Raw genomic sequence first — 57,671 nt, 5'->3', positions numbered from 1 at the left:
CTTGATGTGGTCAATCTGGCTGATGGCTTCAATTAACCACTGCAATTCTTGATCTTTGGCCATTAATGGATCGCCACCCGATAAAATTACTTCATCCAGCTCTGGGTGCGAGGCAATATAATCAAGGCTAGTTTGCCATGCGTTCTTGCTGCCTTTGTTGTCTTGATAAGGAAAGTGGCGGCGGAAACAGTAGCGACAGTTTATCGCGCATCCTCCTTTTACGATCATCAAGACACGGCTTTTGTATTTATGCAGCAAGCCAGGGATCTCATTACTTTGCTCATCTAAAGGATCGGCTGAATAGTCATCATGGATTTCGAACTCTTCATGTAATGGCAGAACTTGGCGTAGTAATGGATCGTATGGGTTGCCTTTTTCCATTCTATCGACAAAACTTTGTGGGACGCGTTGAGCAAAAAGTTGACGCGCTTTCATTCCTTTAAGCCATGGCGTTGGATCAATATTGAGTTGATTGAGTAATTCTAATGGATCCGAAATCGCGCCACTTAATTCAGATAACCACTGATTTTGGCTATTTGAATCGGTTTTTACCGGTATTTGTGTGAAAGAAGGCGAGGATTTTGGGTGGTTTTGCTCAACAGTCTCGACTTTTCGGGTTATGATATGCGGCATTGAAATTAACTCAAAATTTGTAAGAGGACATCATGGCTACAGTTAGCACTAATGAATTCAAAGGTGGTTTAAAGTTCATGTTTGATAATGAGCCTTGCTCGATCATCGACAATGAATACGTTAAGCCAGGTAAAGGCCAAGCGTTTAACCGTGTGAAGTTGCGTAAACTTTTGTCCGGTAAAACGTTAGAAAAAACATTCAAATCAGGCGAAAGCTTTGAACAAGCTGACGTTGTTGATATTGAGCTTGGCTACTTGTACAACGATGGTGAATTCTACCATTTCATGAACAATGAAACCTTTGAGCAACTTGCCGCTGACACGAAAGCCGTGGGCGATATGGCTAAATGGTTAGTTGAAAATGACGTGTGTACGCTAACGTTATGGAATAATACTCCGATCACAGTCACTCCACCAAATTTTGTTGAGCTTGCGGTAACAGAAACCGATCCTGGCCTAAAAGGTGATACTCAAGGTACTGGCGGTAAACCAGCCACTTTGAGCACTGGCGCTGTCGTTCGTGTTCCATTATTCATCACCATTGGTGAAGTGGTTAAAGTGGATACGCGTACTGGCGAATATGTTGGTCGTGTTAAGTAATTTTCTTTGTCATTGAAGATTAAGTAATACCGATACTAAAAAGCGAGTCACTTAATTTAAGTGGCTCGCTTTTTTATTACGGAAAGAATATTTTCGAAGGGCTTTGTTCGAGAAATTTATTTCATCACCCGAAGCAAAGCGCCTGTAAACCTAAGATCTTTTTCGTTATAGCAAGAAAATGAACACAACTGCTAACACACTGACTAATGCGGCAAATGCATAACAAGTAATCTTGCCGATTAAACCTGTGTGAAATTTAAGATCATGCATGCCATGGTGAACACGGTGCATAGCATGCCACATTGGTAGCGCAATAGAGGCGATTAAAAATAATGCCCCGATAAAGCTGCTAGCAAAAGCATGTGCTCTTAAGAAATTAAAAGTGCTCATATCGAACACGCCTAATGGCATTAAGATGCCAAGTACTAAAATAGTAACAGGTGTGATCATGGCGAACCACGTGCCACCTGCACCAAATAAAGACCACCAAATTGGTTCATCTGAACGTCTTGGGTTTGGATTAATCATGTTTATCTCCTACACCAAAGCCAATACAATTAATGAGATCACAACAACAGCGGCCCATTGTGTGGCAATAATTACTGTTGAAGCTAATAGCTTGCCTTTTACTCGAATTGGCATGACTTGCGGCATCATGCTAAAGAAAGTAGCCGCATGAAATAAGCTACCCGCTAGGGCCACGATATTGATCGCGATCACCAATGGGTTTTGCATAAAGTGCTGCCATTGCATCCAAGCTTGTGGTCCTTTGACTAAGCTGGCTAATCCACAAAGCATGAACAATGTGAATAAAATGAGTGGCAATACCGTTGCTTCACGCACCATATAAAAGCGATAGAACGGATGTTTGCTCCACCAAGTACGCTCCATAGTGCGAACATAAGGCTTACGTTTACTCATCCTAGAACTCCTCAGACTTAAACATAGAGATAATGAAATCCATTGAAGATTCCACTTTGCCTTGGTTTACCGCTCCGGCTGGATCAACATGTTTAGGACATACTTTCGAGCAATAACCAACAAAGGTACAACCCCAAGCGCCATTATCGCTGTTGATTAGCTTCATACGCTCAGCTTTACCGTTATCACGGCTATCAAGGTTGTAGCGATGAGCTAGCGTCAGTGCTGCAGGGCCGATAAATTCAGGGTTTAAGCCAAATTGAGGGCACGCAGCGTAACAAAGACCACAGTTGATACAGTTGGCAAATTGCTTATATTTTTCCATCTGCGCTGGGGTTTGTTTATTCACACCGTCTTCTGGTGTGCGGTCATTGCCAATAATATAAGGCTTGATCGCTTCTAAACGCTCGATAAAAGAACTCATGTCCACGATAAGATCTTTTTCGATTGGGAAGTTAGCTAAAGGCTCAATGGTGACACCGGTTGGGTATTCTCGCATGAAACTCTTACAGGCGAGTTTTGGCACTTTATCGACCATCACGCCGCAAGAGCCACAAATCGCCATACGGCAAGACCAGCGATATGAAAGGCTTTTATCAAGATGATCTTTAATATAACCAATCGCATCTAAGATCGATGTCGTGTCATCGCAGGGTACGTCAAAGGTTTGTAAATAAGGGGCGCTGTCCATTTCTGGGTTGTAGCGCATCATGTGTACTTTTTGATTTCGAGTTTCTTTTGGTAAATGGATAGCAGTAGCAGACATTATTTGGTCTCCTTCGCATCAGCCGCTTCTTTGGCTGCCGCTTCTTCAGCCGCCGCGCCATATAGGCGAGCTTTAGGCTGAGACTTAGTGATTTTTACTGGGCTGTAATCGATCACTGGCGCGGCATCTTCTTGGTAGAACGACAGGGTGTGCTTTAAGAAATTTTCATCGTCGCGAGTAGTACAACCTTCATCTAAACGTTGGTGTGCTCCGCGAGATTCGGTACGACGAATTGCCGATTGGGCCATCGCTTCGGCGACATCTAAGCCATAACCAATTTCAATTGCATAAAGCAGATCGGTGTTAAATACCTGACCTTTATTTTGAATGCTGATTTTTTTGTAGCGCGCTTTCAGTTCAGTCAGCTTATCAATAGTGGCTTGCATCAAGTCTTCTTGACGGTAAATACCACAACCGGATTCCATCGAATGACCCATTTCGGTGCGAATATCTGACCAGCTTTCATCGCCTTCTTGGTTGAGAAGAGTTTGAATGCGATCTTCGGTCGCTTGAATTTGAGCGTTGATGCTAGCGTCGTTCCAGCCTTTGAATTCTTTTGCTCGTTGCGCGGCATGTTCACCAGCAACACGACCAAAGACCACAAATTCAGCCAATGAATTTGAACCTAAACGGTTCGCGCCATGTAAGCCAACTGATGCACATTCACCAACAGCAAATAGACCTTTAATGCGAGTTTCACACTGGCCGTTGGTTTCAATTCCGCCCATGGTGTAGTGCACGGTTGGGCGAATGGGAATTGGCTCTTTAGCTGGATCAACGTTGACGTAAGCTTTAGCTAGTTCGCAGATAAATGGCAGACGCTCATTTAGGTATTCCTCTCCTAAATGACGTAAATCAAGCATGACCACATCACCAAGCGGGTGTTTGATGGTGTTGCCTTTTTGCTGTTCGTGCCAGAACGCTTGAGACACTTTGTCACGCGGGCCAAGTTCCATATATTTGTTTTTCGGCTCGCCAACCGGGGTTTCAGGGCCCATGCCGTAATCTTGCAAGTAACGGTAGCCATTTTTATTAACGATGATGCCGCCTTCACCACGACAGCCTTCGGTCATTAAAATGCCCGTGCCAGGTAAACCCGTTGGATGATATTGCACAAATTCCATGTCACGTAGCGGTACGCCGTGACGGTACGCCATTGCCATACCATCGCCAGTCACAATGCCGCCATTGGTGTTGGTGTGATAAACACGACCCGCGCCGCCAGTGGCCAGTACGACTGATTTTGCTTTGATCGCAACTAGCTCGCCTTCAGACATGTGGATCGCAACAATGCCTTGGGCTTCTTTTGTTGTTTCGTTATGAGCAATACCTTCGCCATCAACGGTTTCTTCATTAACGAGCAGATCGACCACGAAGTATTCATCGAAACGTTTGATGTTTGGGTATTTGATTGAGGTTTGGAAAAGAGTGTGCAGCATATGGAAGCCGGTTTTATCGGCGGCAAACCAAGTGCGTTCGATTTTCATGCCACCAAAACGGCGCACGTTCACATCACCATTTTCTTTACGACTCCAAGGGCAACCCCATTGCTCCATTTGGATCATTTCGCGAGTAGAATTCGCAACGAAATATTCAACAACATCCTGTTCACATAGCCAATCACCACCACCAACAGTATCGTTGAAATGGTTGTCTAAGCTGTCTTCTTCCTTGATAACTGCTGCTGAACCGCCTTCGGCAGCAACCGTGTGTGAACGCATCGGATACACTTTTGAAATCAGTGCTACTTCAAGTTCAGGGTTTGCTTCTGCTGCCGCAATTGCAGTACGTAAGCCAGCGCCGCCAGCTCCGATTACTGCGATATCTGTGGTTATGACTTTCACAGTTATCCTCCAGTGTGTGAGGGCTCATGTAGATACCGTTTTAGTTTATTTGAGGGTCTTCATGAGCACGATTGGAAAAATAGTTTTTTTTGACAGGGGCAAGTGTATGCAACTCTTTGGCGAAATAAATTGATCTGACTGGGTATATAGGTGTGATAATACTCCTAAATGGGTACCTTAAAGTCAAAGCTGTTATTGGTGTCTGATTTTCAATAAAAATTATGATGAAAGAGAGCGCTGTTGATGGCGCGATTTGATTTAACTGAGGGGTAAATTGAGTAGCATAGGCGGTTCTGCTTTCTTTGTATTGTTGGGCGATTTATTATTCGTACTTACTTTATTTTATGAGATCGTATGATGCAGCAGTGGCAACCTTCCGCTTCAATTCCCCAGCTTCAACAGCGAGCAAAGCTGATCCAACAAATCCGTGCATTTTTTGCAAATAGAAATGTGCTTGAAGTCGATACGCCTGCAATGAGTCATGCGACGGTGACCGATGTTCATCTGCATACCTTTAAAACCGAATTCATCGGCCCGGATTTCGCGCATGGCCAACCTGTCTTCTTGATGACCAGCCCTGAATTTCATATGAAGCGCTTATTGGCGGCCGGCAGCGGCTGTATTTATCAAATCAATAAAGCCTTTCGTAATGAAGAAAATGGCCGTTATCACAACCCAGAATTTACGATGTTGGAATGGTATCGAGTCGGTTTTGATCACCATGATCTAATGGCTGAAATGGATGCGTTATTACAATTGGTTTTATCGTGCCAATCATGCGAAAAAATGACCTATCAGCAAGCATTCTTGCAAGTATTACAAGTGTGTCCACTAGAAGGGAGCATGCAGCAGTTGAAGCAAGCGGCAGCGACTTTAGGTCTATCGGATATTGCTGAGCCTGAACAAGATCGAGATACGTTACTCCAATTGTTATTTAGCATTGGTATTGAGCCACACATAGGGAAAATCGTGCCAGTCATGGTTTATGATTTTCCAGCATCACAAGCAGCGCTAGCCAAAATCAATCAAGATGATAAACGTGTTGCAGATCGATTTGAGGTGTATTTTAAAGGCATGGAACTGGCGAATGGTTTCCATGAGTTAGATGATGCCAAAGAGCAGCTTTCTCGCTTTGAGCAAGACAATCAGCAACGATTGGCAATGGGATTAAAACCACAACCGATAGATCATCATTTAATTGCCGCATTAGACGCAGGTTTACCCCAATGCGCAGGAGTCGCATTGGGTATTGATCGCTTGATTATGCTGGCGATCGGTTGTGATCATATCGATCAAGTCACTGCATTTCCGTTTCCTAGAGCGTGATCGGGTGTACTGGCAAGCTTACAAGTATAAGATTAAAAATAATGAGAAATGGACAGATAACGCGTGCGGATATGCTCGATTAATAACCTAACATTGTTAGGAAGTTGTCGAGTGAAAGGATACACCGCATACACTCCCAGTTTTTTCCCAACCTGTTCAGGGAAAATATCGATTAATTCCCCATTACGTAGATCGTGGTAGACAAGGCAGCGAGGTAAATAAGCCACACCATGCCCAGCTAATACGGCTTTGCGGAGTGCGGTTGCATTATCGGTAGAAAAAGATCCGGTCACCTTAATTAAATAATTACCTTTATTTCCCTTAAATTCCCAGTCGCAAGCGCCCGTTGTTTGGTAGGCGTATTGCAAGCAATTGTGTGTGGTTAAATCGCTTGGTTGAAGTGGTTTTCCGTTGCGAGCGACATAAGTGGGAGAAGCGCACACGACCCATTGAGAATCTAAAATATGACGGGCGATTAAACTGGAGTCGTCTAAGTAGCCAGTACGAATAGCTAAGCCATAACCGCCTTCAATTAAATCAACAAATCGATTATCGAGAGACATATCGACCGTTAATCCTGGGTGTAAATTACAAAATTCTGCCACGGCATCCGCTAAGATGAGATCGCCAGAGATGGTTGGCACTGACATTTTTATATGACCACTGATATTTTCGCCCAACCCCGCTACGGCATCGATCGCTTCTTGAGTGGCGAGCTTCACATTTATCGCACTTGCCAGTAGAGCTTTACCTGCTTCGGTTAGCGTCAATTTACGCGTTGTTCGATATAATAGCTGTACTCCTAACTCCTTTTCTAATCTTGTTATTCTTTTACTAACTACTGAATTTGTAAGGTTATTTTTATCTACGACCTTAGTGAAGCTCCCCAGCTCGACGACCTGAGCGAATAAAATTAAATCATCAGCTCTCATTAATTAAACCTATTTTGGAAAGAATGAAATTCATTATTTCCCTAAATGCATAAAATAAAAAGCCCTATATTCACTCCGAGTTAACAACTTGTTCATAAATTATAAAAATAACGTGAAACGAAGTTCATTACTTAATTCGCACCTTACACAGGCGAATTAAGGCATCAATTAAGATTAAGAGCTTAACGACAAGGAAGCAGCCTATGAATGATTCATTATTAGCCATCATCGCATTTTCTCCCATAGTGGTAGCTGCGGTTCTTTTGGTTGGTCTTAATTGGCCAGCGAAAAAAGCCATGCCAGTTGCATTTGGATTAACCGTTTTGATTGCGTTAACTTTTTGGGATATGTCAGCCAATAGAGTGATTGCCTCGATATTGCAAGGGTTAGGGGTCACGGTAACTGTGTTGTGGATTGTGTTTGGAGCGATCCTTTTACTCAATACCTTAAAATACACAGGAGCCATCACGACCATTCGGAATGGTTTTATCGATATTTCACCCGATCGCCGAGTTCAAGCCATTATCATTGCTTGGTGTTTTGGTTCGTTTATCGAGGGCGCTTCTGGATTTGGTACGCCTGCAGCGATTGTGGCTCCACTGCTTGTCGCGATTGGTTTTCCTGCGCTGGCGGCGGTGTTAATGGGCATGATGATCCAATCAACACCGGTTTCTTTTGGCGCGGTTGGCACGCCTATTTTAATCGGTGTAAGTAAGGGGTTAGATACCCATAATATTACCGAAACTTTAGTGTCTCATGGCTCTAATTGGGAGGCATACCTACAACAAATTACCTCGACCGTTGCATTGACTCATGCGGTTGTGGGGACATTGATTCCTGTGCTTATGGCAATGATGCTGACTCGTTTTTTTGGTCAGAAACGCAGTTGGACTGCCGGATTGGATATTCTGCCATTTGCTTTGTTTTCAGGCATTGCCTTCACGGTGCCTTATGCGATAACCGGGGTGTTTCTTGGTCCTGAATTTCCATCGCTAGTGGGCGGGCTATTTGGATTGGCCATTGTAGTTACCGCAGCAAAGTTCAATTTCCTTGTACCTAAAACCACTTGGGATTTTCCTCAAGAGAAAGATTGGCCCGCCCAATGGTTAGGTTCATTAAAAATGAATCTTGATGAGATTAAAACTAAACCGATGGGCTTGGTGTTAGCGTGGTTACCTTATTTATTGTTAGCCATCATTTTAGTATTAAGCCGTGTGAATAAAGACTTTTTGGGCTGGTTGCTAAGCATCAATGTGTCCTTCAATAATATTTTAGGTGAAGCCGGAGTGAGTACCTCTATTGCACCTCTTTATTTACCTGGTGGGATCCTGGTTTTTGTTGCTTTACTCGCGGTATTACTGCAGTCACGTAGTTTGGTTCCGATGGGAAAAGCATTGGGCGAATCTACCAAGACGTTGATTGGCGCTGGATTTGTACTGGTTTTTACCATTCCAATGGTGCGCATATTTATTAACTCTGGTGTGAATTACTCGGATTTAGCCAGTATGCCAGTTATGACTGCAAACTTTGCCTCGAATGCGGTTGGCGAGGCTTTCCCTGCTTTAAGTGCCACCGTTGGTGCGCTGGGAGCTTTTATCGCTGGATCGAATACGATTTCTAATATGATGTTTAGTCAATTTCAATTTGAAGCTGCACAGACGTTGGGAATATCCAGTGTTGTTGTTATTGCCTTACAAGCAGTCGGCGCAGCAGCAGGTAACATGATTGCTATTCATAATGTTGTGGCTGCTTCGGCAACGGTAGGTCTACTTGGACGAGAAGGCATCATTTTACGCAAGACCATTATACCGACATTTTATTATTTGGTGGTGACTGGTGTGATCGGAATGGTATTGATTTACGGAGTCCACATGACCGATGTTTTGATGGTATCCCCATAATATCGATTTATAAATTAAAAGATTAAATGAGTAATCGCTGGCTATGGAATGTGAATAGCCAGCTCTTTATCGGAGAAGCCCATGCGTATTTATCCTGCAAAACCGAAAAAGGTGTATTTCTACGCCACTTGTCTTGTGGATGTCTTTGATCCAGAGGCAGGTCTTGATGCCATGACGTTATTAGAACAGCAAGGGATCGATGTCGTTTTTATTGAAAAGCAAACATGCTGCGGTCAGCCTGCTTACACTTCCGGTTATGATGATGAAGCGAAACAAATCGCGCTAAGCCAAATCGCACTGTTTCCTAAACCTTACCCGGTGATTGTATTATCCGGCTCTTGTGGTGGGATGATGCATCATCATTATCGTCGTTTATTTAAAGAAGATAGCCACCAAGAAAAGGTGGGTGAATTTTGTGATCGCGTATTTGAGCTAACGGAATTTTTAATTAAAGTGTGCAGAATTCGCTTGGAAGATCAAGGCGATCCTATGGCGGTAGTGATGCATACTTCATGTGCCGCTCGTCGTGAAATGAATGTACATGTTACTGCCACACAGCTTATCGAACAGTTAGATAATGTGGATCTACGAATGCAAGATTATGAAAGTGAATGTTGCGGTTTCGGTGGCACATTCTCTGTTCGTCATCCGGATATTTCGGCCGCCATGGTAGAAGATAAAACTCACCATATCCTTGAAACCAAAGCAGAAACACTGGTGAGCGCCGATTGGGGGTGTCTACTGAATATTAACGGCGCTCTTGAATATCAAGGGAAGGCGATGCGTGGACGACATTTAGCGAGCTTTTTATTAGAGCGTACGCAAAGGAGCCCATCATGAGCCAGTCACCGGAGCACTTTCATGAGCAAGCAAAGGTAGCGCTTGCCGATCCGCAATTACGTGCCAATTTTAGAGGTGCGATGGATTACCTACAGGATAAGCGTAAAAGCGTTTTTCCTAATGCCACAGAAGAAGCGGACATTCGAGATTTAGCGGAATCTATTCGTCAGCGAAGTTTACGAAAACTCCCGGAATTACTTGAGCAACTTGAAGCTAACTGTATTGATAATGGTATCCAAGTTCATTGGGCGTTAAATGCAGAAGAAGCCAATCAGATTATTGCCAAGATTGCGGAACGTCATCAAGCCAAGATGATCATCAAAGGTAAATCGATGGTCAGTGAAGAAGTAGAACTTAATCATGAGATGGCGAAGCTGGGCATAGAGTGCCTTGAAAGTGATATGGGTGAATACATTGTTCAGCTTGATGGCGATAAACCATCGCACATTATCATGCCGGCTATTCATAAAAACAAACAAGAGGTCAGTGATACTTTTGAAAAGAATCTTGACGATTTCACGCCGACAGTCGATGTTGATGAATTGATCCAAACTGGTCGAACACGTTTACGCCAAAAATTTCATGATGCCGATATTGGTTTGTCTGGTGTGAACTTTGCGGTCGCCCAAACGGGCACATTATGCTTAGTTGAAAATGAAGGCAATGGCCGCATGTCGACGACCATTCCGAATGTTCATATTGCGATCACGGGGATTGAAAAAGTCGTCGAAAACCTGGCGGATGTACCGCCACTGTTTAGTGCTTTAACTCGTTCTGCCACCGGACAGGCGATCACCACTTACTTTAATATGATCACATCACCGAGAAAGCCAGGTGAAAAAGATGGGCCGAAAGAAGTACATTTAGTGCTGCTTGATAACGGTAGAAGCCAAGCCTATCAAGATGAAGAGATGCGTAAAACCTTACAGTGTATTCGCTGCGGTGCCTGCATGAATCATTGCCCTGTGTACACCAAAATTGGCGGTCATGCTTATGGCACGGTTTATCCGGGGCCAATAGGAAAGATCATCTCACCGCATCTTTTAGGCTTAGATAAAACGAAAGATTTAGTGACGGCGTCAAGTTTATGTGGGGCGTGTGGTGAGGTGTGTCCGGTTCGGATCCCCATACCTGAAATGTTGCAGCGTTTACGACGTGAAGCAAAAAATGATCCCAAGCCAAATACGGTACCAATTCAAGGGCAAAAATCAGCCGCGAGTCGTAGTGAACATATTGCGATGCAAGGATTTGCTTATGCGGCTTCTCACCCCAGTCTCTATCATTTTGGAACCGGAATGGCGACAAAATTGCGCTCATTCATGCCTAGCAAAATAGGGCCTTGGACTCAATGTCGAACTGCGCCTAAATTGGCTAAGCGATCACTGCACCACATCATGGCTCAACGTCATAAACTTAGCGGGGAAAAATAATGACGACTTCTCGTAACCAGATTTTAGAGCGTTTAAAAATGGCAAAGGTCAGCTCACAGGCGCAGAAGGATATAGCGTTTCACCCTTGGGGAAGTGATGGTAAAAAAACAAATGAACAGAAAATGACTCGATTTTGCCAGGCTTTGAGCGCAAGTCATGCTGAGATTAAATCCATCCATAGTGAGCAGCTAAGCCAAACATTAAATCAGTTGAGCGGTGAGAAGGGATGGAAAAAGGCTGTCATTGGTACGCAAGGAAAATGGCACCATGTTTTTCAACAAAGCCTTACCGGAATTGATGTGAAAGAATTTAGTCAGGAGATAGAAGGTTGGAAAACTGAACTATTTACTAATATTGATGTAGGTATTACGCATGTTCTAGCGGGGATTGCCGATACTGGAACGTTGGTATTATGGCCTACACCACAAGAACCAAGAACTTTATCTCTAGTGCCACCTTGTCATGTTGCGGTTATTCATGCTTCGACCTTACATCATCATTTTTTGGAAGTTATGGCGGTGCAGAATTGGGCGGATAACATGCCAACCAATGCGTTGTTGATTTCAGGGCCCTCTAAAACGGCGGATATTCAACAAACGTTGGCTTATGGGGCTCATGGGCCCAGTGAACTGATCGTCGTGATTTTAGAGGATCAATAAGCCGCTTCTTAGCTGACTAAAATACTGGTTCCAACGACCGCCAGCACCGCCCCCATCCACGCAAAAGGAGAGGGGCGTTGTTTGGTGTAGATCCAAAGCAACGGTAAAATCATAATCGGGGTGGTGGAGGATAATAGCGCCACCATGCCAACATTACCTTTCTGTAGCGCGTATAAAATTAATGTCATGCCGAACACCATTGCTAGCAGACCATTAATGGCGGTGATGCCTAAAATTTTCCAGTTAATATGTTGCAACGGTTTGGCAATGTTTGCGCCGGTTGCTCTTAATGTCAGATGAGCAGCAAAAGCGGTGATCATTCGAATCGCAGAAGCGGCCACTGGATCGGCGGCGGTTTCCATGACGGGCTTGGCGATGATTCCTCCCATTGCTTGGCAAAACGCAGCTAATAAACCTAATCCTATCGCGATATGAATTTTGCCTCGAACGGCTTCCCAAATATGTTGATTGGCTTGCTTACGGCCAAAGAAAATAGCAATGACGACACCAGAAAAAACCATGGTGGCTCCGAATAGCTCTTTTCCACTTAAGGTTTCATGAAATAACCAATACCCCAAAATCGTTGAAAATACCGCATGACAAGAAAATAATAATCCTGCTTGCCGAGGTCCCATGCGATTCATGCAGGCAAAAAGAGCGGTATCACCAATAAATATTCCAACAAAACCAGACAGCGCCATCGGCAATATGTGACTTGATTCTATGCTTGCCCAGCCACCAATAAACCATGCCAAGCTAGTCAGCATGACGGCAGTGCAACCCATGCGCCAACGGCTATAAGCAAATGAACCTAAATGGCGCGCAGGCGTCACCGATATTAAGCTAGAAATCGCCCATAAAGCGGCAGCAGTGAGGGCTAACCATTCGTAGGTCATAATACGTTTTCTTCCTTGAAAGCCATGTTTTGTTATTACGAGATGGCGCTTTTAATTAAGGTCGGTTATTGCCACAAAAATGAGCTAGGTTGGGGATAAAGTGCAATCGCATTGGCGGGACAATCACAAAACACACCATCCACACCAATATCAGACAACCACTGCCAATCCTCAGGCTGATTGACCGTATAGACAAATACCGATAAGCCGAGCTCTTTGGCATGTTGGACATAATCTTCATCGATAATATCAAGATCTAAATTAATGCTAATGGCGCCTAACTGGGCCGCAAATGCTGCTTTATCAATGCCCTTAGATGCGGTAAGCGCACCGAGAATCCACTGCGGTTGTTCATCTTTTATCTGTTTTAACCAATCATGATTAAAAGAAGAAATGACTAATTGTCCAAGTCGGAAATGACATTGTGTAAGGGCAAAATCAAGATGATGATAAAGTAGGTCGAAATGTTGTATGCCTTTCACTTCAATATTTAACGCACATTTTCCATCAATGAGTTGTAATACTTCAATTAATGTCGGAATGCTTTCTGTTTTGGCGATTTTTACTTTCTTGAGTTTCTCACTACTCAACCAATGCAATTTTCCAATATGGTCGGTGGTGCGATTTAGCCATTTATCGTGAATAACCCAAAATTGGCCATCATGCTCATGCACATCGATCTCAATGGCTTGGCAGCCAATATCTAAAGCCGCTTGAATGGCAGATAAGGTATTCTCAGGATGTGTTGAACGAGCGCCTCGATGAGCAATAATGAGCATAAGTAGAGTGCCATGATTTTTAAATTAAGAGCTTACATCATAAGTAGATAGCAACGTTTAGAAAAGTATTAAAATCAAAATTCTTGAAATCAAAAAAAAGGTGATGGCCTAGTGGCGATCACCTTTATCTGGTTTATCTGAAGGGCTTATTCGGCATCAGTCGTTTTTGCAGTTTCGTTTGTGTCTGCGTTTTCTACCGTTTCAGTATTTACTGATACTTTGGTATGGGCATAAGGAGTACCGAGTACCGTTCTTTCACCTTCAGCCATGCTGTTATCAAAATAGATAGCATCTTTACTGAATAGGTTGATGACGGTTGAGCCTAATTTGAAACGGCCCATTTCTTCGCCTTTCTTGAGCTGAATTGCTTTTTCACCTTGAGTTTCATAGTTCCAGCGATGAACGGAGGATCCCGTTGGCGGAGTAATTGTGCCGCCCCAAACCACTTCAATACTGCCAACAATAGTAGCACCGACAAGCACTTGTGCCATTGGGCCAAATTCGGTATCAAAAATACAAACCACGCGCTCATTGCGAGCAAACAGGTTTGGCACGTTGGCAGCGGTGAGTGGATTTACAGAGAATAAGTCACCCGGAACATAAATCATTTGGCGTAATACACCATCACATGGCATATGGACGCGATGATAATCACTTGGTGACAGGTACAATGTTGCGAACTCACCATCGGCAAATTCTTCGGCTAATGCTTTGTCGCCACCAAGCAGTTCTTTTGCTGAGAAATCATGACCTTTTGCTTGAATTAAGCGTCCATTTTCTATTGGGCCAAATTGACTTGTGCGAGCATCGGCAGGGTGAACGATTACGTTGCTACCTTCCGAAATAGGGCGCACACCTTCTTTAAGTTCACGAACAAAAAATTCATTAAAACTATTAAAATAGGCTGGATCTGAATGAACGGCGTCGTTCATGTTCACTTTATATTGTTTAATAAACCAGCGAATAACCGCGGTGCTTAAACTGCCCATCTGTGCAGAGGCTAACTTACCCATGAGGCGAGTTAAGGCATGCTGTGGGATCCAATACTGTAAAGTTACTTTAATTTTATCAATCACTTGGTTATCCGTTTTATCTGAATATTTCGCATATAAAAATGAGGGTACGAAAGAGGCCGACATAGTACTTAAAAGCCAACTATTTGTCAGCGTTATAAATCTTTTTTATCTTTAGAAAATTGTCGATTTGCTTTATTTTCGCTCATGCTTTCAATAATGCGATGGTAATTATCAAAGCGCACTCGAGTGATGTCACCACTTTCAACTGCGCTGCGAATAATACAGCCGGGATCATTGTTGTGTTTACAATCTCGGAACTTGCATCCACCTAGATAAGGGCGAAACTCAATAAAGGCCTGTGTGACTGCATCTGCTTCTAAGTGCCATAAACCAAATTCACGCACCCCTGGGGAATCAATTAAATCACCACCTTTTGGAAAATGGTAAAGGCGAGCGGTGGTTGTAGTATGTTGGCCTAGGCCGGAATTTTCAGACACATCACCTTCTAAGATCTGCACTTCAGGTATTAAGGCATTCACTAAGCTAGATTTGCCTACGCCAGATTGACCGACAAAAATATTTAAGCGATCTTTTAAGGCAGCTTGTAGATCATCTAGCCCTTCTTCTGTTTCGCGGCTAACAAACAACACGTCATACCCAATGGTTTTATAATGACTTAATGCTTGTTGGTATTGCTTGCGTTTATCATCAGAAATTAAATCGGTTTTATTCAGAACAATCAAAGGTGCAATTTCGAGAGTTTCAGCAGCGATGAGGTAACGATCAATAATATTGAGCGATAATTCAGGTAAAACGGAAGATACAATGACCATCTGATTAACATTGGCGGCGACAGGTTTGATGCCATCATAATAATCTGGACGAACTAATACGGAGGTTCTTTTTTCAACGGCTTCTACAACGCCTGAGATCCCTGCCATGGATTCCAAGCCGGGACGCCATATCACGTTGTCACCAGAAACAAGGCTTTCAATTCCACGTCGTAGATTGCAGCGATGAATAACGCCGCTTTCAGAGTCTTCAATATCGGCATGCTGACCAAAGCGAGTAATGACTAAGCCCTTTTGCATTCCGCCTAACATATCATCGTCCCATTGGATCGAGTCTTCTCGTTTAAGTCGTTTGCTTTGGTTGGTGCGTACTTGGCGTACTTGGCCTTTAGTTAGCTTATTTTTTTTTGCCACAGGTAATATTAATTCCGTAATAATTAAGAGGGTGTTGGATTAAATCCAGCAGGGTATAATATACCTATTAAGTGCAAAGATATCCAAAATAGACAATTCATCTAATAGGTAATGATATGACACAACCTCAACACGCTAAGTTTCATCAAGATAATTTAATTTGGATTGACCTTGAAATGACGGGATTGGATCCAGAAACGCATAAAATTATCGAAATTGCTTCAATTGTCACGGATAGCGAATTAAATATTTTAGCGGAAGGGCCAATGCTCGCGATTCATCAATCTGATGAAGAATTAGCTAAAATGGATGATTGGTGCACCAATACACATACCAATAGCGGTTTAGTTAAAAGAGTGAAAGAAACGGCCGTGACAGAAAATGAAGCGATTGCCCAAACGATCGCTTTTTTGGAGCAATGGGTACCAAAAGGGAAATCACCTATTTGTGGTAATAGTATTGGTCAAGACCGTCGCTTTTTGTATAAGCATATGCCTTTATTGGAAGAGTACTTTCACTATCGCTATCTTGATGTTAGTACAATAAAAGAGTTAACGCGCCGTTGGCAGCCAGAAATTTTAGACGGCTTTTCTAAATCTGGTAGTCATTTAGCACTGGATGATATTCGTGAATCGATTGCAGAACTTAAGTATTACCGTTCTACAGTGTTCAAAATTTGATTAAAGTGCGAGAGTTATCAGCAGATTGTTTTATTTTCAATCAATCGAACAATTATTTTCATTTTTTTGCAAACTAGTACTTGCATCAAAATCAAATGCTCTTATAATTCGCACCCCTAAACAGCGAAAGATGTTTAGCTCTGCGACACTAGCTCAGCTGGTAGAGCGCGACCTTGCCAAGGTCGAGGTCACGAGTTCGAGCCTCGTGTGTCGCTCCAATTTCTTGTTTAATCGAGAAGTTGGAAAGGTAAAGTTTTCATTGTACTTAACAATGACATCCGGACGCGGGATGGAGCAGTTTGGTAGCTCGTCGGGCTCATAACCCGAAGGTCGTAGGTTCAAATCCTGCTCCCGCAACCACATTAATTTTCATGGTTATCTTAATAACGGTGAGAATATAAAAGTAACAACGCGACACTAGCTCAGCTGGTAGAGCGCGACCTTGCCAAGGTCGAGGTCACGAGTTCGAGCCTCGTGTGTCGCTCCAAATTAGAATACGAAACACGATGGCGCTTCTGGCAGAGCGCAACCTAGTCAAGGTCAAGGTTGAGGTCACGCCTAAACCTTGAAGATCGGGAGCCTCGTGTGTCGCTCCAGTTTCTTGTTTAATCGAGAGATTGGAAAGGTAGAGTTTTCATTGTACTTAACAATGACATTCGGACGCGGGATGGAGCAGTCTGGTAGCTCGTCGGGCTCATAACCCGAAGGTCGTAGGTTCAAATCCTGCTCCCGCAACCACATTAATTTTCATGGTTATCTTAATAACAGTGAGAATATAAAAGTAACAATGCGACACTAGCTCAGCTGGTAGAGCGCGACCTTGCCAAGGTCGAGGTCACGAGTTCGAGCCTCGTGTGTCGCTCCAGTTTCTTGTTTAATCGAGAGATTGGAAAGGTAGAGTTTTCATTGTACTTAACAATGACATTCGGACGCGGGATGGAGCAGTCTGGTAGCTCGTCGGGCTCATAACCCGAAGGTCGTAGGTTCAAATCCTGCTCCCGCAACCACATTAAAAGATGTTATGAACACGTTAGCTCGTCGGGCTCAGCACTTCATAAAATCGGCGAAGGACGTAGGTTTAAACCTGCTTCTGGAACCACATTAAAAGATGTTATGAACACGCTAGCTCGTCGGGCTCAGCACTTCATAAAATCGGCGAAGGACGTAGGTTTAAATCCTGCTTCTGGAACCACATTAAAAGATATTATGAATACGCTATAGCTCGTCGGGCTCAGCACTTCATAAAATCGGCGAAGGACGTAGGTTTAAACCTGCTTCTGGAACCACATTAAAATAAATGGCTAAATTTAGCGGTTTATTACGCGACACTAGCTCAGCTGGTAGAGCGCGACCTTGCCAAGGTCGAGGTCACGAGTTCGAGCCTCGTGTGTCGCTCCAAATAAAATAAAAAACGATCTCAAAAGAGATCGTTTTTTATTCTCTGCAATATATAGATTCCCGATGTGAATCATTTTCATTTTAATCAAGATATTTGATTATCGCTCTTTCTAGTTTTATACAATTTATTGGCTGTCATTTTACTAATCAGAAAATTATTCTTCGATGTCCTCTACTTCGCTGTAAGCGCTGTTTTGACTGGTGATTATAAATTTGTCTACAGAGTTACCCACAAGTGTAATTTGTGGATAACTTGGTGTGTAAGTCATTTTTTTATAATGAAAAACGACTGAGTTATTTGGATCTTTAGCATTAATAAAAAATTAACGGTTTAATGAAAAAAGTTATAAGCTTTTGATTTTTATTGGTTTTGTTTTTTAGCTGTATAAAAGATCAGGTTGAGTTGAAGATCTTTATTTGGTTTTTACTTGATCTTTATCATTTTATTTGAATGTGTTTAACTTTCTGTTACGCCCTGTAACGTTACTTATTTTGATACTTTTTCCACATTACAATTTTTTGAGATCAGTATCACCATAGGTAGGGTGAACTATCAGTAAGGTAACGTTATGCATCTCGCGGTAAACCTTTTTTGATAATCCTAACCAGTCGTTCTAGTTTGGTATTTCTTATTTCAATATCTTTTTTTTCATGTTGAACTTCTAAAGCCCAATTAATATGAATATCTAATAATTCATTTATACCTAACCTAGACTCTAATGCTTGGTAGATTAATTGACTATATGGAGCATTACCTAAAGCGATAGCAATGTTTCGAAGCCACTGCGTATGACCAATACGTCGAATTGCCGAGCCTTCCATGTTTTTTAGAAAAGTAGCTTCATCCCATTGGAATAACTGGGTGAGATCCGAAGTATTGAAGATAGGTCTACGGTGGAAGCTTTCTTGTTCGGTGATATCCGATTCACGACTCCAAGGGCAAACGAGTTGGCAGTCATCACAACCATAAATTCGGTTTCCCATCTTACTGCGTAATTCTTCTGGGATAACACCATCAAACTCTATGGTGAGATAAGAGATGCATAATCTAGCATCAACAACACCATCACTGATTATGGCTCCCGTTGGACAAGAAGTAATACAAGCTGTGCACTTTCCACATTGGTCTGTTTGGGGTTCATCAATAGGTAAGGGAAGATCAACTAATAATTCCCCTAAAAAAAACCAGGAACCTTTATCTTTATCAAGAATCAAGGAATGCTTGCCCGTCCAGCCTAAACCTGCCTTTTGTGCTAATGGACGCTCTAAAATGGGTGCAGAATCAACAAAAGGACGATAGCCAAAAGCTCCCACTTCTTGTTCAATACGTTGCCCTAGTTTTTTAAGTTGATTACGAATTAATTTATGATAGTCGCGACCTAATGCATAACGACTAATATAGGCTTGCGTTGGATCGGCAAGATTTGAAGCAAATTGAGCATCTGGAGGAAGGTAATCCATTCTTACGCTAATAACTCGAACAGTTCCCGGGAGAAGTTCTGCTGGCCTTGCTCGCATCATGCCATGTCTTGCCATCCAGTCCATAGTCCCGTGATATCCAGCATCTAACCACCGTTGTAATTGAGCTTCATGATTGGATAGATCGATATCGCAGATCCCAACTTTTTGAAAGCCTAGCTCTTCGCCCCATAGCTTAATGTTTTTGGCAAGTTCGATGTAGTTCATAGTTGATAGCTTTTGGAGGATGGTCAAGGTTGGATTTTACCTAATAGATAGAGTGGTTACGATGGCTCTTCATGTTTATTTGGCTATTATGACTCAATAAAGTCAATTTTGGATGAAATCTTGACACTTTACTTAGAATTTATCCGCAATATGTAGAATAATAGTGAGTTAAAAATATCGGATGATATCCAAGTTTATTGGGTCTAAATCACTTTTAATATAAATATCGTACGGATAAGTAGAATACTCTTTGTTGAATTAAACGATTCCTTTTTATGAGCAAGATCACCATGACTAAAATCAAACAAGCACTATTAATTGATGAAGCTGCCACCATAAATTTAGGGACTCAGTTAGCCCATTTATGTTCACAACAAACCACGATTTATTTGCATGGCGATCTCGGTGCGGGAAAAACAACATTTAGCCGTGGTTTTGTGAGAGCTTTAGGCCATCAAGGTAATGTGAAGAGCCCAACATACACTTTGGTTGAACCTTATATTTTATCGGATTGGCAAGTGTATCATTTTGATTTGTACCGTTTAGCCGATCCTGAAGAGTTAGAGTTTATGGGAATCCGAGATTATTTTACTCCAGACGCTATTTGTTTGGTTGAGTGGCCTGAAAAAGGTGAAGGAATGTTGCCTCAACCTGATTTAGATATTGAGTTACGTTACATTGAGTCACATAGGCAGGTTGTTCTAACTGCCAATAATGAATATGGGCAATCTTTATTAAGTAGGTTGGAGTTGTGTTGAAGTTATTTAGTGTAAAAGTTTGTTTTTTATTGATTGCTTTACTTGGTTTGTCATCTTCTGTATTGGCTAATTCATTAAATTCAATTCGTGTCTGGCCATCTGAGAGTGATACGCGTGTTGTGATGGATATGGCTAGCGATCCTTCTTTTAGCTATTTCACCTTAACTAGTCCAGATAGGTTAGTGGTTGATATCAAAAACACGGTATTAAAAACCAAGTTGCCATTAAAAGTGACGGATAGCCCTGTTTTAACTCAAGTTCGTCGTAGTGGCGCTCCGAATGCGTCGACTTATCGTTTGGTCTTTGAATTGAAATCGAAGCAAAATCCTGAGGTATTTAAATTAGCACCAACCGCTGGTGGACAATATGGACATCGTTTAGTTGTTGATTTTAAACATGGATCTGCCAGTGGTTCTTCTGTTCCAACTAGCGCTCCAAAAGAAACAGCAACGCCGTCGAATAATGAGCGTCATGTTGTTCCTAACACATTATCTCGCTCACCCACGAGTATTGTCGTAGCAATTGATCCGGGGCACGGTGGACAAGATCCCGGCTCGATTGGACCAACAGGAAAATATGAAAAAAATGCGACATTAGCGATCGCTAAAAAAGTGGTGGACGATCTAAATAAGAAAACGCCAAATATTCATGCCGTACTCACGCGTACAAGTGATTATTATGTCAATTTGAATGAGCGTTCGGAAATTGCCCGTAAAAATAAAGCCTTATTATTGGTTTCTATTCATGCTGACAGTTATACCACTTCAGGTCCGCGAGGCGCTTCTGTTTTTGTACTAAGCACTCGTCGTGCGAATACCGAGATTGGTCGCTGGGTTGTAAAGAAAGAAGAACAATCTGAATTGCTTGGCGGTGGCGGTTTATTATTGTCTAAGAATGCGAATGATAAAAACGTGAGCCAAACGGTTCTTGATTTACAGTTTAGCCATTCTCAAACTGAAGGTAATAAACTGGCTTTGCATGTGATTAGTCAGCTACGCCAAGTGACTCGTATGCATACGACCAAGCCTGTTTATGCTAGTTTGGCCGTTTTGAAATCACCAGATATTCCTTCTATTCTTGTCGAAACAGGGTTTATTTCTAATCCAGAAGAAGAAAAATTGTTATTCCAAAACTATCACCAAAATAGATTAGCAAATGCCATTTCTGTGGCGATACAACAGTATTTTAAAGATAACCCACCGGAAGGGATGATTGTTGTGAATCATGCTTCGGCAGGAAAGCATAAAGTTAAAAGTGGCGAGTCTCTTTCGGTTATCGCAAAAAGTTATAATACCAGCACTGCGAATTTGATGAAGTGGAATAACTTAAAAAACTCGAGCTTAAATGTTGGTCAAGAATTGCAAGTGAGTGCGACTAATAATCGTCAATCAAGTGTAAGCTCGGGAGCATCGAGTGCTGCATCGTCAGGTTCTAAAGAAATCACTCATGTGGTAAGAAGTGGTGATTATCTAGGTAAAATTGCCGAAACTTATAATGTGTCAGTTAGCCAAATTAAGTCACAAAATAATTTACGCAGTAATACATTAAAATTAGGCCAGAGACTTAAAATTACCGTGCCAAGTTCGTCTGTATCGATCACACATAAAGTTCGAAGTGGTGAGTATTTAGGTGGAATAGCTCAAAAATATGGTGTCAGTGTGGATGATATTCGTAAGACGAATAATTTACGCTCAAATAGCTTAGCCGTCGGTCAGAAGCTAACCATACCGAAATCTTAATATTGATAAGGTTTTTGGGTCTTAATTTATAGCTTTTTATTCTCAATTTATAGTCTTAACGGTGTAGCGATATTATGGCGATTAAAATTTTACCTGCTCGACTTGCGAACCAAATCGCTGCTGGTGAAGTGGTGGAGCGTCCTGCATCAGTTGTGAAAGAATTAGTTGAAAATAGTATTGATTCTGGCGCGACGCGGATCGATATCGATATTGAAAAAGGTGGCAGCAAACTTATTCGTGTTCGGGATAATGGTTCTGGTATCGCAAAAGATGAACTGGGGCTAGCCTTGAGTCGTCATGCCACTTCAAAAATCCACACTCTCGATGATCTCGAAGCGATTGTTAGCCTTGGTTTTCGAGGAGAAGCGTTAGCCAGTATTAGCTCAGTATCTCGTTTAACTTTAACTTCTCGTATTGCCACTCAAACGGAAGCTTGGTCTGCTTATGCTGAAGGCCGAGATATGACAGTTAAAGTGACACCAGCAGCGCACCCAATAGGAACCACGATTGAAGTGGTTGATTTGTTTTTTAATACGCCGGCTCGACGTAAATTCCTTCGCACTGAAAAAACCGAATTCTCTCATATTGATGAATTGCTGAAACGCATCGCGTTGAGTTGTCTTGAGGTGTCGATCACCTTACGTCATAACGGAAAAGTACTGCGTCAATATCGTGCAGCGAAAACAGATAGCCAAATTGAAAAGCGATTGACGGCAGTTTGTGGTGCTAATTTTATGCAGCATGCGGTGGCGATCTCGCTTGATCATAATGATCTTAAGCTCAAAGGCTGGATGACTACGCCACAAGGCGCTCGTAGCCAAAGTGATTTGCAATATTGTTATGTAAACGGCCGTATGATGCGCGATAAGCTTATCAACCATGCTATACGCCAAAGTTATGAATCGGCTTTACGATCTGAACAATTTGCTACTTATGTATTATTTATTGAAATCGATCCCCATCAAGTTGATGTCAATGTCCACCCAGCTAAACATGAAGTTCGCTTCCACCAAGCACGTCTTGTACATGATTTTATTTATCAAGCCTTGCGGGATGCTTTATCCCAGGCAGTTGAAATAGCCTCACCAGCCATTTCTAAATCTGCTTATGCAAGTCAATATCAGCCTCAACATGATGTTGATGAATTAATGAATAGTTCAATTCGCCAACGAGATGAATATATTAATGACTCTCCACAAACCTATAAGGTCGCGAGAACTGATCAGTTACCAGGAAGCAGTCAGTGGCAAGAAAATAGTCAGTGGCAAGAAAGTAAGCAGATAAAACGAGATAGCTCAATCTCTTCTCCGTGCTCTGAGAAAACCACTCGTTCATCGACATCAAGTTATCACCCGAAGCAATCAGAAGTGTATCAAGCGTTGTTTCAAACGGCAGCACCAATGGATTTCGAAGGGCATCAAGAGAGTGAGAATAATGTAAACACGGACAATGATATCGTGGGTACGACTAAAAATGAGGCGCGAATTCAACAAAAATCGACTTTAGAACTCAGTAATATCAAGTCTTTAGGGAAATCCTTAGCCGTGGTTCAAGATCGTTATTTATTGATGCAAAACTCTCAGACCTGTTTATTAGTGGATCTGAATAAAGCTGAAGCGTTGAGAGTGCAAGGTCAATTAATAGTGGGCGAAGATAATGGCTTAAAAGCTCAGCCGCTACTCATTTTATTAAGTATCCCTGTTTCATCTGATTTACTGGCAACGGCAGAAGAACAATATTCATTATTATCTTTGTTTGGCATTGAGTTAAAAGCCAAAGGGAAGAATAATTTAGTGGTAATGGCCGTGCCACAGCCGCTAAGACATCAAAATTTACAATCTTTCATCCCCGATCTTTTGGGGTATATTTTAGAGATAAAAACCGTCAGTTATGAAGCGCTGACTTTATGGATAACGGAATATATTACCGTACCAAAAGCTCGCTACACTTTATCTGAAGCCATTCAACTTGTGTCTGAGCTTGAACAAATTTGGGGAACCGCTTTGCCGTTACAACAATATAATTGGGTTCAACCAGTTGATTTTTCTGCTTTGATTGTGGGGCTGCAATCATGAGTGAATCATTACCTTTAGCTTTGTTTTTAATGGGGCCGACAGCATCAGGGAAAACCGAGCTGGCAATTCGCCTACGTCAAAAATACCCTGTCGAGATCATTAGTGTCGATTCTGCATTGATTTACAAAGGAATGGATATTGGGACCGCAAAGCCAGATGAACAAGAATTAGCACTTGCACCTCACCGGCTGATTAATATTTTAGATCCAAAAAATTCTTATTCTGCTGCTGATTTTCGTCGGGATGCATTAAATGAAATGGCCGATATTGTTGCCCAAGGTAAAATACCATTATTGGTAGGTGGCACTATGTTGTATTACAAAGCCTTGCTTGAGGGCTTGTCACCATTACCCGCAGCGGATCCCGCTATTCGTCAACAGATAGAAGAAGAGTCACAACAAAAAGGCTGGGAAGCTTTACATCAAGAATTGGCGATGATTGATCCTGTGTCTGCGCAAAGGATTCATCCCAATGATCCACAGCGTTTATCACGCGCACTTGAGGTGTTCCGAATCACAGGTAAAACATTAACCGAATTGACGGCAAAAAAAGGCGAACCGATTCCTTATCGAGTAAAACAATTTGCGGTAATGCCAGCTCAACGATCAGAACTGCATCGACGTATTGAACTTCGATTTGAAAAAATGATCGCCGCGGGATTTGAACAAGAAGTAAGCACCTTGTATCAACGAAGCGATCTACACCTTGATCTACCTTCCATTCGTTGTGTAGGCTATCGACAGATGTGGGAATATCTTGATGGAAATGGCACACTAGATGAAGCCGTGTTTAAAGGTATATGCGCCACTCGTCAATTAGCGAAAAGACAAATTACCTGGTTACGAAGCTGGAATGATTTAACTTGGCTAGATAGTGAAAATATTGAGGCATCAGTAGAAACATTATCAAATGCGATAGTGAGCGAATCCTGAACCGTGCATCTTGATGTGATTTGAGTATACTGAAAGCGTTTAGGTAAGTTTTTGTCAAATACCTATTTTCGATATAAAGATAAATTTGGCAGTCGAGCAAATTGGCTCGTTAATGCACCACTTAATGGCTCTTTTATTAAGTATTCGCACTGCTTTATTGTGTAAGTGACTTTTTACGGTTGTTTTTTGCAACGGTATACGTAAAAAGATCAAGTTAGCTAAAAATAAAACAACAATCAAAATAAGGAATATAAAATGGCTAAGGGGCAATCTTTACAAGACCCATTCTTGAATGCATTACGTCGCGAACGTATCCCAGTTTCAATTTATTTAGTGAATGGGATTAAACTTCAAGGTCAAATTGAATCTTTTGATCAATTCGTGATTTTATTGAAAAATACCGTCAGTCAAATGGTTTATAAGCATGCGATTTCGACGGTTGTGCCTGCTCGTGCAGTAAGCCATCATACCGCTGAACAACGCCCAGTAACTCAAGATAAACCGCAACAAGAGAATTCAGAAGATTAAGAATATTTTATTGTTTACATTAAGGAGCGAACGGTTTGTTTGACCGTTATGAATCCGGCGAACAGGCGGTACTTGTTCATATAAACTTCACACAAGAAGGTGAGTGGGAAGACCTCAGCGAGTTTGAAATGCTGGTGTCTTCTGCTGGCGTAAATAGCCTGAAGGTTGTAACGGGTAGCCGCCAATCACCGCATGCTAAATATTATGTCGGTACAGGTAAAGCACAAGAAATTGCAGATACAGTAAAAGCATTAGGTGCTGAAATTGTTATTTTTAATCATGCTTTATCGCCAGCACAAGAACGTAATCTTGAATACTTGTGCCAATGTCGAGTTCTCGATCGTACTGGTTTAATCTTAGATATCTTTGCTCAACGAGCTCGAACTCATGAAGGTAAATTGCAAGTTGAATTGGCGCAGTTGCGTCACTTATCAACTCGTTTGATCCGAGGTTGGACTCACTTAGAGCGTCAAAAAGGTGGTATAGGTTTACGCGGGCCGGGTGAAACTCAGTTAGAAACCGACAGACGTTTATTGCGTGAGCGTATTAAAGCTATCCTACGTCGTTTAGCCAAAGTTTCAAAACAACGTGAGCAAGGAAGAAAGGCAAGGCAACGAGCTGAAATTCCAACAATTTCGTTAGTGGGCTATACCAACGCAGGAAAATCGACTTTATTTAATCATATTACCCAAGCGGGGGTTTATGCGGCGGATCAACTATTCGCAACACTAGATCCTACGTTACGAAAAATAGAGCTTGAAGATGTTGGTAATGCTGTATTAGCAGATACGGTTGGCTTTATTCGTCATTTGCCCCATGATTTGGTTGCAGCTTTTAAAGCAACATTGCAAGAAACTCAAGAAGCTGACATTTTGTTACATGTTGTAGATGCTAGTGATGACCGTTTTCGTGAGAACATCCACGCGGTTGACGTAGTTTTAGAAGAAATTGATGCTCATGAGGTTCCATCGCTGTTAGTGATGAACAAAATTGATAACATGGAAGGGCAAAAACCAAGAATTGAGCGAGATGACGAAGGTTTACCTCGTATCGTCTGGGTTTCGGCCATGAATGGGATCGGTTTAGATTTGTTGTTTTCTGCGCTTACTGAGCGCTTGTCAACACAGATTGTTCAGTATCAGCTTTGTATTTCCCCTATGCATCAAGGACGTATTCGTAGTGTCTTCATTCAGATGAATGCGATCCAAGCTGAAAAGTATGATCAAGAAGGTAACTTATTGATTGATATTCGAATGCAACAAGTTGATTGGTCAAGATTAGAGAAAAGAGAAGAGGTAGTTTTGCGTGACCTTATCGTCACTGACTTAGCTGCTACAGTATGATATCGATGCAGTAATTTTACTGTTATTGGTATGAACGTCATATCTATACGATGGAGCTTTCTAATGGCGTGGAACGAGCCTGGAAATAACAACGACAATAATGGCCAAGATAAAGACCCTTGGGGTAAGAATAAAAATCGCGGCGGTCGAGATCAAGGTCCACCTGATTTGGATGAGGTTTTTAATAAGCTCAGTCAAAAATTAGGCGGTACATTCGGTAAGAAAGGTAACGGGAAACCATTATTTGGTGGCGGTGGTGCGATCGGCTTTGGTGCGATTGCGTTAATAGCTATCTTAATTTGGGTTTTCTCTGGCTTCTATACTATCGGCGAAGCAGAGCGTGGTGTTGTACTTCGTTTAGGTAAGTACGAAAAAATAGTGGATCCAGGTCTAAACTGGCGTCCTCGCTTTATTGATGATGTCACACCTGTCAACGTACAAGCGATTCGCTCATTACGTGCTAGCGGTTTAATGCTAACCAAAGATGAAAATGTAGTAACGGTCGAAATGGGGGTTCAATACCGAGTATCTGACCCTTATAAATACCTATTTCGCGTGACTAATGCCGATGACAGTCTACGTCAAGCAACCGATTCAGCACTTCGTGCCGTTATTGGTGATTCTTTGATGGATAGTATTCTCACCAGTGGTCGTCAGCAAATACGACAAACTACGGAAAAAACGGTAAACCAAATTATCGATAAATACGATATGGGCTTAACGGTAACCGATGTGAACTTCCAATCCTCTCGTCCTCCAGAGCAAGTGAAAGATGCGTTCGATGACGCCATTGCAGCTCGAGAAGATGAAGAACGTTTCATTCGTGAAGCAGAAGCGTATAAAAATGAAATTCTACCGAAAGCGACCGGCCGTGCTGAACGTTTGAAGAAAGAAGCTCAAGGCTATACCGAGCGCACGGTAAATGAAGCGTTAGGTCAAGTGGCTCAGTTTAATAAGCTATTGCCTGAATACCAAGCGGCACCAAAAGTAACACGTGATCGTTTGTATCTTGATGCTATGGAAAAAATCTATACACGTAGCTCGAAAGTTCTGATTGATTCTGAATCGTCTGGCAATATGCTGTATTTACCGATTGATAAGTTAATTTCGGATTCTAAAGCTCAGCCAGCGAAAGCACGTACCGGAGATAAATCATCTTCTGAGTATGATGGTATTCAATTAGATTCAAGCAAATCAAATGGTGATGAGACTGATAAACACTCAAGCTCGACTTCAACACGTAAAGGGAGATTCTAAACATGCGTAAGTTATTTATCCCTTTAGTGGCGATTTTAATTGTTGTGGCATTAATGTCAGTGTTTGTTATCCCGGAAGGCGAGCGAGGCATCGTGATCCGTTTTGGTCGAATACTGAAAGATACCAATGATATGTCTTCAAAAATTTATCCTCCGGGTTTGCATATGAAAATGCCTTTCTTTGATAATGTAAAAACGTTAGATGCACGTATCCAAACAATGGATGGTAAATCAGACCGTTTTGTAACATCAGAGAAAAAAGACGTTATCATCGATACTTATGTGAAATGGAAAATAAGTGATTTTGGTAAGTATTATCTGGCAACCGGTGGTGGTAATACCTTAACGGCTGAAACACTACTGGGGCGTAAGGTGACTGATATTCTTCGTTCTGAAATCGGTGCGCGGGAAATTAAGCAAATCGTTTCCGGTCCTCGCAGTGAAATAGTTGCTGTTGATATGATTAAAGATGAAGATGCGTTACCTGAATCGGCTAAAGAAGCATTAGAAGTAGATGGCGAGCGCGATAAAATCATGCTTGATGTATTGGATGATACTCGCGATAGTGCAATGAAAGATTTAGGTGTTGAATTGGTTGATTTCCGTATGAAGAAAATTAACCTACCTGATGAGATCAGTGAGTCGATTTATCGTCGTATGCGTGCGGAACGTGAATCCGTTGCGCGTAAGCACCGTTCGCAAGGTCGTGAAAAAGCCGAAATTATTCGAGCTCAAGCGGAACTTGAAGTTGCAACTACATTAGCCGAAGCCGATAAAACAGCTCGTGTTACTCGTGGTGATGCAGATGCAAAAGTAGCTACGATTTATGCACAGTCATACAATCAAGATCCTGAGTTTTATAGCTTCTTGCGTTCACTTAAAGCGTACGAAAAATCGTTCAGCAATAAGAGTGACTTACTGGTACTTGATCCAAAGAGTGACTTCTTTAAATATATGAATCAAAGTAATGGACGTAAGACTGAGAACTAAACCTTCTGAGCTTTCGTTGTTATAATCAATTGAAGAAGGGACCTGATGGTTCCTTCTTTTTTTATGGCTATTTGGATTGAAATGAGGATAAATAACAGTGATATCTTTCTTTATTGCTATGGGGTTCGTTCTTATATTTGGAGGCTTAGGGCCTGCGTTTGCACCTAAAGCATGGAAAAGTATGGTCACAAAAATGAGCCAACTTCCTGATAGTCAATTAAAGAGAATCGGAGGTGCTTTAGTGGTTGCAGGCTGCGTAATTGTCTTTATGTTGATGAAATAATGACAGCAAGTTAATCTCATGCAATCTTATTTTATGTATGAAAGTAAAGTGCATAAAAATTCATCTAAAAAATGACTGCAACAAGTGTTTTTGGTATGCTAGAATCCTTTTTTAACTAGCAAGTAGAATTAAAAATGGGAAATAACGTAGTCGTTCTTGGCACCCAATGGGGTGACGAAGGTAAAGGTAAAATAGTTGACCTTTTAACTGAAGATGCAAAATATGTGGTGCGCTATCAAGGTGGTCACAATGCAGGTCACACTCTAGTCATTGACGGTGAAAAAACCGTTCTCCACTTAATTCCATCAGGTATTCTACGCAATAATGTGAAGTGCATTATTGGCAATGGTGTTGTACTTTCTCCTGACGCTTTATTAAATGAAATGAAACCGCTTGAAGCGCGTGGCATTCCGGTTCGTGAACGTCTATACATCTCTGAAGCTTGCCCTCTTATTCTTCCTTATCACATTGCTTTAGATCAAGCCCGTGAGCTTGCTCGTGGTAAAAAAGCGATTGGTACAACTGGTCGTGGTATCGGTCCAGCTTATGAAGATAAAGTCTCTCGTCGTGGTTTACGCGTTGGCGACTTATTCGATATGAGTTCTTTTGCTGAAAAACTAAAAGAAGTCATGGAGTATCATAATTTCCAATTGGTGAACTACTACAAAGTAGATGAAGTTAACTATGAGGAAGTGCTTGAACAAGCGAAAGGTTATGCAGATTTGCTGACTTCACTTGTGATTGATGTAACTGATGAGCTTGACGCTGCTCGTAAACGTGGTGATAAAATCATGTTTGAAGGTGCTCAAGGTACATTGCTTGATATCGATCATGGTACTTACCCTTATGTAACGTCTTCAAATACGACTGCTGGTGGCGTTGCTGCTGGTTCTGGTTTTGGCCCAAGTCATATTGGTTATATTCTTGGTATCGCCAAGGCGTACTGTACTCGTGTTGGTTCAGGACCATTCCCAACAGAACTCTATGATGGCTTAGATAAGCAAGATCCTATTGGTAAGCATTTGGGTACTGTTGGTCACGAATTTGGTGCAACCACAGGCCGCCTGCGTCGTACCGGCTGGTTTGATGCTGTCGCTATGCGTCGCGCTGTTCAATTAAACTCAATCACCGGTTTTTGCTTAACGAAACTTGACGTTCTTGATGGCTTAGAAGAGTTAAAGATTTGTACTAGCTACCAAATGGACGATGGTTCAGTCATGAATGTGTCTCCATTAGCGGCTGATGCATTTGAAAAAGCGACGCCAATTTACGAAACGATGCCAGGTTGGTCTGAGAATACTTTTGGTGCTAAATCAATAGACGCGCTTCCACAAGCTGCTCTTGATTACATTAAGCGTATTGAAGAGTTGACTGGTGTTCCGATTGATATCGTATCAACTGGACCAGATCGTAATGAAACTATCATTAAGGTTCATCCATTTAGCGTTTAATATTACGCTAAAATGAAATATGAAAAAGCCGACGTTGATGTCGGCTTTTTTAGGTCTTGCAGTTGTAAACTGAGCAGCAAGGTCAAAGAATATTAATGAATCTGTTGCTCCGTTTTTTATGCAAAATTAAAGTACTTTATGTGGTCCGAAGCATTCGTAGTGAATACGATCTTCTGTTACATTCAACGCGATTAATTGCTTAGCAACATGTTGCATAAATATCACTGGGCCACAAAGGTAGAAATCAGTTTCTAGCCATTTAATTTCATTTTCAACTTGTGATAAATCCATTAAGCCAGAGAAATCATTCGTATCCGTTTCTTCTCTATACCAAGTGTATTCATTTAATTGTGCACTTAATTTTGTTAGTTCATTAATTCGAGCTTTAAAGCCATGACGCTCTGTGTTGTCAGCTGCATGCAGCCAATGAATAGGTGCTTGATGAGTCGCCTGAATACTTTCTACCATCGATAATACGGGTGTTAGACCTACGCCAGCTGAGATTAAAGCAATCGGAGTATTCGGCTCAGTGGTGATAAAGAAATCCCCAGCCGGAGCTGCTAGCTGAACAGTATCACCAAGGTTTACATGCGCATGTAAGTAATTAGATGCGATACCTTTATCTTCACGTTTTACTGAAATTCGGTAAGTTTTACCGTTAGGAGCATCGGATAAACTGTATTGGCGAATTTCTTGGAATTCCAATTTATCTGAATTTAAGTAAATGCCAATATATTGACCTGGCTTATAACCGATAACAGCATCGCCATCTACTGGTGCAAAAACAAAGCTAGTGATGACGTTGCTTTCTTTGATTTTCTCGATCACTTTAAATTCTCGAGTTCCACGCCAGCCACCAACTTCTTGTTCTTTTTGCTGGTAAATTTCTTCTTCACGATTAATGAATACACTTGCTAATAAGCCATAAGCTTCAGCCCAAGCATCAAGAACTTCTTGTCCAGGGCTCATCAATTCATCAATGGTTGCAAGTAAATGAGCACCGACAATTTGATATTGATCTGGTGAGATACTAAGGCTGGTGTGCTTGTGTGCAATTTTTTCTACTACAGGTAGTAACACTTCAATGTTATCAATATTGGCAGCGTAACCATATACGGCATTAAATAACGCTTCTCTTTGGCTACCAGTCTCTTGATTAGTCATGTTAAAGACATTCTTTAATTCTGGATTATGCTTAAACATACGATCATAGAAATGAGCGGTTAGAGAAGGACCTGCTTCGGCGATGAGAGGAGCGGTTGATTTTACAATATCAATAGTAGATTGGCTTAACATAATGGTTACCTTTTTAAAGTTGCATTTTAAATGCATTTTAACATTTTGTCTAAAATTAGAATGCGAGTCAATCATATATTTTTATTTTATAGATCAGAAATTGTTGATGCCCTAGTTTTAAAAGGATGAAATGTCATCAAGAAGAATAGAAAAATGTTAGCTTACCGATAAATCTTATATACTGCGTTTCACCTCATTGGTATTTCAATCATATTCGAGGTGGTTTTTATTTAGGAGTGACAATGCAACTTACTTCATTTACCGATTATGGATTGCGAGCGTTGATCTTTTTGGCTTCATTGCCTGAAGGCCAACGAACCAACGCCCAAGTTGTAAGTGACAAGTTAGGTATCCCTAAAAATCATTTGGTTAAGATTATTCATAAATTGGCACAGCTAGGTTATGTGGAAGCGATAAGAGGAAAGTATGGGGGGATACTACTAGGCATGCCCGCTGAGAAAATTATTATCGGTAATGTAGTTCGCGACTTAGAGCCATTACAGATTGTTAATTGTGCCGAAAGCGTCTGCAATATAACATCTGCTTGCCGTCTAAAAGGTAAGTTAGCCCAAGCTAAGGAAGCATTCTTACAACAATTGGATGATTGCACTATTTCCGATATGCTAACGGACAATAATGAATTATTACTTCTCTTCGCCCCAGCGTAACCCAAGTTTTTACTTTCTTATGTCTATATTTTTAGTGTACTTCAACTGTCTTGTACATAGAGGTACTCTGTTTTTAAACCATTTCTGTAGGTTAGCGTCCCACTCAGATATACTCATAGTTACACTTTGCGCATATAAGCAGGTTTGTCATGTCCGAACGTCCCGAAATTATAGATCCTTTTGCCAAGCGAGAATCAGAAAAATATGAAAATCCGATTCCTAGTCGAGAGTTTATTTTAGCGCTCTTAACTAAGGCAAATGTGCCAATGAATCGTAATGATCTCTTTGAAGCGCTAAATTTAAAAGATGAAGATGAATATGAAGGCCTACGACGTCGCTTGCGTGCGATGGAGCGCGATGGCGAGCTTATTTTTACTCGTCGTCAGTGTTACGCCTTACCTGAAAAAATCGACTTGATTAAAGGTACGGTTATTGGGCATAAGGATGGTTTTGGCTGGGTTCGCCCTGATGGCAGTATCGGTAAAGATAACGATGTCTTACTACCGTTTCACCAGATGCGGACCATCATTCACGGTGATTATGTATTAGTTCAACCAAATGGTGTGGATAAACGTGGCCGTAAAGAAGGGCGCTTAGTCCGCATTCTTGAAGCCCGTGAAACTAATTTAGTGGGTCGTTTCTTTATGGAAGGTGGCCATGCTTATGTCGTACCAGATGATTCACGTATTAGCCAAGATATCTTGATCCCGGAAGAATTTCGTAGCGGCGCTCGTATGGGTAACGTTGTGATTGTAGAGCTAACCGCTCGTGCTACGCGTTCGCGCGGCATGATGGGAAAAGTGTTGGAAGTACTGGGTGAGAATATGGCCCCTGGTATGGAAATTCAAATAGCGATCCATACCCACCAAATTCCCAATGAATGGCCGTTAGCCGTCGAAAAGCAGGTTCAAAATTTAGCTGAAGAAGTGCCAGAGGAAGCGAAGGCTGGGCGAGTTGATTTACGCGATTTACCTCTTGTGACCATTGATGGTGAAGATGCTCGTGATTTTGATGATGCGGTGTATTGTGAAGCGAAAAAAGGTGGTGGCTGGCGTTTATGGGTGGCGATTGCAGATGTGAGTTATTACGTTCGTCCTAATACAGCACTCGATAAAGAGGCCATTAAGCGAGGTAATTCGGTTTATTTCCCTGCACAAGTGGTTCCTATGCTGCCAGAAGTATTATCGAATGGTTTATGCTCATTGAACCCACAAGTTGATCGACTGTGCATGGTATGCGAAATGACGGTTTCTTCTGCTGGGAAGTTGTCAGGCTATAAACACTATGAAGCGGTGATGAGTTCACATGCACGTCTTACCTACAACAAAGTGGGGGCGATATTAGACGGTAATGAAGATCTGCGTGAACGTTATAAGAAAGTGGTACCCGATCTTGAACAGCTACATAAAATGTATCAAGTATTGAAAGTAGCACGTGAGCAACGTGGCGCGATTGAATTTGAAACGACGGAAACGAAATTTATCTTCAATGAATTACGTAAAATTGAACGTATCGAGCCTGTGGTTCGCAATGATGCACATAAGATCATTGAAGAATGTATGATCCTGGCCAATATCGCTTCAGTATCATTTGTTGAAAAAGCGAAAGAGCCAGCGTTATATCGTGTCCATGATACTCCAGGTGAAGAGCGCCTTACTGGTTTTCGATCTTTCCTTGGTGAATTAGGGTTAAGCTTGACCGGTGGGCTAGAGCCAACACCAACTGACTATGCAGAGCTTATTCACGCTATTGGCGAGCGTCCTGATAAAGAACTTATTCAGACGATGTTGCTACGCTCAATGAAGCAAGCGGTATATAACGCCGCTAATGGTGGGCATTTTGGTTTAGCGCTACAGCGTTATGCTCACTTTACCTCACCAATTCGTCGTTATCCTGATTTATTATTACACCGTGCGATCAAGTATCTCATTACTAAAAATGCAGGTGTCAATACGGATCGTTCGACTCCTACGGGCGGCTATCATTATAACGTTGATGAAATGGACTTTTACGGTGAGCAATGTTCAACAACTGAACGCCGCGCCGATGATGCAACTCGTGATGTGGCCGATTGGCTCAAATGTGAATACATGCAAGATCATGTAGGTGAAGAACTTGATGGTGTTATTGCAAATGTCACTGGCTTTGGTTTCTTTGTTCGTTTAAGAGATCTTCATATTGATGGTTTAGTTCATATTTCCTCTTTAGCTAATGATTATTATCAATTTGATCCTATGGGGCAGCGTTTAGTCGGTGAAAGCTCTGGCTTGATTTATCGCTTAGGTGATTCAGTTAAAGTTAAAGTGTTAGCGGTGAATCTAGATTCTCGTCAGATTGACTTTGAAATCGTGGGATCGAGTCGCCCTGTTCGCGGTAAAGGAAAAACAGATAAAAAACGATCTGCAAATGCAGATAAGAAAGCGGCGACACAAAAGAAACAAGCAGTAAAAGAAAATAAGCCAGGTCAAAAAGCGAAACCATTGGTTGAGCCTACAAAACGGCCTGATGGCAGCGCTGATCAGGCGAAGAAGAAGAAACGTAAACCTAAAGCGGTAGAAGCGGGAAAGCCAGGAACAAAACCAAGGCGTAGTAAGCCTTCTGCATCAAAGCGCGCGCAAAAATAATCATAAAATTTAGGGTGAATAAACCCAAAAGGTAGACCATGAGTAACGAATTTATCTTTGGCATTCATGCCATTAATGCGGTGTTAGACAAAGACCCTGCACGTTTAATTGAAGCATTTGTTTTAAAAGGCCGTGAAGATGACAGATTATTACCTGTCATTAATCAACTGCAAAAATATGGCGTTTCTGTACAACAAATGGGACGTAAAGCACTAGATGACAAATCAGACGGTGCAAATCATCAAGGTATTATTGCAAAAGTAAAACCGGCCAAGCAGTTAAATGAGAATCACCTTGATGACATCTTAATTGCCTGTAAAGCTAAAGGTGAAACCCCACTATTATTAGTATTGGATGGCGTTACTGACCCGCATAATCTTGGCGCATGTCTACGTAATGCTGATGCGGCTGGTGTTGCAGCGGTTATTGTACCAAAAGATAAGTCAGCGCCTTTAACGGGTACCGTTAGTAAAGTTGCTTGTGGCGCTGCAGAAACCGTACCATTTGTTCGTGTTACCAATTTGGCTCGGACTATGCGTGCATTGCAAGAACAAGGAGTATGGTTTGTCGGTACGGCTGGTGAAGCAACCCAGGACATCTATCAAGCAAAATTAACGGGTCCGCTTGCTATTGTGATGGGAGCGGAAGGCGATGGTATGCGTCGGTTAACACGTGAAACTTGTGATGATTTAATTAAGATCCCAATGGCGGGCAGTGTATCAAGCTTGAATGTGTCAGTTGCCACTGGCGTTTGTTTGTTTGAAGCTGTGAGACAAAGACTGAGCTAAGTCTTAGCTCTATTTAAGCGGTTCTACATTAGCATTGAATAGATAAAGCGATCATTGAACAATGATCGCTTTTTATTTGTACGTTATTAAGCCGCGAGTTTAACCCGAAAATTCGAATAAATCACAAACCGAATCAAATAATTGCTTAGTGGTGTAGTTTAAAGTTGGCGTAATGAAAAGAGTATCGTCTCCTGCTACAACCCCTAAAATGCCTTCAGATTTTCCTAATGAATCTAAAAGACGAGCGATAAGTTGCGCAGCTCCTGGTCCGGTATGAATAACAACTAGCGCGTCATTATGCCCAATATCTAAAACCAATTCACGTAGCGAGCTAGAGACGGTTGGAACGCCTAACTCTGCGGGTAAACAATATACCATTTCCATTTTCGCATTGCGTGTGCGGACGGCGCCAAATTTAGTCAGCATACGAGATACTTTGGATTGGTTAATATTATCAAAGCCTTCTTCTTTGAGCATATCAACAATCTCACCTTGTGAACCAAAACATTCTTCTTTCAATAATGCTTTGAATGAACGGATAAGCTGATCTTGTTTATCATTATTTCGCATGAGGGTTCGATCTTAAATATACATAGAATTGCATTATTTTCGCATAGATCGGCATTATGTACCAATAAGAAGTCGTGACTTTGTGTATTAAGCTAGAAATTAAATGTAACAACCGTTACTTGATTTTTTCTAGATCGCTCAATGTCATTAAGCGACAAAAGCTAAAGTTAGATGAGGGGAAGATCTCAAAGCTGAGTTAATAAATTGTAATTAATTTGTGCGTATTGTAATTTGGTAGGAGTCGTTATATTTACGAAAATCATAAAAATATTTTGTCAAAGGAGAAGGTTCATGAAAGTAGCTGTCATTGGTGCTGCAGGCGGTATTGGACAAGCATTGGCGTTATTGCTTAAAAACGGATTACCAGCAAGATCAGATCTTGCGTTGTATGATATCGCACCTGTCACTCCAGGGGTTGCGGCTGATCTTAGTCATATACCAACACCGGTTTCTATTAAAGGTTATGCAGGTGACGATCCAACGCCTGCTCTTGAAGGTGCTGATGTCGTTCTAATTTCAGCTGGCGTTGCTCGTAAACCAGGCATGGATCGTTCAGATCTTTTCAACGTTAATGCTGGAATTATTAAATCATTAGCTGAAAAAATAGCGGTTACTTGTCCAACAGCTTGTGTTGGAATTATTACAAACCCAGTGAATACGACGGTGCCAATAGCAGCTGAAGTTCTAAAGAAAGCTGGCGTGTATAATAAAAATCGTTTATTCGGTATTACAACGTTAGACATTATTCGCTCTGAAACGTTTATTGCTGAATTGAAAGGTGTCTCTCTTCAAGGGCTAGAAGTTCCAGTTATTGGTGGTCACTCTGGCGTAACAATTCTTCCTCTTCTTTCTCAAGTTCAAGGTGTTGAGTTTACTGCAGAAGAAGCGGCTGCATTAACGAAACGTATTCAAAATGCTGGTACTGAAGTGGTTGAAGCAAAAGCGGGTGGCGGTTCGGCGACTCTGTCTATGGGTCAAGCCGCTTATCGTTTTGGTTTGTCTCTTGTAAAAGCATTGCAAGGTGAACAAGGTATCGTTGAGTGCGCTTATGTAGAAGGCCCTGGTGATAATGCTCGTTTCTTTGCACAACCTATTCGTTTAGGCAAACAAGGAATTGAAGAAATATTAAGCTATGGCAAATTAAGTGATTTTGAGCAACAAGCATTTGATAGCATGCTTGAAACGCTAAGAAGCGATATTGCTTTAGGTGAAGAGTTTGCTAAATAACTATTTGCTAAGAGCTAAGTAGCTAAAAGTGAATCTGAATAAAATTAAAGACCCGCGGTTTGCTCAAGCAACCACGGGTCTTATTTTTAGTGGCAGTTAAATTAGTTTTTGTATGTGAAATGAAAAACGCTGACTATTTAGATATATTAATAGCCATGCCTTTTTTGACAGAATGAAACTGATTTTCATTAGGACCAAATAGCGTTATTTTGTTCTTCTTACCGCCATATGTGCCAATGTGATCAGTGCTTGCTTGTATTCTGACTCGGGAATGATTGAAAGCTCTGTAATGGCTTTATCTGCTTCTTGTTCTGCACGTCTAGTTGTATAGTCAAGTGAACCTGTTTCATGCATAGCGGCCATAATCTCATTGAGCCTTTCCATGCCATTTGAGTGTTCGATGGCTTCTCTAATCATAACCGCTTGTTCAGGTGTGCCATTATGCATTGCATAAAGCAGTGGGAGCGTTGGTTTGCCTTCTGCAAGGTCATCACCTACGTTTTTACCCATCTCTTTACCATCTGAGGTATAGTCCATCACATCATCGATCAATTGGAATGCTGTGCCTAAATAACGGCCATAGTTTTGTAATGCGTTTTCTGTCTCTTTTGGAGCATCGACTAAAAGAGCACCAATTTGAGTGGCAGCTTCAAATAAACGAGCTGTTTTAGAGTAAATCACGTCCATGTAGCTTTCTTCGGTTGTATCAGGATTATTGCAATTCATTAACTGTTGGACTTCTCCCTCAGCAATAACATTAACGGCATCACTCATTAATTTGAGAATTTTTAATGAACCTAAGCCTGTCATCATTTGAAATGAGCGAGTATAGATATAATCGCCTACCAGAACGCTAGCGGCATTACCAAATGCAGCATTAGCGGTTTCCTTACCACGACGCATATCCGATTCATCAACGACATCATCATGCAGCAAGGTGGCGGTGTGAATAAACTCAACAAAGGAAGCGGCAGTGATGTGATCTTGCCCCTGATAGCCTAAAGCTTTAGCCGAGATAAGGGCAAGTAAAGGGCGTATACGTTTGCCTCCACTGCTAACAATGTAAAACCCTAATTGGTTGATTAAACTAACATTAGAGTTAAGTTGTGCGTGAATAGTCTCATTCACTTTAGTCATATCATCAGCGGTTAGCGCTTGGATAGCATTAAAATCCATGTTCATTCCAGCAAAGTTAGGCATCACAATAAAAAATATTATTGAATTCTACACTAAAAAATATTGATAAACACGGCTCTAAACGGCATCATTACACCACTTTTATTTGGCGATGATCTTTTCGCCATTTTCTTTAATATTTATCTTGTCAAAGGGTGAGCTCTCAAGTAGAATCTGCGCCCTATTGATGACAAGTTTAAGCGCACACCTGATATGTTTAAAATAACTAACATGATGCTGTGCGGAAAAAGCGGAGTAAAATATGTACGCTGTTTTCCAATCTGGTGGTAAACAACACCGTGTAAGCGAAGGTCAAACTCTTCGTTTAGAAAAATTGGACGTAGAAACTGGCGCAAACGTAGAGTTTGAATCAGTTCTTATGGTTGCTAATGGTGAGGAAATCACTATTGGTGCACCTCTGGTTGCTGGCGGTAAAGTAACTGCAGAAGTAGTTAAGCACGGTCGTGGCGATAAAATTAAAATCGTTAAGTTCCGTCGTCGTAAGCATTCTCGTAAGCAAATGGGCCACCGTCAGTGGTTCACTGAAGTCAGAATTACTGGCATCAGCGCTTAATTAACATAACGGAGAAGCTAACACATGGCACATAAAAAAGCTGGTGGTTCTACTAATAACGGTCGCGATTCAGAAAGTAAACGCTTAGGTGTTAAACGTTTTGGTGGCGAATCTGTTCTTGCAGGTAACATCATTGTTCGTCAACGTGGTACTAAATTCCACGCTGGCACTAATGTTGGTATCGGTAAAGACCATACTCTATTTGCTTTATCTGAAGGTAAAGTTAAATTTGAAGTTAAAGGTCCTAAGAACCGTAAGTTCGTAAGTATCGAAACTGCATAAGTTTTTACTTACAATATGAATTCAAAGCCCTACCTTTATGGTGGGGTTTTTTATTTAGAACAAGTCTATAAGACCCTAGACCCTAGACCCTAGACCCTAGACGTAATGAAAAACATCTACTGGGATTTACAGTCTGTGGTCTACACTATAATAAACTTGCCAATATGCAGGTGGAGTAGCAAATGAAATTCGTTGATGAATCAACCATAAAAGTAGAAGCGGGCGACGGCGGTAATGGCGTAGTCAGTTTTTGGCGTGAAAAATTTGTAGAGAAAGGCGGCCCTGACGGCGGTGATGGCGGTGATGGCGGTGATGTATATATGCAAGCCGATGAGAACCTAAACACACTTGTTGACTATCGTTTTGAGCGTTTTCATAAAGCTGAACGTGGCAAAAATGGTAGCGGTGGTAACTGTACTGGTCGACGTGGCGCAGATAAAACCATTAAGGTTCCTGTTGGCACACGTGCTGTTGATATTCATACCAACGAAGTGGTTGCAGAAGTCACTGAACATGGTAAAACCATCATGATCGCGAAAGGCGGTTGGCATGGTTTAGGCAACCAACGTTTTAAATCCTCAGTTAACCGTGCACCTCGTCAAAAAACGATGGGAACAAAAGGTGAAGTTCGTGAATTACGCCTAGAGTTATTGTTGTTGGCTGATGTCGGCATGTTAGGTTTACCTAATGCGGGTAAATCTACGTTTATTCGTGCTGTTTCTGCCGCCAAACCGAAAGTAGCTGATTATCCATTTACCACGTTGATTCCAAGTCTTGGTGTCGTTCGAGCTGGTGCTGAACGTAGTTTTGTTATTGCTGATATTCCAGGGCTAATTGAAGGTGCTGCGGATGGTGCTGGCTTAGGCATTCGCTTCTTAAAACACTTAGAAAGATGTCGAGTGCTATTGCACATGATCGATCTTCTTCCTATTGATGGTTCAGACCCAATAGTGAATGCATTAACTATTATTGATGAGCTTGAGCAATACAGTGAAAAAGTTTCTGCTAAACCGCGTTGGTTGATCTTCAATAAAGTCGATCTTATGACCGAAGATGAAGTAGATGAGAAGATCCAAGAGATCATTGATGCGCTGGGCTGGGAAGGGCATTACGCTAAAATTTCAGCGGTTAAAAAATTAGGCACCAAAGAGCTTAGTTTCCAGTTAGCTGAATTTATGGAAAGTTTACCAAAAGAAGAAGTTCAAGTTACTCTGGATGATGAGAAGGTTGACTTCAAGTGGGATGATTACCATAAAGATGCGATGAGCGGTAAAGATGTTATTACCGAGGAGTGGGACGACGAGGATTGGGATGACGACGAAGATGACGGCCATGTCATTTATGTTCATGACTAATTCGAGCTGATTTTAATTGCTTGAGCACAAGAAAGCTGCAATTTCTCTTTGAGATTTTGCAGCTTTTTTATTTTAAGTCATGCTTTTTAATAATGAAGTCGGGCAAACTGAACTTACTTGGCCGGATGCCTAATGATTGCTCATAGTAAGGAATAATGATTGTCATGGAAGCAAATCAGAAAAACATTACCCGCTTTATTATTCATGCAGGACAAATGTTATTGGCTCATGGAGCTGAAAGTACTTTGGTTTCAGATATTACTCGTCGCTTAGGCCTAGCTTGTGGTGTTGATGAAGTGGAAGTTTCGTTATCTGCTAGCTCATTAATTGTAACTACTATCATGGATGGGAATTGCGTTACGACAGCAAGAAGAAGCCCTGACAAAGGCATCAATATGTCTGTCGTTACGGAGGTTCAGCGTGTTTGTATCATGGTTGAACGTCAAGTATTAGATTTTTCGATGGCGCAACGGAAACTAGAAAGAATTCAACCGACACGTTATAACCGTTGGCTTGTTGTGTTAATGATAGGCTTATCTTGCGCTGCTTTTTCTCATTTAGCGGGTGGGGATAAAATAGTTTTTATTATTACTTTTATCGCGTCCTCGATTGGCATGATCGTCCGACAAGAAATTGGTCATCGAAATTTTAATCCGTTACTTAACTTTGCTGCGACGGCTTTTGTGACAACGCTCATTTCATCCCAAGCGGTGATTTATCAATTAGGCAGTCACCCATCATTACCAATGGCATCCTCTGTATTAATGCTTGTTCCTGGCTTCCCTTTGATTAATGCAGTAGCGGATATGCTGAAAGGTTATATCAATATGGGCATAGCCCGTTTTGCGATGGCCAGTTTACTTACCTTCGCAACCAGTATTGGGATTGTTGGAGCCATGACGATTACAGGATCATGGGGATGGATACATTGATGTCACTCTTTCTTGCACTACTCAATGATATGTTCTTTGCAGCCATTCCTGCTGTCGGTTTTGCTTTGGTCTTTAATGTCCCGGCTAAGGCATTAAAATATTGTGCAATTGGCGGCGCTCTGGGCCATGGTTCTCGTTTTCTATTACTGCATTATGGTGTTGAGATTGAGTGGGCAACACTATTTTCAGCTACTTTTGTGGGAATGGTCGGTATCCATTGGGCTCATCGATTTTTGGCTCACCCAAAAGTGTTTACGGTTGCAGCCATGATCCCTATGATACCCGGTGTGTACGCTTTTAAAGCGATGATAGCAGTGGTGGAAATTAATCATATTGGCTACAGCCCTGAATTATTTGCATTATTAATGGATAATTTTTTACAAGCTATGTTTATTATTGCTGGGCTTGCAATAGGGTTAGCGATGCCGGGCTTATTATTTTATCGCAGAAAATCAGTGATATAGTTTTATATTGTTATGAGTTAGGAGATTAACGTGAAAATTAGCATGATAGCCGCAATGGCAAAAAATCGAACGATTGGAAAAGACAATCAAATGCCGTGGCACTTACCTGCTGATTTTGCTTGGTTCAAACGTTGCACATTAGGAAAGCCGATTGTTATGGGCAGGAAAACCTATGAATCAATCGGTCGTCCACTACCAGGTAGGATGAATATTGTGCTTAGTCGTGATTCTAGTCTATTGATTGACGGTGTGACAGTGGTTAGTAATATTGATGAGGCCAAGCAAGTTGCTGGCGATGTTGAAGAACTGATGATCATTGGTGGTGGCAGCATTTATCAAGCCTGCTTAGAGCAGGCTAATTGTTTGTACTTAACATTTATTGATGCTGAAATTGATGGTGATACTCAATTTCCTGATTGGGGAGAAGGCTGGACGGTAACTCACCATGATACTTATACCGCAGATGAGAAGAATAAATATGACATGGAGTTTGTGATTTTAGATCGTTAACTTATCTTTTCATTATCTGTATTTTAGCAGAAGACGGACGTTTAGATCTTAGTCATCTGCTTAAATATGGGAAAATCATTTGATAGCACGTTGAGTAAATAATTGCTTATCTTCCCATCTTAACATTGATAAATACTCCCCCCACACGCAACCTGTATCGAGTCCGATGACATTAGCTTGCTGATCATTGCATCCCATCAACGCTGCCCAATGACCAAAAATGACCGTTTTTTCTAATGAGATACGATTAGGAACTAGAAACCAAGGCAGTAGGCCACTTGAATGAGCTTGTTCAGGAGGAAGTTTACATTCTAAATCTAATGTCCCATCACGAAGGCAAAACCGCATTCGAGTGAAAGCATTAATAGAATAACGATATAGTTCGATGCCTTCTAAAGACTCACTCCATTGAGTTGGTTGATTGGAGTACATATTTTCAATTGACCATTGCCAGTTATCACTCTGTAAACATTGCTCAATATTTTTTGCTGCTTGGCGAGCGGTTGGAAGATCCCATTGTGGCGAAATACCGGCATGGCACATTACAAATTCTGGATGTTCTGCGAGTAAAGGTTGTTGGCGTAGCCAGTCCATCAACTCATTTCTATCGGGGGCCGAAAATATATTAGCGGTTTTGTCCTTTGGTTTACTGGCAAATAAGCCAAGATGAACCGCAAGTAAATGCAAATCATGATTGCCTAAAATGCATTGAGCAGCATTTCCGAGAGATCGAACAAATCGAAGTGTTTCGAGTGATTTTGGACCTCGGGCAACCAGATCGCCGGCGAGCCACAGGGTATCGCTTTGTGGATCAAATTGAACTTGATTGAGTAGCTGCTGCAACTCATCAAAACATCCTTGAATGTCACCGACAATATACGTTGCCACAATGTCTCCCTAATTGAGAATATTGGGAATAGCTAAACGAAAAGGAGATATCTCTGCGATAAAGGGACTTCCTTGTTCATCTATCATCCCATAGTGTCCTTGCATGACGCCAACGGGAGTTTCAACCGCCGTACCACTGGTGTAAGTGTAGTCTTGCATTGGTTCTATCAAAGGTTTTTCACCGACGACTCCATCACCCTCAATGCTGAGTTGCTTACCATTGGCATCGGTAATTAACCAACGACGCGTGAGGAGCTGAACCGATTGTTGGCTTAAATTACGAATAGTAATCGTATAGGCAAAGACATAGCGATGTTGTTCTGGTTGAGATTGTTCAGGAATATAGCGGGTTTGAACTTGGCATTTAATACAAGGGATGGTCTCGATTGACATAAGCGATCTCCTATCCTTAGGGGAAGACAATTAGCGCACCGTTTATGCTATAAAAATTGGTACGCTAATAGGTTTATTTAATCCTCAGACTCTGGTGAGGTCGATTTAGCATCAAGATAATTGGCTAAGTCAACAAATTGTACCAAGGTTAAATTTTCAGGGCGAACACTTGGGTTGATATTAAGCTGTTCTAATTCTTCAACGCTAGCCAGTGCTCTAAAGCAATTTCTTACGGTTTTACGACGTTGGTTAAAACCTTCACGGCAAACTCGTTCAAGCCATTTTAAGCTAGTTGCAGGATGAGGAAGAACCTCATAAGGCATTAGGCGTACCACGGCAGAATCAACTTTAGGTGGTGGAATGAAGGCGGTAGGTGGCACTTCTAGCACTGGCATAACTTTACAATAATATTGCGCCATTACTGTTAAACGACCATAAGCTTTTGACCCAGGCCCAGCGGCTAAGCGATTAACCACTTCTTTTTGCAACATAAAGTGCATATCTTGAATATCACTATGAAATTCAAATAAATGAAACATCAATGGTGTTGATATGTTGTATGGTAAGTTACCAAAAATACGTAATTTATTGTTCGGTTTTACCAGTTGAGTAAAATCAAAACGCATAGCATCACCTTCATAAATGGTGAGTTTGCTCGCCAATTCAGGGTGATTACGTAAACGATGTGCTAAATCCCGATCAAGTTCAATAACGGTTAGTTTATCAACTTCACGTCCAACGGGTTCCGTGATAGCGCCAAGACCAGGGCCAATTTCAACCAAGTTTTGTCCTGGAAGTGGATTAATTGCTGATACAATACCGTCGATAATGTAGGGATCATTAAGGAAGTTTTGACCAAAACGTTTACGCGCTTTGTGACCTAAATGGACATCATTACTCATTATAATTTCTCATTTTAGTAAACTAATACCGTGCTTAATATAAGGTATTAATTGGTATTAATTGGTATTAGGATTCGAACTTTCAGCAAGCTCCAATGCATGGGTTATAGCAGTTAAGAAACTGCCTATGTCGGCTTTCCCTGTGCCAGCTAAATCAAGAGCAGTACCATGATCAACGGAGGTGCGTATAAAAGGCAAACCTAAAGTGATGTTGACCGAATTCCCAAAGCCTTTGTATTTTAGTACAGGTAGCCCTTGGTCATGATACATAGCTAATACAGTGTCAGCTTGATCTAAATATTTAGCATTAAAGATAGTATCTGCTGGTAGCGGCCCAACAAGATTCATACCATCTTTTTGTCTTAATCCTTCCAATGTCGGTGTGATGGTTTCAATTTCTTCACGCCCTAAACATCCATCTTCCCCTGCGTGAGGATTGAGACCGCAAACATAGATCGATGGATTTTCAATACCAAACTTATTGACCAAGTCAGTATGTAGAATACGAATAATACTTTCTAAACGTTCAGCGGTAACGGCTTGGCTGACATAGGCTAAAGGAATGTGAGTGGTCACTAACGCGACACGTAAACCTTCAGTCGCAAGCATCATGACTACCAGTGGTGTGTTAGATTGCTCAGCAAAAAATTCGGTATGCCCGCTAAAGGCAACGCCTGCACGATTAATTACACCTTTATGAACTGGCCCTGTAACTAAAGCATCGAATTCTTTACTCATGCAACCTTCGCATGCACGTTTTAGCGTTTCTAATACATAATGACTATTTGCTTCATTAAGCTGCCCGGCTACAACAGGAGAGGCTACATCGATGTGCTCAACATATAATTGCCCTGCTTGTGATGGCATTGCCTCTTGTTGCGCTTGGTAATCGAGAAGTACAACATCAATATTAAGCTGCTCAGCACGCTGCATCAGCATGTTTTTATCCGCGCAGACGATCAATTGATGTGGCCAACTTTTTTGTGATAAGGCTAAAACTAAATCAGGACCTATGCCTGCTGGTTCACCTGCGGTGATGACAATGCGTTTACTATTTAGCATCGTCATTTTCTCCGGTTGCATTATCATCTAATATTTCAACATAAGCGCCGGCTCGAACTTCTTGTAACCACGCGACGGCTTCATCATTGAATTTACGTTTGAACAGTATTTGATAAGCCTTATTTTTCATTGATGATTCAGTTCTATCTACGGTTCTGCGATCAAGTACTTTCACAATATGCCAACCATAAGTCGTTTTGAAGGGCTCACTGATTTGGCCAATAGCTAAATGATCAACTTGGTATTTAAATTCGGGTGCGTATGAATCGGAGGCTTGATAACCCAGCTTTCCATCAGCAACAGCAGAGCCTGGGTCTTGGCTGTATTGTTGGGCAAGCTGGCCAAAAGTTCGTTTACCTGATTTTATTTCGTCAATAAAATCGTTAAGTTCTTCTTTTGCACCCTCATCACTTAATATTATCGATGGTTTGATTAAAATATGTTGAGCATTCACTTCTGTAACGGCAACGGTTTGAAGGCCTTTTACATCTTCAATCATCATGATATGAAAGCCTATGCCACTACGAAATGGACCAATGATAGCGCCTTTTCCTTGCGTGGTGATTTGGTCAGCAAAAATAGTCGGCATTTCTTCTTTTCGCATCCAGCCCCAGTCACCACCTTCTAATGCTTTAGGTCCTTTTGAATAAGTATAGGCAAGTGTTGAAAAGTCCTCTCCTTGCTTCAAACGCGCGACTAATTCTTCTGCTTGTTTTTCAGTGGCTTGTTTATCATCTCCAAATTTAAGTTGCAGTTGCGATATTTTATATTCAACCGTTGAGGTAGTTTGATCGGCTAATAATCCAGCTAAGGTTTCGACTTCTGAAGGTGAGACGTTAATACGACGACGCACTTGAGCATTACGCGCTTCACTTATCGCCATCTCTTTACGGATCTGTTCACGAAAAATAGAATAAGTCAGACCTTCATTTTTGACCGATGCAGTGAGCTCTTCGATTGTTTGATTATGATCTTTGGCGATACTTTTTATTGCTTGCTCCAAGCGTTCATCATCAATTTGAATACCCATTTTTTGAGCTTCTTGAAGTTGAATTTCGTCAGTGATCAGTTTTTCTAGTACTTGCTCTTGGAGAATTTTTTCATCAGGTAAGCCTTTTTCACCCGCATTCGCTTTGACGGTTTTCATCGCGTTATCAACATCAGTTTGTAAAATTACACCGATGTTAACAATAGCAATCACTCGGTTCAATTCTTGTGGCGCAGCCAAAGCAGAATGACCGATACCTAATGTGAATAAGCTTAATATCGCAGGGATCCATTTTTTCATTATTACGTCCAAAATAGTACTTAAAGAGAAGCCAGAAAGTGAGGTGCTGGCTTATTCATTTTATATGTTTGATTGATTATTAATTCAAGCTAAATGGTCTGCCATAGCCCAAGGCGTTATCACCATCGCTATAAGTTAACCCTGTCGAAGTACCTAAACCTTTAATACCAAAGTTTACGCTAATTTTGCCTTCATATTCAGGGCCTGGTTCAGGATAAATGTTTCTTACATCGCCTGACGACATCATATGACGAGAATAAGTGACGCCCAAGAACCAGCAATCATCGTTATAAGTTAAGCCAACCAAGCCTTCTAACATTTGGTTTTCAGTTAAATCATGGTAATAGTTGGCATTGAAGTCCCAACGATCCACTATTTTAAATTGAGTTAACATACCAAGTTGAGAGATACCATCACGGGTGTATGTATCTAAACGATCGCCAATGTTAGGTGCACTAGTTTCAATATATTCTTTTGATGTGTAACGGTAGTTTAGTTGGGTGTAACCCGTTGGCAGCTTATATTCAATAGTGCTATTGGCTTGCTGTAAATTTGATAGGTTTGTGTCGTATTGAATGCCACCCTTATATTGCCATTTATCACTAATATTCCATTCATTTTCTAATGCCCAAGCGGATAAGTGCTCGTCTGAATTTTCATTTTCGTTGGGATCCAAATAGACAATCTGGCCAACCGAAATATTAAAACGTTCTTTAAAGTCTTGATCGTAAAAACGAGAGGTTGCACCATAACTTACTTGGTTTGATGGTGCGATATAATCCACACTGCTGTACTTCATATCACGGAATAGGCCGTAATAATCTTGCTGCATTAATGTCGTGTCGTAGCCATCATATATATCCTCTTGATTCACTTTTGGTATATATAGGTACTGTAATCTTGGTTCTATGGTTTGGGTATAATCACCAAAAAACTTCTCGTTACTGTCCATATACAATGAACCATTAATACGAAACTCTGGCACCACTCGTTGAGCGTTTTCTTTTAAATTAGTATTTGATACGTCACCATCTTTTAAATCTTGATCGTAGTAGGTGTACATAACTTTAGCTTCAGAGGTTAACTGACCCCAAGGCGCTGACAACGGAAGAACGATTCCCGGTTCTACGTGCACACGTGTGGCGTCGGGTAATTCACTATTATCAGTCTCAAACTTACTGATATGGCTATCCCATTCAAAATCGACATTAGGAATAACACTTGGGCGATAATACTTAAAGCCAAGTTGAGGCATTAAACGGTAAGGTGTTGCAGTTGTGAGGACTTGGAAGTTGCGAACTTTCAATGTGGTATCAGAATAATCAGTACGATAGCTAATCTCACCCATTTGATTTAATTGGCCGTCTTCACGTTCACCAATATTTGAATCTAAATCATCAAGATAAGTTTTGTCACTGACTTTGGCGTAATCGACAGAAAATTTCCAGTTACGCTTGTAGATGCCTTCATGTTGCCAGTTAACACCCCAACGATGTCCTTTGTCTGAATAGAGATCATCTTCATTTAAATATTCAAAAGCGACAGAGCCTGATCCGAACCCATCAGTAAGGTAACGGAAGTTATTCTCTAATTGAGTACCACGCTTTTGCATGTAGTTAACGGTGGTGGTGAGATCGTAGTTTGGAGCAAGGTTAAAATAGATTGGGATATTGACTTCCAAGCCATTTTTAGTGTCATAGGCACCATTTGGGTAAAGGAAACCGGTTTTACGTTTCTTGCCGATTGGTACCGTAATATAAGGCCAGTAAAATACAGGCACATCGAGAATTTCAAAGCGAGTATTATAAAATGTCGCTTCTTCTTCATTATTATCAATATCAATATCGGTCGCTTTTACACGCCAAGATTTGTTATCTTCAGGACAAGTTGTTAGTGTGCCATCTTGCATTGTATAAATGGCTTGTCCGTCTTTTAATATATAAGCTGCATCACCACGAGCACTTTGGCACAGTAATTTAAACTGAGTATCATACAATTCAATGCGATTACCAATGAGATCCGAGTTGACTTTTTTTGATGTCGATTTTATTTGGCCATCATTGGTTTGAACATTGCCATCAGCGATGGCGGTATTGTTCGATTGATTAATCGTTACTTTATCGGCAGTGATGGTTTTATGGCCCTGGGTGACAACTACATCACCGGAGTAGATAGCTTGGTTTTGTCCTTGAGTGGTAACATTATCCGCTTGAATGTTCACAGGGATGTTGGATTGATCTGCTTTATTTGCATCTGGCGCTATACATTGCTCTACAGGAGCGGTTATTTCTTCTTGCGCACTATCACTACTACTTTCGTCGGCGAAAGCAGAAGGTAGGAAGGCAGCACTAATAAGAGTGGCAAGAAAAGTGCGAGAAATTCGAAACATTGAGTAAAATAGTCCTGTGAAACTTTAGTTAATATTGTTTTTTTTAGAAATTTTCAGAAATAAGACGAACTGTATAAAGATTTCTATATCATATAGGTAAACGGCTTTAATATACATTGTTCAACTAGATAAAAGACACGTTTTATAACATTAAGATTGTAAGTTGAGTATGGTAAAAATTATCCCTAAGAGGGGTTTTAAAGCTCATCGACACTATACAGACAATAGTTAAGAATAAAAATTCATAGTTTGGAGAATTAGGTAACTAGATGATAGGTAAATTACTGGGTATTTTGTTTGGTTCAATGATAGGTGCTATTCCCGGCGCTATTATTGGTTGCTTTATTGGGCATCAATTTGATAAAGCGCGAAGAAATCAGCGTGGATTCCAATCTGCATTTGGCTCCGGGGCATCACAAGCGGAAAGGCAAACGGAGTTTTTTCAGGCTGCTTATGCGGTAATGGGACATGTTGCTAAAGCTAAAGGGCAGGTGACACAGCAAGAAATTCAACTTGCGACAGTGATGATGGATCGAATGAATCTGTCTCCGGAGCAAAAAAAGATCGCTCAAGAAGCTTTTCGTCAAGGTAAAGAGTCAGGGTTCCCTTTGCATGATACGTTACGTAAAGTGCGTTTTTCAGCGGGTCGCCGACGTGACTTGTTGCAGTTTTTCCTTGAGTTGCAAATTTCAGCGGCTTTTGCTGATGGTGAATTACACCCTAGTGAAATACAAGTCCTGCAAACGGTAGCGCAAGAATTAGGATTTACGGCTCAATATTTACAACAGCGTTTACGTATGCAAGAAGCTGCATTTCGTTTTCAGCAAGGCGGTGGTTTTGGTGGATATCAGCAGCAAGGTCAGCAATCTGGCGGACAATGGCAGCAAAAAACGTCAGCATCACAACTTAACGATGCTTATGACTTATTAGGTGTTGATAAAGATGCAGATGCAAAAACCATTAAGCGTGCACACCGTAAATTAATGAATGAACATCATCCTGATAAATTGGTGGCTAAAGGTTTACCTACGGAAATGATGGAAGTTGCTAAGCAAAAAGCGCAAGAAATTCAAAGTGCTTATGACCTTATCAAAAAAGAGAAAGGATTTAAGTAAAGAAATAGCACTTGGTAGTTCTATCTATTCTCGTTTAAAGCCCAGTTATAATCGTAGCTGGGCTTTTTGTTTATCTGCTTTATTTCTGGTTTAAAGTGAGATAAATAGTTCAATACTCCTTTTTCTCCTCCAAAATCAGTCGCATACCAATCATAAATTGAAGATAGAGTTAACTGATCGTTGCTGGAAATAATGACACCTTTTTTACTATTGATGAATTCATGCTCTGACTGAGTTAACAAGGCTTCGGTATTTTTCGCAGTAAAAGCCTGACTGGATAAGTTCGGGCAACCTAAGCTGGCACAGTTCACCGCATAATGAATACGTCGATCTTTCCAGATAGGGCGTAAAATTCGGTGTTCAATATCATTGAGTGTTAAAGAAACAGTATTGATTGATATGACCTTTTCATTCCAAGGACCAAATGAAAATAAACCACCAAGCTTAGTGATCGATTCTATCGGATAATTATCAATAATAAGTTTTACAGTTAACGCATTGTATAGATTGATCCAATAGGCAAATTGTTCTTGTCTGTTCAGTCGGCGCGGATCTAACTTGGCCAAAGATTGCAGGTATTGATTCAGAATTTGTTTGTCTTCATCATTAATGGTGGCATAACGAAATAAGTGGTTTTCACCCTCGGTAACGAGGTTATGATCGAGAATATTTTGCCATGCGGAATGATCGATAACTTGAGTGCTGTTTTCGTTGCTGGCATTCCAATAAGGCCAAAGCTCAGATTTGGGCGCCGAAAAAGAGCTAAAAGAAAAAAGAGAAAGTAGTAAAAGCGTGAGTCGGTACATGGTAAGCCTTCATTGATGATTACTGTAAAGATAGACCAATAAAGCGCAATGGATCTTTCATAAAAAATCCTAATATTTAATTAGTCAGCTAATGCTGATTTAAATACTAGGATTTTATAATGAGTACGACTTCTATTATCTCAAAAAGCTGGGAATGTTATTTTCAAATTCCGTGATTTTATCGGCGTGTTGCAAAGTTAAGCCGATATTATCCAAACCATTTAATAAACAATGGCGACGGAATTCGTCAATTTCAAACGAGTAGGTTTTTCCGTTAGCGGATACGCTCATAGCTTCTAAATCAACGGTGATTTGTGCACCTTCATTGGCTTCAACAAATTGGAATAGTTCATCAACTTCGCTTTCGCTTAATCTTACTGGCACAAGCTGATTATTGATCGAGTTACCATAGAAAATATCCGCAAAACTTGGTGCGATCATTACTTGAATACCGTAATCCGCCAGAGCCCAAGGAGCATGCTCACGTGATGAACCACAACCAAAGTTTTCACGTGATAGCAAAATGCTCGCGCCTTGATAACGAGGTTTGTTCATAATGAATTCAGGGTTTGGTTGTTGCCCTGCATCATCTAAGAAACGCCAATCATTGAATAAGTGTTGACCAAATCCAGTACGAGTCACTTTTTGTAGAAACTGTTTTGGGATGATTGCATCGGTATCAATATTAGCAATATCCAATGGAACCACTAAGCCGGTATGTTTTTGAAATCCTTGTGACATAGTGTGCTCCTTATTGTGTTTTTTCTGTTTGTGACGATAAGTTGAATTGGCGAATATCAACAAAATGGCCAGCGATCGCGGCGGCCGCAGCCATGGCAGGGCTCACTAAGTGAGTACGACCATCACGACCTTGGCGACCTTCAAAGTTACGGTTGCTGGTGGAGGCACAACGCTCTTGAGGCCCTAAGCGGTCATTGTTCATCGCAAGGCACATAGAGCAACCCGGCAAACGCCATTCAAAGCCAGCATCGATGAAAATTTTATCCAAACCTTCAGCTTCAGCTTGAGCTTTTACTTGTTCAGAACCCGGAACGATCAAAGCTTGTACATTGGCAGCCACTTTCTTGCCATTGGCAGCTATTACTACCGCAGCGGCAGCGCGCATATCTTCAATGCGAGAATTGGTACAAGAGCCAACAAATACTTTATCGACACTGTAATCAGACAATTTCTTACCGGCTTCTAATCCCATGTAAGCTAGTGCTTTTTTAGCCGAGCTTTGTTCTACAGGATCTGAGAAACTCTCTGGAGCAGGAATAATGCCGTCGACCGACATTACTTGACCAGGGTTGGTACCCCAAGTTACTTGTGGAGTGATTTCGGATGCGTCTAATGTGACAACTGCATCAAATTTCGCATCGGCATCGGATGGAAGTGTTTTCCAATATTCAACCGCAGCATCAAATTCTGCGCCTTTTGGTGAGAATTTTTTACCTTGAACATAGTCAAATGTAGTTTGATCGGGAGCGATAAGGCCTGCTTTAGCGCCAAGTTCGATCGCCATGTTACAAACTGTCATGCGGCCTTCCATCGAAAGGTCGGTAATGGCTTCACCGCAGAATTCGACCACATAACCAGTACCGCCAGCAGCTGTAGTTTTTCCAATGATCGCGAGTACAATATCTTTCGCGGTAATGCCGTCGGCGACTTTGCCTTTAACTTCGATCTTCATGGTTTTGGCTTTCGCTTGTTTTAGCGTTTGAGTCGCCAAGACATGTTCAACTTCAGACGTTCCAATACCAAAAGCAAGGGATCCAAATGCGCCGTGGGTGGCAGTGTGAGAGTCACCACAAACAATGGTCATACCTGGCAAGGTTATCCCAAGCTCCGGTCCCATAACATGCACGATACCTTGGTATTTATGGTTTAAATCATAAAGGGTAACGCCAAATTCTAGGCAGTTCTGCATTAGGGTTTGCATTTGAATTCGTGCCATTTCACCTGATGCATTAATGTCTTTGGTGGTGGTGGACACGTTGTGATCCATCGTGGCAAACGTTTTGCTTACTTGACGTACCGGGCGACCTTTCTCACGCAAACCATCAAAAGCTTGCGGTGAAGTGACTTCATGTACTAAATGGCGATCAATATACAGAATAGGTGTTTCACCTTCCGCTGCTACTGCCACATGAGCATCGTAGACTTTTTCGTATAGTGTTTTTGATAAAGACGTAGATTTTGACATTGCTTCTACCTGCTCGTGCTTATTGATTAGAATTAAGGATATATTGCGCGATTTTGTCACCCATTTCTGAAGTAGACAGCGCTGGTTTATCACCGGCTAAATCACCCGTTAGCTCTCCGGCTTCTAGGGCTTTAGATACTGCATTTTCGATATCTTGTGCAGCTTTTTCTTCATTTAAGCTATAACGGAGCATTAACGCTGCCGATAGTATTTGTGCTACTGGGTTAGCTATGTTTTTACCTGCAATATCCGGTGCGCTGCCGCCTGCTGGTTCATACAAACCAAACTTGCTTTCATTTAGGCTGGCCGAAGGAAGCATGCCCATCGAGCCTGTGATCATGGCGCATTCATCAGAAATAATATCGCCAAAAATATTAGAGCAAAGCATCACATCAAACTGAGAAGGATCTTTGATTAGTTGCATGGTGGCGTTATCGATGTAGATATGTGACAACTCGACATCAGGGTAACCTTTGGCGATTTCTTCTACTACTTCACGCCATAAGATTGAGCTTTGTAGAACGTTGGCTTTATCGACAGAGCAGACTTTTTTGCCACGTAAACGAGCCGATTCAAAGGCAATTTTCGCAATGCGTTCAATTTCGTAACGATGATAGATTTCAGTATCAAATGCTTTTTCTTCAGGGCCTTCGCCTTCACGACCTTTAGGTTGTCCAAAGTAGATCCCGCCAGTTAATTCACGCACGACCACAATATCAAAACCACGCTCAGAAATATCCGCGCGTAATGGTGAGAACTTTTCTAAACCAGCATGGATTTGTGCAGGGCGAAGATTACAAAATAATTGGAAGTGCTTACGCAGGGGAAGCAATGCACCGCGTTCTGGTTGTTCGTTCGGTGGTAGATTTTCCCATTTAGGGCCGCCGACTGAACCAAATAAAACGGCATCCGATTCTTCACAAGCTTTTAGTGTGCTACTTGGAAGTGGTGTACCGTGATTATCAATCGCAATTCCGCCGACATCATGTTGTTCACGTTCGAAAGTAATAGCGTGCTTTTTTTCTATCGCATCAAGAACTTTATGTGCTTGTTGCATCACTTCTGGGCCAATGCCATCACCGGGTAAAACTGCAATTTTGTACGTAGCTGCCATGGGGGTCTCTCTTCCTTAAAATTATGTATACTCTTCGTACTTGAAGATACAGTTTTGTTGACTACGTTTACTCACCCCTGTTACATAGGCAAGCTATGCTCATGGGGCTTCGTTCTCTTGTCGCCTCACTGTAACGCCAATTACTTTGAGTATAAAATTAACCGATAAACTAGATTAAGTGATAGTTGTATCACTTGCTCTAAAGGTTGGGTTATACGGTTTCCATTCTTTTTGATTGTTTGATTTCTGCGATTTGATCGGCGCGATGAATGCTATTAATAACATGAAGCAGTGCTTGACCTGAAGCTTCAACGATATCGGTCGCTAAACCAGTACCATGATATTTACGGCCTTTGTAATTGGCAATAATATCGGCTTGACCTAAGCCATCTTCCCCTTCACCTTTAGCGGTTAGGTCGAATTTATCTAGCACGATGTCATAACCTGTTAACTTATAGATGCATTGGTATAGAGCATCAACTGGACCATTACCGACAGCCGCTTCGCATTTTTCTTCATCGCCACACAATAATTTAATGCTGGTGGTCGCCATCACACTGCCAGATTGGACACTTAAGTAGTTCAACTTAAAGTAGTCGTCCTCATCACGCAAGTTGGCAAAATGCATTAGAGATTCCAAGTCGTAATCAAATACTTGTCCTTTGCGATCCGCAAGTTTCAAGAAGTCTTCATACAAAGTATTTAGATTGTAATCTGAATCCTTGTAACCCATGGTATCCATATGGCTTTTCACTGCCGCGCGACCCGAACGACTGGTTAGATTCAACGCTTGGTTTTTAAGGCCAATAGATTCCGGTGTCATGATCTCATAGGTATTTTTATTTTTTAGCATGCCATCTTGGTGAATACCAGAGGAGTGGCTAAAGGCATTGGCGCCCACAATCGCCTTGTTACTTTGAATCGGCATATTACAAAGCTGACTAACAAGCTTACTGGTACGGTGAATTTCATCGTATTTAAGTCCTGTATTCACACCTAAGAAGTCACCACGGGTTTTAATCACCATGGCAATTTCTTCAAGCGCACAGTTACCGGCGCGCTCACCAATCCCGTTAATCGTTCCTTCAACCTGACGAGCACCCGCTTGAATTGCTGCCATGGAGTTTGCTACGGACATGCCTAAATCATCGTGACAGTGAACTGAGATAATCGCTTTATCAATGTTTGGTACACGGTTAAATAAAGTGGCGATAATGCCGCCGAATTCGTTAGCTAAAGTGTAGCCGACTGTATCTGGAATATTGACCGTGGTTGCGCCTGCATTAATTGCAGCTTCAACAATACGGCATAGGTTATCGATAGGAGTACGGCCAGCATCTTCACAAGAAAATTCAACATCATCGGTGTATTTTCGAGCACGAGTAACAGAGCGAACAGCCATCTCAACTACATCATCATAACTACGGCGAAGTTTGTCTTGGACGTGAATCGTTGAGGTTGAAATAAAGGTATGAATTCGGAATGCTTCGGCGACTTTTAGAGCTTCTGCTGCAACATCGATATCTTTTTCTACGGCGCGAGATAGGGCACAAATACGGCTGTGTTTGATGTTTTTAGCGATCGTTTGAACGGATTCAAAATCACCAGGAGAGGAAATAGGGAAGCCAGCCTCAATCACATCAACACCTAAGCGTTCCAGTGCATAAGCAATTTGCAGTTTTTCTTTCACCGTTAGGCTGGCTGAAAGTGCTTGTTCACCATCGCGTAAAGTGGTGTCGAATATAATTACTTGATCATTCATAGTGGCTTCCTTTTGGTGTTAAGTACGCGATCCAACGCGATTTAAATATTTAGCTTTGGTGAGCTAAATGCAATAAAAAAGCCCGCATGATAATGCGGGCTTTTTTGGAATTCTTATGTGGTATGTTTCGTCCACTGCCTACCCGCGCGATTTATTCACGATAAGGAGGAGGTTGAGTAGAGTTGAAACATTTTTAGTCATTTATTTTCTTCCACATAGTTAGTGTCTAAATTAGTACCGCATTTACCTTGGTGGCGTCAAGGTTTTTGATGAAAAAATATTCATTAAATGTCGGCTTCATTTGATATTGTTGGCATCATTCTATTGTTCTCTATTCCATTACATCATTTGCCCAGTCGATTAATCTTACCTATTTGTTATTACAGCCAGAATAGAAAACGATGCTCTATTATG

General features: G+C 41.4%; 53 protein-coding genes and 7 tRNA genes (1 of these 60 running past the window's edge). 35 read left to right on the top strand and 25 right to left on the bottom strand.

Translation table 11 applies throughout. The features are described from left to right. On the bottom strand, positions 1 to 633 hold the 5' portion of the coding sequence (gene epmB, locus FH976_RS07920) for an EF-P beta-lysylation protein EpmB (protein WP_194090330.1). The gene continues 456 nt to the left of window position 1, outside the view; the window shows 633 of its 1,089 coding nt (coding positions 1-633); it begins with the start codon at positions 631 to 633; its stop codon lies off the left edge, out of view. A gap of 32 nt (positions 634 to 665) precedes the next feature. Between epmB and efp the strand changes: the two genes are divergently transcribed. Continuing rightward, entirely contained in the window at positions 666 to 1,232 is a 567-nt protein-coding gene (gene efp, locus FH976_RS07915) for an elongation factor P (RefSeq protein WP_194090329.1), read from the top strand. 165 nt (positions 1,233 to 1,397) lie between these two features. On the opposite strand, the gene frdD is transcribed toward efp, so the two are convergent. From frdD to frdA, 4 genes are read right to left on the bottom strand one after another with little or no spacing between them, the layout of a single operon-like run. After that, a complete protein-coding gene (frdD, locus tag FH976_RS07910; protein ID WP_194090328.1) occupies positions 1,398 to 1,760 on the bottom strand; it encodes a fumarate reductase subunit FrdD in 363 nt (120 codons plus the stop codon). Between the two features lie 9 nt (positions 1,761 to 1,769). Beyond that, a complete protein-coding gene (gene frdC, locus FH976_RS07905) occupies positions 1,770 to 2,153 on the bottom strand; it encodes a fumarate reductase subunit FrdC (RefSeq protein ID WP_194090327.1) in 384 nt (127 codons plus the stop codon). 1 nt (position 2,154) lies between these two features. Then, positions 2,155 to 2,919: a succinate dehydrogenase/fumarate reductase iron-sulfur subunit gene (locus FH976_RS07900; RefSeq protein WP_194090326.1), complete on the bottom strand. Its 765-nt coding sequence runs from the start codon at positions 2,917 to 2,919 to the stop codon at positions 2,155 to 2,157. After that, positions 2,919 to 4,763, bottom strand: a complete 1,845-nt coding sequence (gene frdA / locus FH976_RS07895) for a fumarate reductase (quinol) flavoprotein subunit (RefSeq protein WP_194090325.1) — start codon at positions 4,761 to 4,763, stop codon at positions 2,919 to 2,921. The genes FH976_RS07900 and frdA overlap by 1 nt, the downstream gene beginning before the upstream one ends. A 354-nt stretch (positions 4,764 to 5,117) precedes the next feature. Here frdA and epmA point away from each other — a divergent pair, with 354 nt between their 5' ends. Beyond that, positions 5,118 to 6,089, top strand: a complete 972-nt coding sequence (epmA, locus tag FH976_RS07890) for an elongation factor P--(R)-beta-lysine ligase (protein ID WP_194090324.1) — start codon at positions 5,118 to 5,120, stop codon at positions 6,087 to 6,089. A gap of 32 nt (positions 6,090 to 6,121) precedes the next feature. Here epmA and FH976_RS07885 read toward each other — a convergent pair whose 3' ends face one another. Next, on the bottom strand, positions 6,122 to 7,021 hold the full coding sequence (locus FH976_RS07885; protein ID WP_194090323.1) for a LysR family transcriptional regulator: 900 nt from the start codon (positions 7,019 to 7,021) through the stop codon (positions 6,122 to 6,124). Between the two features lie 203 nt (positions 7,022 to 7,224). Here FH976_RS07885 and FH976_RS07880 point away from each other — a divergent pair, with 203 nt between their 5' ends. The 4 genes from FH976_RS07880 (at position 7,225) to FH976_RS07865 (ending at position 11,851) form a co-directional block, all read left to right on the top strand. Further along, positions 7,225 to 8,922, top strand: coding sequence for an L-lactate permease (locus tag FH976_RS07880; protein ID WP_194090322.1), 1,698 nt, complete (start codon positions 7,225 to 7,227; stop codon positions 8,920 to 8,922). Positions 8,923 to 9,003: 81 nt separating this feature from the next. Further along, a complete protein-coding gene (locus FH976_RS07875) occupies positions 9,004 to 9,762 on the top strand; it encodes a (Fe-S)-binding protein (RefSeq protein WP_194090321.1) in 759 nt (252 codons plus the stop codon). Continuing rightward, a complete protein-coding gene (locus FH976_RS07870) occupies positions 9,759 to 11,192 on the top strand; it encodes a LutB/LldF family L-lactate oxidation iron-sulfur protein (RefSeq protein WP_194090320.1) in 1,434 nt (477 codons plus the stop codon). Before FH976_RS07875 ends, FH976_RS07870 begins: the two co-directional genes overlap by 4 nt. Continuing rightward, the gene (locus FH976_RS07865) at positions 11,192 to 11,851 is read left to right on the top strand and encodes a LutC/YkgG family protein (RefSeq protein WP_194090319.1); all 660 of its coding nucleotides are present in this window, start codon (positions 11,192 to 11,194) and stop codon (positions 11,849 to 11,851) included. The genes FH976_RS07870 and FH976_RS07865 overlap by 1 nt, the downstream gene beginning before the upstream one ends. An 8-nt stretch (positions 11,852 to 11,859) precedes the next feature. On the opposite strand, the gene FH976_RS07860 is transcribed toward FH976_RS07865, so the two are convergent. The 4 genes from FH976_RS07860 to rsgA form a co-directional block, all read right to left on the bottom strand. Then, complete coding sequence (locus FH976_RS07860; RefSeq protein ID WP_194090318.1) at positions 11,860 to 12,747, bottom strand: DMT family transporter; 888 nt, start codon at positions 12,745 to 12,747, stop codon at positions 11,860 to 11,862. A gap of 65 nt (positions 12,748 to 12,812) precedes the next feature. Next, positions 12,813 to 13,526 (bottom strand): glycerophosphodiester phosphodiesterase, encoded by a 714-nt coding sequence (locus FH976_RS07855; protein WP_194090317.1) that lies wholly within the window; start codon positions 13,524 to 13,526, stop codon positions 12,813 to 12,815. A 146-nt stretch (positions 13,527 to 13,672) separates the two neighbouring features. Then, entirely contained in the window at positions 13,673 to 14,599 is a 927-nt protein-coding gene (asd, locus tag FH976_RS07850) for an archaetidylserine decarboxylase (RefSeq protein WP_194090342.1), read from the bottom strand. Positions 14,600 to 14,694: 95 nt separating this feature from the next. Next, positions 14,695 to 15,747, bottom strand: a complete 1,053-nt coding sequence (gene rsgA, locus FH976_RS07845) for a small ribosomal subunit biogenesis GTPase RsgA (RefSeq protein ID WP_194090316.1) — start codon at positions 15,745 to 15,747, stop codon at positions 14,695 to 14,697. A 116-nt stretch (positions 15,748 to 15,863) separates the two neighbouring features. Here rsgA and orn point away from each other — a divergent pair, with 116 nt between their 5' ends. The 8 genes from orn (at position 15,864) to FH976_RS07805 (ending at position 17,825) form a co-directional block, all read left to right on the top strand. Next, the gene (orn, locus tag FH976_RS07840) at positions 15,864 to 16,427 is read left to right on the top strand and encodes an oligoribonuclease (protein ID WP_194090315.1); all 564 of its coding nucleotides are present in this window, start codon (positions 15,864 to 15,866) and stop codon (positions 16,425 to 16,427) included. 142 nt (positions 16,428 to 16,569) lie between these two features. Then, positions 16,570 to 16,645 (top strand) — tRNA-Gly (locus tag FH976_RS07835). Between the two features lie 65 nt (positions 16,646 to 16,710). Further along, a tRNA-Met gene (locus tag FH976_RS07830) sits at positions 16,711 to 16,787 on the top strand. Between the two features lie 51 nt (positions 16,788 to 16,838). Next, positions 16,839 to 16,914 (top strand) — tRNA-Gly (locus FH976_RS07825). A gap of 174 nt (positions 16,915 to 17,088) precedes the next feature. Then, positions 17,089 to 17,165, top strand: a tRNA-Met gene (locus tag FH976_RS07820). Positions 17,166 to 17,216: 51 nt separating this feature from the next. Further along, positions 17,217 to 17,292, top strand: a tRNA-Gly gene (locus FH976_RS07815). A gap of 65 nt (positions 17,293 to 17,357) precedes the next feature. After that, a tRNA-Met gene (locus tag FH976_RS07810) sits at positions 17,358 to 17,434 on the top strand. Between the two features lie 315 nt (positions 17,435 to 17,749). After that, a tRNA-Gly gene (locus FH976_RS07805) sits at positions 17,750 to 17,825 on the top strand. A gap of 567 nt (positions 17,826 to 18,392) precedes the next feature. Here FH976_RS07805 and queG read toward each other — a convergent pair. Beyond that, entirely contained in the window at positions 18,393 to 19,511 is a 1,119-nt protein-coding gene (queG, locus tag FH976_RS07800) for a tRNA epoxyqueuosine(34) reductase QueG (RefSeq protein WP_194090314.1), read from the bottom strand. 290 nt (positions 19,512 to 19,801) lie between these two features. Here queG and tsaE point away from each other — a divergent pair, with 290 nt between their 5' ends. The 10 genes from tsaE to FH976_RS07750 all read left to right on the top strand — a co-directional run bounded on the left by tsaE (position 19,802) and on the right by FH976_RS07750 (position 30,866). After that, complete coding sequence (tsaE, locus tag FH976_RS07795) at positions 19,802 to 20,269, top strand: tRNA (adenosine(37)-N6)-threonylcarbamoyltransferase complex ATPase subunit type 1 TsaE (protein WP_194090341.1); 468 nt, start codon at positions 19,802 to 19,804, stop codon at positions 20,267 to 20,269. After that, entirely contained in the window at positions 20,263 to 22,008 is a 1,746-nt protein-coding gene (locus FH976_RS07790; protein ID WP_194090313.1) for an N-acetylmuramoyl-L-alanine amidase, read from the top strand. Before tsaE ends, FH976_RS07790 begins: the two co-directional genes overlap by 7 nt. 74 nt (positions 22,009 to 22,082) lie before the next feature. Beyond that, positions 22,083 to 24,083 (top strand): DNA mismatch repair endonuclease MutL, encoded by a 2,001-nt coding sequence (gene mutL, locus FH976_RS07785; protein ID WP_194090312.1) that lies wholly within the window; start codon positions 22,083 to 22,085, stop codon positions 24,081 to 24,083. Beyond that, positions 24,080 to 25,015 (top strand): tRNA (adenosine(37)-N6)-dimethylallyltransferase MiaA, encoded by a 936-nt coding sequence (gene miaA, locus FH976_RS07780; RefSeq protein ID WP_194090311.1) that lies wholly within the window; start codon positions 24,080 to 24,082, stop codon positions 25,013 to 25,015. Before mutL ends, miaA begins: the two co-directional genes overlap by 4 nt. A 255-nt stretch (positions 25,016 to 25,270) precedes the next feature. Then, positions 25,271 to 25,543, top strand: a complete 273-nt coding sequence (gene hfq, locus FH976_RS07775) for an RNA chaperone Hfq (RefSeq protein WP_194090310.1) — start codon at positions 25,271 to 25,273, stop codon at positions 25,541 to 25,543. Between the two features lie 35 nt (positions 25,544 to 25,578). After that, complete coding sequence (gene hflX / locus FH976_RS07770; protein WP_194090309.1) at positions 25,579 to 26,886, top strand: ribosome rescue GTPase HflX; 1,308 nt, start codon at positions 25,579 to 25,581, stop codon at positions 26,884 to 26,886. A gap of 63 nt (positions 26,887 to 26,949) precedes the next feature. Next, the gene (gene hflK, locus FH976_RS07765) at positions 26,950 to 28,143 is read left to right on the top strand and encodes an FtsH protease activity modulator HflK (RefSeq protein ID WP_194090308.1); all 1,194 of its coding nucleotides are present in this window, start codon (positions 26,950 to 26,952) and stop codon (positions 28,141 to 28,143) included. A 2-nt stretch (positions 28,144 to 28,145) separates the two neighbouring features. Beyond that, positions 28,146 to 29,132, top strand: coding sequence for a protease modulator HflC (hflC, locus tag FH976_RS07760; RefSeq protein ID WP_194090307.1), 987 nt, complete (start codon positions 28,146 to 28,148; stop codon positions 29,130 to 29,132). Between the two features lie 118 nt (positions 29,133 to 29,250). Next, positions 29,251 to 29,415, top strand: a complete 165-nt coding sequence (locus FH976_RS07755) for a DUF2065 domain-containing protein (RefSeq protein WP_194090340.1) — start codon at positions 29,251 to 29,253, stop codon at positions 29,413 to 29,415. Between the two features lie 134 nt (positions 29,416 to 29,549). After that, positions 29,550 to 30,866 (top strand): adenylosuccinate synthase, encoded by a 1,317-nt coding sequence (locus tag FH976_RS07750; RefSeq protein ID WP_194090306.1) that lies wholly within the window; start codon positions 29,550 to 29,552, stop codon positions 30,864 to 30,866. A 126-nt stretch (positions 30,867 to 30,992) separates the two neighbouring features. Here FH976_RS07750 and hmpA read toward each other — a convergent pair whose 3' ends face one another. Next, positions 30,993 to 32,162 carry an NO-inducible flavohemoprotein gene (hmpA, locus tag FH976_RS07745; RefSeq protein ID WP_194090305.1) on the bottom strand — a complete coding sequence of 390 codons (1,170 nt, stop codon included), beginning with the start codon at positions 32,160 to 32,162 and terminating at the stop codon, positions 30,993 to 30,995. Between the two features lie 242 nt (positions 32,163 to 32,404). On the opposite strand from hmpA, the gene nsrR reads away from it, so the two are divergent. From nsrR to rlmB, 3 genes are all read left to right on the top strand, one after another. Next, positions 32,405 to 32,830 carry a nitric oxide-sensing transcriptional repressor NsrR gene (gene nsrR / locus FH976_RS07740; RefSeq protein ID WP_194090304.1) on the top strand — a complete coding sequence of 142 codons (426 nt, stop codon included), beginning with the start codon at positions 32,405 to 32,407 and terminating at the stop codon, positions 32,828 to 32,830. A 149-nt stretch (positions 32,831 to 32,979) separates the two neighbouring features. Then, positions 32,980 to 35,454 (top strand): ribonuclease R, encoded by a 2,475-nt coding sequence (gene rnr / locus FH976_RS07735; RefSeq protein ID WP_194090303.1) that lies wholly within the window; start codon positions 32,980 to 32,982, stop codon positions 35,452 to 35,454. 38 nt (positions 35,455 to 35,492) lie between these two features. Next, positions 35,493 to 36,242, top strand: coding sequence for a 23S rRNA (guanosine(2251)-2'-O)-methyltransferase RlmB (gene rlmB / locus FH976_RS07730; protein ID WP_194090302.1), 750 nt, complete (start codon positions 35,493 to 35,495; stop codon positions 36,240 to 36,242). A gap of 99 nt (positions 36,243 to 36,341) precedes the next feature. On the opposite strand, the gene argR is transcribed toward rlmB, so the two are convergent. Further along, entirely contained in the window at positions 36,342 to 36,812 is a 471-nt protein-coding gene (gene argR / locus FH976_RS07725; protein WP_194090301.1) for a transcriptional regulator ArgR, read from the bottom strand. Between the two features lie 291 nt (positions 36,813 to 37,103). Between argR and mdh the strand changes: the two genes are divergently transcribed. After that, positions 37,104 to 38,039, top strand: coding sequence for a malate dehydrogenase (gene mdh, locus FH976_RS07720; protein ID WP_194090300.1), 936 nt, complete (start codon positions 37,104 to 37,106; stop codon positions 38,037 to 38,039). A gap of 204 nt (positions 38,040 to 38,243) precedes the next feature. Here the strand turns inward: mdh and ispB are convergent, their stop codons facing one another. Beyond that, positions 38,244 to 39,215, bottom strand: a complete 972-nt coding sequence (ispB, locus tag FH976_RS07715) for an octaprenyl diphosphate synthase (RefSeq protein WP_194090299.1) — start codon at positions 39,213 to 39,215, stop codon at positions 38,244 to 38,246. A 262-nt stretch (positions 39,216 to 39,477) separates the two neighbouring features. Here ispB and rplU point away from each other — a divergent pair, with 262 nt between their 5' ends. From rplU to folA, 6 genes are all read left to right on the top strand, one after another. Further along, positions 39,478 to 39,789, top strand: coding sequence for a 50S ribosomal protein L21 (rplU, locus tag FH976_RS07710; protein WP_194090298.1), 312 nt, complete (start codon positions 39,478 to 39,480; stop codon positions 39,787 to 39,789). A gap of 24 nt (positions 39,790 to 39,813) precedes the next feature. After that, complete coding sequence (gene rpmA / locus FH976_RS07705) at positions 39,814 to 40,071, top strand: 50S ribosomal protein L27 (protein ID WP_017026335.1); 258 nt, start codon at positions 39,814 to 39,816, stop codon at positions 40,069 to 40,071. Between the two features lie 182 nt (positions 40,072 to 40,253). Further along, complete coding sequence (gene cgtA / locus FH976_RS07700; protein WP_194090297.1) at positions 40,254 to 41,426, top strand: Obg family GTPase CgtA; 1,173 nt, start codon at positions 40,254 to 40,256, stop codon at positions 41,424 to 41,426. Between the two features lie 164 nt (positions 41,427 to 41,590). After that, positions 41,591 to 42,358, top strand: a complete 768-nt coding sequence (locus FH976_RS07695) for a threonine/serine exporter family protein (RefSeq protein ID WP_194090296.1) — start codon at positions 41,591 to 41,593, stop codon at positions 42,356 to 42,358. Beyond that, positions 42,346 to 42,822 (top strand): threonine/serine exporter family protein, encoded by a 477-nt coding sequence (locus FH976_RS07690; protein ID WP_194090295.1) that lies wholly within the window; start codon positions 42,346 to 42,348, stop codon positions 42,820 to 42,822. Before FH976_RS07695 ends, FH976_RS07690 begins: the two co-directional genes overlap by 13 nt. Before the next feature lie 30 nt (positions 42,823 to 42,852). Then, complete coding sequence (folA, locus tag FH976_RS07685; RefSeq protein WP_194090294.1) at positions 42,853 to 43,332, top strand: type 3 dihydrofolate reductase; 480 nt, start codon at positions 42,853 to 42,855, stop codon at positions 43,330 to 43,332. Between the two features lie 75 nt (positions 43,333 to 43,407). Here folA and apaH read toward each other — a convergent pair whose 3' ends face one another. From apaH to lptD, 6 genes are all read right to left on the bottom strand, one after another. Beyond that, entirely contained in the window at positions 43,408 to 44,220 is an 813-nt protein-coding gene (gene apaH / locus FH976_RS07680) for a bis(5'-nucleosyl)-tetraphosphatase (symmetrical) ApaH (protein ID WP_194090293.1), read from the bottom strand. 9 nt (positions 44,221 to 44,229) lie between these two features. Beyond that, the gene (gene apaG / locus FH976_RS07675) at positions 44,230 to 44,613 is read right to left on the bottom strand and encodes a Co2+/Mg2+ efflux protein ApaG (RefSeq protein WP_194090292.1); all 384 of its coding nucleotides are present in this window, start codon (positions 44,611 to 44,613) and stop codon (positions 44,230 to 44,232) included. Positions 44,614 to 44,690: 77 nt separating this feature from the next. Further along, the gene (gene rsmA / locus FH976_RS07670) at positions 44,691 to 45,515 is read right to left on the bottom strand and encodes a 16S rRNA (adenine(1518)-N(6)/adenine(1519)-N(6))-dimethyltransferase RsmA (protein ID WP_194090291.1); all 825 of its coding nucleotides are present in this window, start codon (positions 45,513 to 45,515) and stop codon (positions 44,691 to 44,693) included. A gap of 57 nt (positions 45,516 to 45,572) precedes the next feature. Next, the gene (gene pdxA / locus FH976_RS07665) at positions 45,573 to 46,577 is read right to left on the bottom strand and encodes a 4-hydroxythreonine-4-phosphate dehydrogenase PdxA (protein WP_194090339.1); all 1,005 of its coding nucleotides are present in this window, start codon (positions 46,575 to 46,577) and stop codon (positions 45,573 to 45,575) included. Beyond that, positions 46,567 to 47,865 carry a peptidylprolyl isomerase SurA gene (gene surA, locus FH976_RS07660; RefSeq protein WP_194090290.1) on the bottom strand — a complete coding sequence of 433 codons (1,299 nt, stop codon included), beginning with the start codon at positions 47,863 to 47,865 and terminating at the stop codon, positions 46,567 to 46,569. Before surA ends, pdxA begins: the two co-directional genes overlap by 11 nt. A 79-nt stretch (positions 47,866 to 47,944) precedes the next feature. Beyond that, positions 47,945 to 50,254 (bottom strand): LPS assembly protein LptD, encoded by a 2,310-nt coding sequence (gene lptD / locus FH976_RS07655; protein WP_194090289.1) that lies wholly within the window; start codon positions 50,252 to 50,254, stop codon positions 47,945 to 47,947. Between the two features lie 269 nt (positions 50,255 to 50,523). Here lptD and djlA point away from each other — a divergent pair, with 269 nt between their 5' ends. Next, positions 50,524 to 51,369 (top strand): co-chaperone DjlA, encoded by an 846-nt coding sequence (djlA, locus tag FH976_RS07650; RefSeq protein WP_194090288.1) that lies wholly within the window; start codon positions 50,524 to 50,526, stop codon positions 51,367 to 51,369. A 20-nt stretch (positions 51,370 to 51,389) separates the two neighbouring features. On the opposite strand, the gene FH976_RS07645 is transcribed toward djlA, so the two are convergent. From FH976_RS07645 to leuA, 5 genes are all read right to left on the bottom strand, one after another. Continuing rightward, positions 51,390 to 52,175 carry a DUF547 domain-containing protein gene (locus FH976_RS07645; RefSeq protein WP_194090287.1) on the bottom strand — a complete coding sequence of 262 codons (786 nt, stop codon included), beginning with the start codon at positions 52,173 to 52,175 and terminating at the stop codon, positions 51,390 to 51,392. Positions 52,176 to 52,310: 135 nt separating this feature from the next. Continuing rightward, entirely contained in the window at positions 52,311 to 52,916 is a 606-nt protein-coding gene (gene leuD / locus FH976_RS07640; RefSeq protein WP_194090286.1) for a 3-isopropylmalate dehydratase small subunit, read from the bottom strand. Positions 52,917 to 52,926: 10 nt separating this feature from the next. Beyond that, complete coding sequence (gene leuC, locus FH976_RS07635) at positions 52,927 to 54,381, bottom strand: 3-isopropylmalate dehydratase large subunit (protein WP_194090285.1); 1,455 nt, start codon at positions 54,379 to 54,381, stop codon at positions 52,927 to 52,929. A 19-nt stretch (positions 54,382 to 54,400) separates the two neighbouring features. Continuing rightward, positions 54,401 to 55,495 carry a 3-isopropylmalate dehydrogenase gene (leuB, locus tag FH976_RS07630; protein WP_194090284.1) on the bottom strand — a complete coding sequence of 365 codons (1,095 nt, stop codon included), beginning with the start codon at positions 55,493 to 55,495 and terminating at the stop codon, positions 54,401 to 54,403. A 211-nt stretch (positions 55,496 to 55,706) separates the two neighbouring features. Beyond that, positions 55,707 to 57,257, bottom strand: coding sequence for a 2-isopropylmalate synthase (gene leuA, locus FH976_RS07625; RefSeq protein WP_194090283.1), 1,551 nt, complete (start codon positions 57,255 to 57,257; stop codon positions 55,707 to 55,709). Positions 57,258 to 57,671: the final 414 nt, after the last annotated feature.

Origin of the sequence: Vibrio hibernica (genome assembly GCF_015223435.1) — a bacterium.
GTDB lineage: Bacteria > Pseudomonadota > Gammaproteobacteria > Enterobacterales > Vibrionaceae > Vibrio > Vibrio hibernica.
Note: the sequence above shows the minus strand (reverse complement) of the source record. Positions and strands in the feature narration are given on the sequence as shown.

Excerpts from the sequence above, each read along its gene's own strand:
- leuC (WP_194090285.1), bottom strand. The coding sequence starts at position 54,381 with ATGTCAAAATCTACGTCTTTATCAAAAACACTATACGAAAAAGTCTAC.
- FH976_RS07690 (WP_194090295.1), top strand. The coding sequence starts at position 42,346 with ATGGATACATTGATGTCACTCTTTCTTGCACTACTCAATGATATGTTC.
- mdh (WP_194090300.1), top strand. The coding sequence starts at position 37,104 with ATGAAAGTAGCTGTCATTGGTGCTGCAGGCGGTATTGGACAAGCATTG.
- apaG (WP_194090292.1), bottom strand. The coding sequence starts at position 44,613 with ATGTCAATCGAGACCATCCCTTGTATTAAATGCCAAGTTCAAACCCGC.
- hflC (WP_194090307.1), top strand. The coding sequence starts at position 28,146 with ATGCGTAAGTTATTTATCCCTTTAGTGGCGATTTTAATTGTTGTGGCA.
- FH976_RS07695 (WP_194090296.1), top strand. The coding sequence starts at position 41,591 with ATGGAAGCAAATCAGAAAAACATTACCCGCTTTATTATTCATGCAGGA.
- rpmA (WP_017026335.1), top strand. The coding sequence starts at position 39,814 with ATGGCACATAAAAAAGCTGGTGGTTCTACTAATAACGGTCGCGATTCA.
- leuD (WP_194090286.1), bottom strand. The coding sequence starts at position 52,916 with ATGTCACAAGGATTTCAAAAACATACCGGCTTAGTGGTTCCATTGGAT.
- epmA (WP_194090324.1), top strand. The coding sequence starts at position 5,118 with ATGATGCAGCAGTGGCAACCTTCCGCTTCAATTCCCCAGCTTCAACAG.
- hfq (WP_194090310.1), top strand. The coding sequence starts at position 25,271 with ATGGCTAAGGGGCAATCTTTACAAGACCCATTCTTGAATGCATTACGT.
- FH976_RS07755 (WP_194090340.1), top strand. The coding sequence starts at position 29,251 with ATGGGGTTCGTTCTTATATTTGGAGGCTTAGGGCCTGCGTTTGCACCT.
- leuA (WP_194090283.1), bottom strand. The coding sequence starts at position 57,257 with ATGAATGATCAAGTAATTATATTCGACACCACTTTACGCGATGGTGAA.
- djlA (WP_194090288.1), top strand. The coding sequence starts at position 50,524 with ATGATAGGTAAATTACTGGGTATTTTGTTTGGTTCAATGATAGGTGCT.
- pdxA (WP_194090339.1), bottom strand. The coding sequence starts at position 46,577 with ATGCTAAATAGTAAACGCATTGTCATCACCGCAGGTGAACCAGCAGGC.
- frdC (WP_194090327.1), bottom strand. The coding sequence starts at position 2,153 with ATGAGTAAACGTAAGCCTTATGTTCGCACTATGGAGCGTACTTGGTGG.
- FH976_RS07865 (WP_194090319.1), top strand. The coding sequence starts at position 11,192 with ATGACGACTTCTCGTAACCAGATTTTAGAGCGTTTAAAAATGGCAAAG.
- FH976_RS07880 (WP_194090322.1), top strand. The coding sequence starts at position 7,225 with ATGAATGATTCATTATTAGCCATCATCGCATTTTCTCCCATAGTGGTA.
- ispB (WP_194090299.1), bottom strand. The coding sequence starts at position 39,215 with ATGGATTTTAATGCTATCCAAGCGCTAACCGCTGATGATATGACTAAA.
- hflK (WP_194090308.1), top strand. The coding sequence starts at position 26,950 with ATGGCGTGGAACGAGCCTGGAAATAACAACGACAATAATGGCCAAGAT.
- frdD (WP_194090328.1), bottom strand. The coding sequence starts at position 1,760 with ATGATTAATCCAAACCCAAGACGTTCAGATGAACCAATTTGGTGGTCT.
- cgtA (WP_194090297.1), top strand. The coding sequence starts at position 40,254 with ATGAAATTCGTTGATGAATCAACCATAAAAGTAGAAGCGGGCGACGGC.
- FH976_RS07885 (WP_194090323.1), bottom strand. The coding sequence starts at position 7,021 with ATGAGAGCTGATGATTTAATTTTATTCGCTCAGGTCGTCGAGCTGGGG.
- FH976_RS07870 (WP_194090320.1), top strand. The coding sequence starts at position 9,759 with ATGAGCCAGTCACCGGAGCACTTTCATGAGCAAGCAAAGGTAGCGCTT.
- nsrR (WP_194090304.1), top strand. The coding sequence starts at position 32,405 with ATGCAACTTACTTCATTTACCGATTATGGATTGCGAGCGTTGATCTTT.
- FH976_RS07875 (WP_194090321.1), top strand. The coding sequence starts at position 9,004 with ATGCGTATTTATCCTGCAAAACCGAAAAAGGTGTATTTCTACGCCACT.
- rplU (WP_194090298.1), top strand. The coding sequence starts at position 39,478 with ATGTACGCTGTTTTCCAATCTGGTGGTAAACAACACCGTGTAAGCGAA.
- argR (WP_194090301.1), bottom strand. The coding sequence starts at position 36,812 with ATGCGAAATAATGATAAACAAGATCAGCTTATCCGTTCATTCAAAGCA.
- mutL (WP_194090312.1), top strand. The coding sequence starts at position 22,083 with ATGGCGATTAAAATTTTACCTGCTCGACTTGCGAACCAAATCGCTGCT.
- tsaE (WP_194090341.1), top strand. The coding sequence starts at position 19,802 with ATGACTAAAATCAAACAAGCACTATTAATTGATGAAGCTGCCACCATA.
- leuB (WP_194090284.1), bottom strand. The coding sequence starts at position 55,495 with ATGGCAGCTACGTACAAAATTGCAGTTTTACCCGGTGATGGCATTGGC.
- FH976_RS07855 (WP_194090317.1), bottom strand. The coding sequence starts at position 13,526 with ATGCTCATTATTGCTCATCGAGGCGCTCGTTCAACACATCCTGAGAAT.
- FH976_RS07860 (WP_194090318.1), bottom strand. The coding sequence starts at position 12,747 with ATGACCTACGAATGGTTAGCCCTCACTGCTGCCGCTTTATGGGCGATT.
- efp (WP_194090329.1), top strand. The coding sequence starts at position 666 with ATGGCTACAGTTAGCACTAATGAATTCAAAGGTGGTTTAAAGTTCATG.
- FH976_RS07750 (WP_194090306.1), top strand. The coding sequence starts at position 29,550 with ATGGGAAATAACGTAGTCGTTCTTGGCACCCAATGGGGTGACGAAGGT.
- rnr (WP_194090303.1), top strand. The coding sequence starts at position 32,980 with ATGTCCGAACGTCCCGAAATTATAGATCCTTTTGCCAAGCGAGAATCA.
- rlmB (WP_194090302.1), top strand. The coding sequence starts at position 35,493 with ATGAGTAACGAATTTATCTTTGGCATTCATGCCATTAATGCGGTGTTA.
- surA (WP_194090290.1), bottom strand. The coding sequence starts at position 47,865 with ATGAAAAAATGGATCCCTGCGATATTAAGCTTATTCACATTAGGTATC.
- miaA (WP_194090311.1), top strand. The coding sequence starts at position 24,080 with ATGAGTGAATCATTACCTTTAGCTTTGTTTTTAATGGGGCCGACAGCA.
- hmpA (WP_194090305.1), bottom strand. The coding sequence starts at position 32,162 with ATGTTAAGCCAATCTACTATTGATATTGTAAAATCAACCGCTCCTCTC.
- lptD (WP_194090289.1), bottom strand. The coding sequence starts at position 50,254 with ATGTTTCGAATTTCTCGCACTTTTCTTGCCACTCTTATTAGTGCTGCC.
- FH976_RS07900 (WP_194090326.1), bottom strand. The coding sequence starts at position 2,919 with ATGTCTGCTACTGCTATCCATTTACCAAAAGAAACTCGAAATCAAAAA.
- orn (WP_194090315.1), top strand. The coding sequence starts at position 15,864 with ATGACACAACCTCAACACGCTAAGTTTCATCAAGATAATTTAATTTGG.
- FH976_RS07645 (WP_194090287.1), bottom strand. The coding sequence starts at position 52,175 with ATGTACCGACTCACGCTTTTACTACTTTCTCTTTTTTCTTTTAGCTCT.
- rsmA (WP_194090291.1), bottom strand. The coding sequence starts at position 45,515 with ATGAGTAATGATGTCCATTTAGGTCACAAAGCGCGTAAACGTTTTGGT.
- queG (WP_194090314.1), bottom strand. The coding sequence starts at position 19,511 with ATGAACTACATCGAACTTGCCAAAAACATTAAGCTATGGGGCGAAGAG.